At 70.4% G+C, this 53304-nt stretch carries 48 protein-coding genes (1 of these 48 running past the window's edge); 17 read left to right on the top strand and 31 right to left on the bottom strand.

What is annotated here, in order from left to right; translation table 11 throughout:
- The 18 genes from C4U03_RS23130 to C4U03_RS23055 form a co-directional block, all read right to left on the bottom strand.
- The coding region (locus tag C4U03_RS23130; RefSeq protein WP_103939983.1) for an aldehyde dehydrogenase family protein at positions 1 to 881 on the bottom strand (881 nt) is incomplete at its 3' end.
- A gap of 46 nt (positions 882 to 927) precedes the next feature.
- Positions 928 to 2367: an aldehyde dehydrogenase family protein gene (locus C4U03_RS23125; RefSeq protein WP_200827405.1), complete on the bottom strand. Its 1440-nt coding sequence runs from the start codon at positions 2365 to 2367 to the stop codon at positions 928 to 930.
- 103 nt (positions 2368 to 2470) lie between these two features.
- Entirely contained in the window at positions 2471 to 3406 is a 936-nt protein-coding gene (deoC, locus tag C4U03_RS23120; RefSeq protein ID WP_103939946.1) for a deoxyribose-phosphate aldolase, read from the bottom strand.
- Positions 3403 to 4398, bottom strand: coding sequence for an ABC transporter permease (locus C4U03_RS23115; RefSeq protein WP_103939945.1), 996 nt, complete (start codon positions 4396 to 4398; stop codon positions 3403 to 3405). Before C4U03_RS23115 ends, deoC begins: the two co-directional genes overlap by 4 nt.
- On the bottom strand, positions 4395 to 5882 hold the full coding sequence (locus C4U03_RS23110; RefSeq protein WP_103939944.1) for a sugar ABC transporter ATP-binding protein: 1488 nt from the start codon (positions 5880 to 5882) through the stop codon (positions 4395 to 4397). Before C4U03_RS23110 ends, C4U03_RS23115 begins: the two co-directional genes overlap by 4 nt.
- Positions 5879 to 6835, bottom strand: coding sequence for a sugar-binding transcriptional regulator (locus tag C4U03_RS23105; RefSeq protein ID WP_103939943.1), 957 nt, complete (start codon positions 6833 to 6835; stop codon positions 5879 to 5881). The genes C4U03_RS23110 and C4U03_RS23105 overlap by 4 nt, the downstream gene beginning before the upstream one ends.
- Positions 6825 to 8372, bottom strand: coding sequence for an FGGY-family carbohydrate kinase (locus tag C4U03_RS23100; protein ID WP_103939942.1), 1548 nt, complete (start codon positions 8370 to 8372; stop codon positions 6825 to 6827). Before C4U03_RS23100 ends, C4U03_RS23105 begins: the two co-directional genes overlap by 11 nt.
- A gap of 49 nt (positions 8373 to 8421) precedes the next feature.
- Positions 8422 to 9468 carry a galactitol-1-phosphate 5-dehydrogenase gene (locus C4U03_RS23095; RefSeq protein ID WP_200827404.1) on the bottom strand — a complete coding sequence of 349 codons (1047 nt, stop codon included), beginning with the start codon at positions 9466 to 9468 and terminating at the stop codon, positions 8422 to 8424.
- Positions 9469 to 9598: 130 nt separating this feature from the next.
- Positions 9599 to 10579, bottom strand: coding sequence for a substrate-binding domain-containing protein (locus tag C4U03_RS23090; RefSeq protein WP_103939940.1), 981 nt, complete (start codon positions 10577 to 10579; stop codon positions 9599 to 9601).
- A 633-nt stretch (positions 10580 to 11212) separates the two neighbouring features.
- Complete coding sequence (gene leuS / locus C4U03_RS23085; RefSeq protein ID WP_103939939.1) at positions 11213 to 13660, bottom strand: leucine--tRNA ligase; 2448 nt, start codon at positions 13658 to 13660, stop codon at positions 11213 to 11215.
- 308 nt (positions 13661 to 13968) lie between these two features.
- Positions 13969 to 14508 carry a hypothetical protein gene (locus C4U03_RS23080; RefSeq protein ID WP_146087481.1) on the bottom strand — a complete coding sequence of 180 codons (540 nt, stop codon included), beginning with the start codon at positions 14506 to 14508 and terminating at the stop codon, positions 13969 to 13971.
- A gap of 553 nt (positions 14509 to 15061) precedes the next feature.
- A complete protein-coding gene (locus C4U03_RS23075) occupies positions 15062 to 16807 on the bottom strand; it encodes an ABC transporter ATP-binding protein (protein ID WP_146087480.1) in 1746 nt (581 codons plus the stop codon).
- Positions 16804 to 17766: an ATP-grasp domain-containing protein gene (locus C4U03_RS40010; RefSeq protein WP_146087479.1), complete on the bottom strand. Its 963-nt coding sequence runs from the start codon at positions 17764 to 17766 to the stop codon at positions 16804 to 16806. Before C4U03_RS40010 ends, C4U03_RS23075 begins: the two co-directional genes overlap by 4 nt.
- Before the next feature lie 45 nt (positions 17767 to 17811).
- Complete coding sequence (locus C4U03_RS40005) at positions 17812 to 18021, bottom strand: hypothetical protein (RefSeq protein ID WP_146087478.1); 210 nt, start codon at positions 18019 to 18021, stop codon at positions 17812 to 17814.
- 462 nt (positions 18022 to 18483) lie between these two features.
- Entirely contained in the window at positions 18484 to 18861 is a 378-nt protein-coding gene (locus tag C4U03_RS23070; RefSeq protein WP_103939936.1) for a DUF1622 domain-containing protein, read from the bottom strand.
- 130 nt (positions 18862 to 18991) lie between these two features.
- The gene (locus C4U03_RS23065; RefSeq protein ID WP_103939935.1) at positions 18992 to 19831 is read right to left on the bottom strand and encodes a phosphatase PAP2 family protein; all 840 of its coding nucleotides are present in this window, start codon (positions 19829 to 19831) and stop codon (positions 18992 to 18994) included.
- A gap of 226 nt (positions 19832 to 20057) precedes the next feature.
- Positions 20058 to 22226 (bottom strand): MMPL family transporter, encoded by a 2169-nt coding sequence (locus tag C4U03_RS23060; RefSeq protein WP_103939934.1) that lies wholly within the window; start codon positions 22224 to 22226, stop codon positions 20058 to 20060.
- Between the two features lie 100 nt (positions 22227 to 22326).
- Positions 22327 to 22878 carry a TetR/AcrR family transcriptional regulator gene (locus tag C4U03_RS23055; protein WP_103939933.1) on the bottom strand — a complete coding sequence of 184 codons (552 nt, stop codon included), beginning with the start codon at positions 22876 to 22878 and terminating at the stop codon, positions 22327 to 22329.
- Positions 22879 to 22995: 117 nt separating this feature from the next.
- Between C4U03_RS23055 and C4U03_RS23050 the strand changes: the two genes are divergently transcribed.
- The gene (locus tag C4U03_RS23050) at positions 22996 to 23991 is read left to right on the top strand and encodes a poly(ethylene terephthalate) hydrolase family protein (RefSeq protein WP_103939932.1); all 996 of its coding nucleotides are present in this window, start codon (positions 22996 to 22998) and stop codon (positions 23989 to 23991) included.
- 130 nt (positions 23992 to 24121) lie between these two features.
- Here C4U03_RS23050 and C4U03_RS23045 read toward each other — a convergent pair whose 3' ends face one another.
- Positions 24122 to 25153: a LacI family DNA-binding transcriptional regulator gene (locus tag C4U03_RS23045; RefSeq protein ID WP_235018058.1), complete on the bottom strand. Its 1032-nt coding sequence runs from the start codon at positions 25151 to 25153 to the stop codon at positions 24122 to 24124.
- 193 nt (positions 25154 to 25346) lie between these two features.
- On the opposite strand from C4U03_RS23045, the gene C4U03_RS23040 reads away from it, so the two are divergent.
- The 5 genes from C4U03_RS23040 to C4U03_RS23025 are packed head-to-tail and all read left to right on the top strand — an operon-like array spanning position 25347 to position 29893.
- Complete coding sequence (locus tag C4U03_RS23040) at positions 25347 to 26645, top strand: extracellular solute-binding protein (RefSeq protein WP_235018057.1); 1299 nt, start codon at positions 25347 to 25349, stop codon at positions 26643 to 26645.
- Positions 26642 to 26923 (top strand): hypothetical protein, encoded by a 282-nt coding sequence (locus C4U03_RS42865; protein WP_327373431.1) that lies wholly within the window; start codon positions 26642 to 26644, stop codon positions 26921 to 26923. Before C4U03_RS23040 ends, C4U03_RS42865 begins: the two co-directional genes overlap by 4 nt.
- Positions 26917 to 27504 carry a carbohydrate ABC transporter permease gene (locus C4U03_RS23035; RefSeq protein ID WP_327373429.1) on the top strand — a complete coding sequence of 196 codons (588 nt, stop codon included), beginning with the start codon at positions 26917 to 26919 and terminating at the stop codon, positions 27502 to 27504. The genes C4U03_RS42865 and C4U03_RS23035 overlap by 7 nt, the downstream gene beginning before the upstream one ends.
- Complete coding sequence (locus C4U03_RS23030) at positions 27501 to 28415, top strand: carbohydrate ABC transporter permease (RefSeq protein WP_235018056.1); 915 nt, start codon at positions 27501 to 27503, stop codon at positions 28413 to 28415. Before C4U03_RS23035 ends, C4U03_RS23030 begins: the two co-directional genes overlap by 4 nt.
- Positions 28416 to 28462: 47 nt before the next feature.
- The gene (locus C4U03_RS23025; RefSeq protein ID WP_103939930.1) at positions 28463 to 29893 is read left to right on the top strand and encodes a glycoside hydrolase family 5 protein; all 1431 of its coding nucleotides are present in this window, start codon (positions 28463 to 28465) and stop codon (positions 29891 to 29893) included.
- A gap of 165 nt (positions 29894 to 30058) precedes the next feature.
- On the opposite strand, the gene C4U03_RS23020 is transcribed toward C4U03_RS23025, so the two are convergent.
- On the bottom strand, positions 30059 to 32632 hold the full coding sequence (locus C4U03_RS23020) for a S8 family serine peptidase (RefSeq protein ID WP_146087477.1): 2574 nt from the start codon (positions 32630 to 32632) through the stop codon (positions 30059 to 30061).
- Between the two features lie 197 nt (positions 32633 to 32829).
- Between C4U03_RS23020 and C4U03_RS23015 the strand changes: the two genes are divergently transcribed.
- Both C4U03_RS23015 and C4U03_RS23010 read left to right on the top strand, forming a co-directional pair.
- Entirely contained in the window at positions 32830 to 33948 is a 1119-nt protein-coding gene (locus C4U03_RS23015) for an AbrB family transcriptional regulator (protein WP_103939928.1), read from the top strand.
- A gap of 292 nt (positions 33949 to 34240) precedes the next feature.
- Entirely contained in the window at positions 34241 to 35038 is a 798-nt protein-coding gene (locus tag C4U03_RS23010; protein ID WP_103939927.1) for an SDR family oxidoreductase, read from the top strand.
- 81 nt (positions 35039 to 35119) lie between these two features.
- Here C4U03_RS23010 and C4U03_RS23005 read toward each other — a convergent pair whose 3' ends face one another.
- The 6 genes from C4U03_RS23005 to C4U03_RS22980 all read right to left on the bottom strand — a co-directional run bounded on the left by C4U03_RS23005 (position 35120) and on the right by C4U03_RS22980 (position 38707).
- The gene (locus C4U03_RS23005; protein ID WP_103939926.1) at positions 35120 to 35737 is read right to left on the bottom strand and encodes a DUF1707 SHOCT-like domain-containing protein; all 618 of its coding nucleotides are present in this window, start codon (positions 35735 to 35737) and stop codon (positions 35120 to 35122) included.
- Positions 35738 to 36019: 282 nt separating this feature from the next.
- Positions 36020 to 36814 carry a phosphotransferase gene (locus C4U03_RS23000; RefSeq protein ID WP_103939925.1) on the bottom strand — a complete coding sequence of 265 codons (795 nt, stop codon included), beginning with the start codon at positions 36812 to 36814 and terminating at the stop codon, positions 36020 to 36022.
- Complete coding sequence (locus C4U03_RS22995; protein WP_103939924.1) at positions 36795 to 37220, bottom strand: glycine-rich domain-containing protein; 426 nt, start codon at positions 37218 to 37220, stop codon at positions 36795 to 36797. Before C4U03_RS22995 ends, C4U03_RS23000 begins: the two co-directional genes overlap by 20 nt.
- Positions 37221 to 37401: 181 nt before the next feature.
- Positions 37402 to 37593 (bottom strand): DUF397 domain-containing protein, encoded by a 192-nt coding sequence (locus C4U03_RS22990; RefSeq protein WP_103939923.1) that lies wholly within the window; start codon positions 37591 to 37593, stop codon positions 37402 to 37404.
- Positions 37594 to 37703: 110 nt separating this feature from the next.
- A complete protein-coding gene (locus tag C4U03_RS22985) occupies positions 37704 to 37895 on the bottom strand; it encodes a DUF397 domain-containing protein (protein ID WP_103939922.1) in 192 nt (63 codons plus the stop codon).
- Positions 37892 to 38707 carry a helix-turn-helix domain-containing protein gene (locus tag C4U03_RS22980; protein ID WP_103939921.1) on the bottom strand — a complete coding sequence of 272 codons (816 nt, stop codon included), beginning with the start codon at positions 38705 to 38707 and terminating at the stop codon, positions 37892 to 37894. Before C4U03_RS22980 ends, C4U03_RS22985 begins: the two co-directional genes overlap by 4 nt.
- A gap of 102 nt (positions 38708 to 38809) precedes the next feature.
- On the opposite strand from C4U03_RS22980, the gene C4U03_RS22975 reads away from it, so the two are divergent.
- Together C4U03_RS22975 and C4U03_RS22970 are read left to right on the top strand one after the other, a co-directional pair.
- The gene (locus tag C4U03_RS22975) at positions 38810 to 39235 is read left to right on the top strand and encodes an ATP-binding protein (RefSeq protein ID WP_103939920.1); all 426 of its coding nucleotides are present in this window, start codon (positions 38810 to 38812) and stop codon (positions 39233 to 39235) included.
- A gap of 203 nt (positions 39236 to 39438) precedes the next feature.
- Positions 39439 to 40221, top strand: coding sequence for a hypothetical protein (locus C4U03_RS22970; protein WP_146087476.1), 783 nt, complete (start codon positions 39439 to 39441; stop codon positions 40219 to 40221).
- A 77-nt stretch (positions 40222 to 40298) separates the two neighbouring features.
- Here the strand turns inward: C4U03_RS22970 and C4U03_RS22965 are convergent, their stop codons facing one another.
- Complete coding sequence (locus C4U03_RS22965; protein WP_103939918.1) at positions 40299 to 40781, bottom strand: DUF1579 family protein; 483 nt, start codon at positions 40779 to 40781, stop codon at positions 40299 to 40301.
- A 76-nt stretch (positions 40782 to 40857) separates the two neighbouring features.
- Between C4U03_RS22965 and C4U03_RS22960 the strand changes: the two genes are divergently transcribed.
- The 7 genes from C4U03_RS22960 (at position 40858) to C4U03_RS22930 (ending at position 47938) form a co-directional block, all read left to right on the top strand.
- A complete protein-coding gene (locus tag C4U03_RS22960; RefSeq protein WP_103939917.1) occupies positions 40858 to 41190 on the top strand; it encodes an ArsR/SmtB family transcription factor in 333 nt (110 codons plus the stop codon).
- Between the two features lie 2 nt (positions 41191 to 41192).
- Positions 41193 to 41630: an SRPBCC family protein gene (locus C4U03_RS22955; RefSeq protein ID WP_103939916.1), complete on the top strand. Its 438-nt coding sequence runs from the start codon at positions 41193 to 41195 to the stop codon at positions 41628 to 41630.
- 111 nt (positions 41631 to 41741) lie between these two features.
- Entirely contained in the window at positions 41742 to 42791 is a 1050-nt protein-coding gene (locus C4U03_RS22950; protein ID WP_103939915.1) for a LacI family DNA-binding transcriptional regulator, read from the top strand.
- Positions 42792 to 42996: 205 nt separating this feature from the next.
- On the top strand, positions 42997 to 44385 hold the full coding sequence (locus C4U03_RS22945) for an ABC transporter substrate-binding protein (protein WP_103939914.1): 1389 nt from the start codon (positions 42997 to 42999) through the stop codon (positions 44383 to 44385).
- A 63-nt stretch (positions 44386 to 44448) separates the two neighbouring features.
- Positions 44449 to 45366 (top strand): carbohydrate ABC transporter permease, encoded by a 918-nt coding sequence (locus C4U03_RS22940; RefSeq protein WP_103939913.1) that lies wholly within the window; start codon positions 44449 to 44451, stop codon positions 45364 to 45366.
- 12 nt (positions 45367 to 45378) lie between these two features.
- Complete coding sequence (locus C4U03_RS22935; protein ID WP_103939912.1) at positions 45379 to 46347, top strand: carbohydrate ABC transporter permease; 969 nt, start codon at positions 45379 to 45381, stop codon at positions 46345 to 46347.
- 43 nt (positions 46348 to 46390) lie between these two features.
- Positions 46391 to 47938: a glycoside hydrolase family 13 protein gene (locus C4U03_RS22930; RefSeq protein WP_103939911.1), complete on the top strand. Its 1548-nt coding sequence runs from the start codon at positions 46391 to 46393 to the stop codon at positions 47936 to 47938.
- Between the two features lie 146 nt (positions 47939 to 48084).
- On the opposite strand, the gene C4U03_RS22925 is transcribed toward C4U03_RS22930, so the two are convergent.
- From C4U03_RS22925 to C4U03_RS22910, 4 genes are all read right to left on the bottom strand, one after another.
- Positions 48085 to 49077, bottom strand: a complete 993-nt coding sequence (locus C4U03_RS22925; protein WP_103939910.1) for a hypothetical protein — start codon at positions 49075 to 49077, stop codon at positions 48085 to 48087.
- A 6-nt stretch (positions 49078 to 49083) separates the two neighbouring features.
- Complete coding sequence (locus tag C4U03_RS22920; RefSeq protein ID WP_103939909.1) at positions 49084 to 50166, bottom strand: transporter substrate-binding domain-containing protein; 1083 nt, start codon at positions 50164 to 50166, stop codon at positions 49084 to 49086.
- A 222-nt stretch (positions 50167 to 50388) separates the two neighbouring features.
- Positions 50389 to 52050, bottom strand: coding sequence for a B12-binding domain-containing radical SAM protein (locus C4U03_RS22915; protein ID WP_103939908.1), 1662 nt, complete (start codon positions 52048 to 52050; stop codon positions 50389 to 50391).
- Positions 52051 to 52276: 226 nt separating this feature from the next.
- Positions 52277 to 53304, bottom strand: partial view of a phospholipase D-like domain-containing protein gene (locus C4U03_RS22910; RefSeq protein ID WP_103939907.1) — the 3' portion only. The gene runs 247 nt beyond the window's last position; 1028 of the gene's 1275 nt are visible here — the last part of the coding sequence; its start codon lies off the right edge, out of view; the stop codon is at positions 52277 to 52279.

Here is a 53304-nt window from a genome sequence, read left to right as displayed (position 1 = left end):
CCGATGGGGTGCCAGACGGTTTTGGTTTCTAGGAAGGCGGTCATCCGGGTGGTTGCGGGGTCGGTGGTCCACTCGTCGCCGGTGGGGGGCAGCACCCGTTTGAGGTTGCCGGCGGCGGCCTCTTGTAGGGGGCCGGCCTGGTCGGTGGGGGTGCCGGCCAGGTCGAGGGCGTTGACGTCCATGTGGCTGGCCAGGATGGGGGCCAACTCCTCGCGGTGGCCGGTGAGGATGTTGACCACCCCGCCCGGGAGGTCGGAGGTGGCCAGCACCTCGGCCAGGGTGATCGCCGGTAGCGGCGCCGGCTCGGAGGCGATGACCACACAGGTGTTACCGGTCACGATGACGGGGGCGAGGACCGAGACCAGGCCGAGCAGGGGGGAGTCGGGGGCGATGACGGCGACGACACCGGTGGGTTCGGGGGTGGAGACGTTGAAGAACGGCCCGGAGATCGGGTTGGCCGACCCGGCGACGGTGGTGAGTTTGTCGGCCCAGCCAGCGTACCACACCCACCGGTCGATGGCCGCCTCCACCTCACCGGCCGCGGCGGTCTTGGCCAATCCTGCGGCGCGGAGTTCGTCGATGAACTGGGCGCGGCGGCCCTCCAGCATCTCGGCGATGCGGTACAGGATCTGCCCCCGGTTGTAGGCGGCACGCCCCGCCCAGCCGGCGAACGCCTTACGCGCCGCCGTGACGGCGTCGCGGGCGTCTTTGCGGGAGGCGTGGGCGGCATAGGCCAGGAAGGCGCCCTTGGCGTCGTTGACCACGTACGACCTGCCGGACTCCGAGCGGGGGAAGGCCCCGGCGATGAACAACTTGTAGGTCTTACGCACGGCCAAGCGCGGCGCACCAGACCTGGGACCAGACCTCGGCGAAGCAGGCATCGGCGAACCGGACGGCGAATCGGGCACCGGCGTGTTGGGGGTTGGGTTAGACATTGAGGTAGGCCTCCAGTCCGTGGCGTCCGCCCTCGCGGCCGAAACCGGATTCCTTGTAGCCGCCGAACGGGGAGGCGGGGTCGAACTTGTTGAAGGTGTTGGCCCACACCACCCCGGCGCGCAGCCGCTGCGCCATCCACAACATCCGTGACCCCTTGTCGGTCCACACCCCCGCCGACAGCCCGTAGGGGGTGTTGTTGGCCTTCTCCACCGCCTCGGCCGGAGTGCGGAAGGTCAACACCGACAACACCGGCCCGAAGATCTCCTCCCGCGCGATCCGATGCGATTGCGCCACCCCGGTGAACACCGTCGGCGCAAACCAAAACCCCCGCTGCGGCAACACACACGCCGGCGACCAACGCGCCGCGCCCTCATCCTCACCGGCCTGCGCCAACTCCCGGATCTTGGCGAGTTGGGCGGCGGAGTTGATCGCCCCCACATCGGTGTTCTTATCCAACGGGTCCCCCACCCGCAGCGTCGCCATCCGCGCCTTGAGGCGCTCCAGCAACTCCTCGGCGATCGATTCCTGCACCAGCAGCCGCGAGCCGGCGCAGCACACCTGCCCCTGGTTGAAGAAGATCCCGTTGACCACCCCCTCCACCGCCTGATCCAACGGGGCATCCTCGAACACGATGTTGGCGGCCTTACCACCCAACTCCAGCGTCAGCCGCTTGCGGCTGCCGGCCACCGCGCGGGCGATCTGCTTACCCACCTCCGTCGAGCCGGTGAACGCCACCTTGTCCACCCCCGGGTGAGCGGCCAACACCCGGCCGGTCTCCCCCGCCCCGGTGACGATGTTGACCACCCCCGCCGGCAGGTCGGCCTGCCGACAGATGTCAGCGAACACCAACGCCGTCAACGGCGTCGTCTCGGCCGGCTTGAGCACCACGGTGTTCCCACACGCCAACGCGGGGGCGATCTTCCACGCCAGCATGAGCAGCGGGAAGTTCCACGGGATGATCTGCCCGGCCACCCCCACCGGCCCAGGATCGGCCCCGAACCCGGCATGCTCCAGCTTGTCCGCCCACCCCGCGTAGTAGAAGAAATACGCCGCCACCAACGGCACATCCACATCCCGCGACTCCCGGATCGGCTTACCGTTATCGACCGACTCCAGCACCGCTAGTTCCCGGGCACGCTCCTGAATGATCCGAGCGATCCGGAACAAATACTTCGCCCGCTCCCGACCCGGCATCGGCCCCCACACCCGCTCAAACGCAGCCCGCGCAGCAACCACCGCACGATCCACATCGGCGGAGTCCGCGCAGGCGATCTCGGCCAACGTGTCCTCGGTGGCAGGGTCGATGGTCTTGAACGGCTCCCCATGCCCCTCGGTGAACGCGCCGTCGATGAACAGCCCGTAGGAGGGCCGGATGTCGACGACGCTCCGGGACTCCGGCGCCGGCGCGTACTCGAAGATGCTCTCGCTCATGCGTGTTTCCCACTCACCTGCGGACCGCTTTGAGGCACGGCCCTTCGTCGTCGCGTGCTCACTCGTTCCTCGCTCCGCGCGTTCCTCCGACTCACTCATACGTTCAGTCCACAGTGAAGTAGTCGGGACCGGAGTACACACCCGTGGCCAGCTTGCGGCGCTGCATCAACAAATCATTGAGCAGACTAGAGGCCCCCAACCGGAACCAACGCGGCGACAACCAATCCGGCCCCACCGTCTCATTCACCAACACCAAATACCTGAGCGCATCCTTCGTCGTCCGGATCCCCCCAGCAGGCTTGACCCCCACCTGCCGCCCCGTCACAGCACGGAAGTCCCGCACCGCCTCCAACATCACCAACGTCACCGGCAACGTCGCCGCCACCGACACCTTCCCCGTCGAGGTCTTGATGAAGTCCGCCCCCGCCCGCATCGCCAACCACGACGCCCGACGCACATTGTCATAGGTGACCAACTCACCGGTCTCCAAGATCACCTTCAGGTGCGCGCCCCCGCACGCCTCCCTCACCGCCACGATCTCCTCAAACACCTTCAGATAGTCACCGGCCAGAAACGCACCCCGATCGATCACCATGTCGATCTCCCCCGCCCCGGCCGCCACCGCCGCCCGCGTATCGACCAGCCTGGCCTCCAACGGCGCCCGCCCCGACGGAAACGCCGTCGCCACCGAAGCCACCCCCACCCCCGACCCCGCCAAAGCGCGCACCGCCACCTCCACCAGATCCGGATACACGCACACCGCCGCCACCCTCGGCACCGACGAGTCGTCCGGATCCGGACGCACCGCCTTGGCACACAACGCCCGCACCTTCCCCGCCGTGTCCGCCCCCTCCAACGTGGTCAAATCCACCATGGAGATCGCCAGATCAATCGCCTCCGCCTTCGCCGAGGCCTTGATCGAACGAGTCCCCAGCCGAGCCGCCCGCTCCTCAGCCCCCACCTGATCCACACCCGGCAGGCCCTGCAGGAACGCGCGCAGTTCGGCCCCGGAGAGCGCGTCGTCTCGCATCACGGTCATCGGTCGCCCCTGTTCTCGAGGACACGGTTGAGGATCAGTGCCGCTACCAGGATCAGCCCTGTCACGACCATCTGGAAGAACGAACTCAGTCCGACCAGGTTGAACAGGTTCTTCAGCACCGACAGCAGCAGCACCGCCACGAAGGTGCCGAAGACCTTGCCCCGGCCGCCGAACAGGTTCGTTCCGCCGAGCACCACCGCGGCGATGGCGTCCAGTTCCAGCCCGCTGAACGCGGTGGGCTGGCCGATGGTCAGGCGCGAGGTGAGCAGGACGCCCGCCAGCGCGGCGAGCAGGCCGGAGATGGCGAACACGGCCGTGGTGACGGCGCGTACGGGCAGGCCGGACAGCCGGGCCGCCTCGCGGTTGCTGCCGACCGCGTAGACGTACTCGCCGAAGGTGGTGCCGCGCAGCACCAGGGCGGCGATCACCGTCACGCCGATGAAGATCAGGCCCACGATCGGGACGTGCCCGATGAAGCCCCCGCCCAGCAGTTGGAAGCCCTCGGGCAGGTCGCCGCCGGCCGGTGTGCCGTCGGTGAGCAGGTAGGTCAGGCCCCGGATGCTGGTGAGGCCGGCGAGGGTGGTCATGAAGGCCGGCAGTGCCAGGTAGGCCGACAGGCCGCCCATCACCGCCCCGGCGGCGGCGCCGGCGGCCAGCGACGCCACGATCGCCAGGATCGGATGGACGCCGTCGGAGATGAGCACCGCCACCAGCATGCCGGCGAAGGCCGCGGTGCTGCCCACCGACAGGTCGATGCCCGCCGTCAGGATGACCAGCGTCATCCCGATGGCCACGATGCCGGTGAGGCTGGACTGCTGGAGCAGGTTGGCGATGTTGCGGGTGGTGAGGAACTCCGGCGCGAGCAGGGCCGCCACCACGCACAGCAGCAGGAAGACCACCAGCAGGTTGCCATTGCGGAGCAGGTCGAGGCTGCGTTGCCGGGACAGGACGCCGGCCCCCGGGAGCCGGGTCCGGGACGCGGTCTGGGTCATGGCTTGGCTCCAGTGATGACGGTGTGGGCGATGTCGGCCTCAGGGGTGGTCCGGGGGTCGAACCGCGCGACGTTGCGGCCCTCGTGGAGCACCCAGACGGTGTCGGCGTGCGCGGTCAGCTCGGCGAGCTCGCTGCTGGCCAGCAGCACCGCGACACCGTCGTCGGCGAGCCGGCGCACCTGGCGGTACAGGTCGGCCTTGGCGCCGATGTCCAGCCCGCGGGTGGGCTCGTCCAGCAGCAGCACCCGCATGCCACGGGTGATCCACTTGGCCAGTACGACCTTCTGCTGGTTGCCGCCGGACAGCTGGCCGACCGGCTGCTCGGGCGAGGCGTGCTTGACGCCCAGCCCGGTGAGGACGGGGGCGGTCTTCTTCCGGCCGCGCGTACGGGGCGCCACCAGCCCATGCGCGGCGATGGCCGCGTTGCGGGCGACGCCGAGCCCGAGGAAGAGGCCCTGTTCCTTACGGCTCTCGGGGACGAGCGCCAGCCCGTTGCGGACGGCGGTGCGCGGTCCGGCGACCGGGAGCGGCCTGCCGTCCAGCCGGGCCCTGACCTCGCCGCGCACCGCGCCGAACAGGGCGGCCAGCAGCGTGGTGCGCCCGGCCCCGGCCAGGCCCGCCAGGCCGACGATCTCGCCGGGCCGGACGTCGATGCCGGAGACGTCCAGGATGTCGCCGACCGTGACGTGCTCGATCGACAGCCGCGGCGCGCCGGTGGGCTCGGGCCGGTCCGCCCGGCGGACCAGTTCGCGGGCCTGGCCGATCATCGCGCCGACCAGTTCGTCGTGGCTGGTCGTGGCCAGGTCGAACACCCCGACGTCGCGCCCGTCGCGCAGCACGGTGGCCCGGTCGCCGATGTGCGACACCTCGTCCAGCCGGTGCGAGATGTAGATGATCGCGCGTCCCTCCGCCGCCAGGTCCCGGATGACCGAGAACACCACCTCCAGATCGCGTTCGCCCAGCGTGGCGGAGGGCTCGTCCATGACGATGACCCTGGCGTCCATGGTCAGCGCCTTGGCGATGGCGGTGAGCTGCTGGGCGGCGATGGGCAGGTCGCGCACCCGGTCCTCGGGGGAGAACGTGCCGCCGACCCGGCGGATGGCCTCGGCCGCCGCCGCCGAGCGGGCCCGCCGGCGGACGAACGGGCCGCGCGCCGGCGCCCGCCCGAGGAAGAGGTTCTGCGCGACGGTCAGGTCGGGGGCCAGGTCCAGTTCCTGGTAGATGACGCTGATGCCGGCGGCGAGGCCGTCCTGCGGGCTGGTGCAGCGCAGCGGCCGGCCGGCCAGCGTGATCTCGCCCTCGTCGGGCCGGTACGACCCGGCGAGGATCTTCATCAGGGTGCTCTTGCCCGCGCCGTTCTCGCCGAGCAGGCAGTGCACCTCCCCCGCGCGGACTGACAGGCTCGCGCCGTCGCAGGCGAGGGTGCCCGGGAAGCGCTTGACGATCCCCCGCATCTCCAGCAGCGGGGTCTGCGGCTCGCTCATGAGGCCTCCAGCAGGTGGGCGGCGGTGTGCTGGTCGGTGATCAGGACGTTGCAGATCCGGCTGGCCACCACCGCCCGGGACACGCGGTGCTTGGCCGCTCCGGCGACCACCGCGATGGACCAGTTGCCGTTGCGCAGGTCGTCCAGGGTGACGCCGAGGGTGCGGCGGTCCAGTTCGTCCCAGACGATGTGGCCCTCGGCGTCGATGAACCGGCCGACCACGTCGCCCACGCCTTGCGCGTCGGCGAGGGTGGTGACGTCCTTGGCGGTCAGGTAGCCGGACTCCACCAGGACCGAGTCGCGCGACAGCGCGCCGGGGCTGAACAGGTAGGCGCCGCAGTGCCGGGCCAGGTCCAGCACGCCCGCCACCGACCGGTCGTTCTCTAGGACCCGGCGGGTGGCGTCCTGCTCCACGATCGCCGGGACGGACAGCAGGGTCACCGTGCCGCCGCCGTGGTGGGCCAGGCGGCTGGCCATGTCGGACGCCGAGGTGGGCCGCCGGGATCGGCTGAGGCCGCCGTTCACCTGGACGACGTGCACGCCCCGGGCCCAGCCGGGCTGGATGTGCGCGGCGACCGCGTCCAGGGTGCGGCCCCAGGAGACGCCGAGGGTGCGCGGCGCCGGGCTGAGGTCGGCCAGGTAGTGCGCCGCCGCACCCGCCACCCGGTCGCGCAGTTCGAGGTCGTCGGCCGCCCCGTCGGCGGGCACCACGACGGCGTCGCGGAGCCCGTAGCGTTCGGTCAGCGCCTTCTCCTGCGTGTGCAGGCGGTGGCGCGGGTGGACGATCTCGATCCGGACGATGCCGACGGCGCGGGCCTCCGACAGCAGCCGCCCGACCTTCCAGCGGGTCAGGTGCAGCTTCCGGCCGATCTGCTCCTGGGTCTGGTCGCCCTCGTAGTACATCTCGGCGACCCGCAGCAGCAGGGCCTCGTACTCGGGGTCGTCAGCCGTCATCGCGCTCTCCCCAGGGGCGGCCGAGCCGGTGGGACACCTCGCGGGTGTCCTGGGTGGCCTGCCGGTACAGGGCGTAGCCCTCGTCGTAGGCCGCCGTGTGCCCGGCCTGCGCCGACGGCTCGACCAAGGTGGTGACCGGGGTGAAGGCCGCGGCGGCGGTGGCCAGGTCGGGCTGGGCGCCGACGGCGGTCGCGGCGATCACCGCGCAGGCCCGCAGCGTGAGGTTGTCGCCCGCGCCGCCGGCCCCGTCCGGCCGGCCCACCAGCCGCAGCGGACGCCCCAGCACGTCGGCGGTGGTCTGCAGCCACAGCGGGTTGTGCCGGATGCCGCCGGAGACGTAGATCTCCTCCACCGGGACTCCGGCGTCCAGGAACGACTCCAGCACCTGGCGGGTGCCGTACGCGACGCCCTCCACGGCGGCCCGGTAGAGCTGGGCCGGGGTGGTGCCGAGGGTGAGGCCGAGCACCGCGCCGCGCAGCCCGGGGTCGCGCAGCGGCGTCCGGTTGCCCATGAAGTAGTCCAGGACGGTCAGCCCGTGCTCGCCGGGGCCGACCCGCCCGGCCTCCTCGCACAGCTCGGGCAGCCGCTCGCGGGTGTAGCCGAGCAGGTCCTCGCTCATCCAGCGCAGCACCGAGCCCGCCGAGACCTGGCCTCCCTCCACCAGCCAGTACCCGGTGCGCAGGGCGTCGGGGTACGGGCCCCAGATGGCGGGGGTGAACACCGGCTCGTCGATCTCGGCGACGAAGGCGTTGGACGTGCCGCACACCACCGACAGGCGGCCGGGCGCCAGGCCCCCGGTGGCCAGCAGCGACAGGTGGGCGTCGATGCCGCCGACCGCGACCGCCGGACGGCCCCGCAGGCCCAGTTCGGCGCGGGCGGCGTCGGTCGCCTCGCCGGCCACCGCACCGACCGGCAGCACCGTGGGCGGCAGCTTCTTGACCAGGTCGGGGACGCCGAGCAGGGCGTACAGCTCGGCGGGATAGCCCGTGCCGCGCGGATCGTGGTTGGACTTGCACACGGCGTTCATCCGGGTGGCCGTCCACGTGCCGGTGAGCCGCCAGGTCAGGTAGTCGACGGCCTCGACGATGCGCGCCGCCCGCTCGTAGGTCCGCCTCTCGTGGCGGGCCAGCCACATCGCCTTGGGCACCAGCCACTCGACGGCGTCCGAGCCTCCGGAGTACCGCAGCACCTCGTGACCGGTCCGCCCGGTCAGCTCGGACTCGGCGCCGGCCCGCCCGTCCATCCACAGGATGGCCGGGCGGAGCGGGCGGCCGGCGTCGTCGCAGGCGACGACCGTCGACGCGGTGGTGGCCACCGCGACTCCGGCCACCTCGGGGTCGCCCGCCTCGGTGAGCGCCGCCCGGGTGGCCCGTACGACGGCGCGCCACCAGTCCTCGGGGTCCTGCTCGGCCCAGCCGGGCCGGGGGTAGCGGGTGGGGTACCCGTGCCGGCCGGTGCCGAGTACGGTGCCGTCGCCGGTGAAGACGGCGACCCGCGCCCCCTCGGTGCCCAGGTCGATCCCCAGCAGCGCGCTCACGTTTCCTCCCGTCCGGCCGCCTGGCCCGGCACTGCGATGAACGGCCCGGTCACACCCTGTCTCCTGGCCGGAACAGCACCTTGGAGCTGAAGATGGAACGGTCCCCCAGCCGCCGCATGGTCTCCGGCAGCGCGTCCAGGCCCAGCCGGTGGGTGATCATGAACTCCCAGCGCAGCGCGCCGGAGGCCATCGCGTCGGCGACCGCCCGCCACTCCCGGCCGGGGAACGGGGCCGAGAAGGAGTTCCAGGCGCCGTGCAGGGTGATCTCCCGGCGCAGGAAGGCGTTGAAGGTCTCCTTGGCGAACTCGATCGGGGCGTGCGGGATGCCGATGAACACCGCTTCCCCGTGCCGCGCGCACAGCGACGCCGCCAGGTCGACGGTCGCCGGGCTGCCGGCGGACTCGACCACGACGTCGTAGCCGTCCCCGGCCAGTTCCCGCGCGTCCTCGGCCCGGGTGGCGGTCTGGGTGGCGCCGGCCTCGGCGGCCATCGCGAGCTTCTGGTCGTTCAGGTCGATCGCCAGCACCTCGGACGCGCCGGCCAGGCGGGCCCACTGGATGGCGAACAGGCCGATGGGGCCGGCGCCGATGACCGCCACCCGGTGCCCGATGCCCAGCCTGGTGCGCCAGATGGCGTGCAGCGCGATCGCCGCCGGGTCCATCATGGCGGCGGCCTCGGGCGTCACCTTCTCGGGGACCTTGAACAGGTTGCCGGACGGGACGGTGACGTACTCGGCATAAGCGCCGTCACGGCGGCTGCCGAAGTAGTCGTAGTCGAGGCACAGGCTGAACCGGCCGCGCTGGCACTCGGCGCACTTGCGGCACGGGATCAGCGGCGGCACGGACACCAGGTCGCCCTCGGCCGCCCCGGTCACGTCGGACCCGGCCGCCACCACGCGGCCGGAGAACTCGTGGCCGCAGATCACCGGCATCTGGTGCGCCCCCGCGCTCAGCATGCGGGCGATGTCGGACCCGCAGACCCCGCACGCCTCGACCCGCACGAGCGCCTCGCCCGGACCGGGCTCGGGCCTGGACACCTCCTCGACGCGGATGTCGCCGGGGGTGTGCAGGACCGCCGCGAGCATTTTCTCAGGCACGATCTTCCTTTCTGCTGCGCTTGGAGAGTGAGCCGGTCCCCCGGCGGCTCGCCCATCCGGTGCCGGGGCGCCGCAGTGGCATGCGGCGCGGTACCCGCCCGGCCGCGGGAGCCGCCGGAGGTGGCCGGGGTCAGGAGGACGACTGGGCGAACACGGTGTCGCCGACGTACTTGGTGGCGTCGGCCGGGCCGACTAGGGCCGTTCCGGCGTCGATGGAGGCCTGCACCTGCTCGCCGCGCGCCGCCTTGATCGCGGTCTGTGCGGCCAGTTCGCCCTCGCCGATGGGGTCGTTGAGCGCGGTGGCGACGTACTGGCCGTCCGGCATCGCCTTCACCGCCTCCATGAGGCCGTCGACCCCGGCGACCTTGACGTCGGTGCGGCGGTTCTCGCGGAGCACCTGGAGCGCCCCCATGGCCATGTCGTCGTTGTGCGCGTACACGGCCTTGACGTCGGGGTTGGCCTGCAGCAGGTCCTGCATGGCGGTGACGGCCTTGGCCCGCAGGTAGTCGCAGTAGGGGCCCTGCACGATCTTGATCTTGGAGTTGCCGGCCACGCCCTGGTGAAAGCCCTTGGAACGGTCCCGTGCGACCGCGCCGCCGGCGTCGCCCTGGATCTCGATGACCTTCCCGCCGGCGTCGCCCAGGGCCTGCGCGACCCGCTCGCCGACCAGTTCGCCCATCTTCACGTTGTCGCGCCCGACATGCGACGCCGCGCCCGAGGGCACCGGCCGGTCGACCGTGATGACCGGGATGTCCGCCGCCTTGGCCGCCGCGATCCCGGCGGCCACGCCCTTCGGGTCGACCGGGTTGATCAGCAGGACGTCCACACCGCGGGTGATGAGGTCCTGGATGTCGTTGTTCTGCTTGGTGACGTCGCCGTTGGCGTCCGCGAAGAGCAGCTTCGCCCCCGCCTTGTCGGCCGCCTGCTGCGCCCCGTTCTTCAGCTGGACGTAGAACGGCGACTGCTGGGTGACCTGGCTGAAGCCGATCACGACCTGGTCGCCGGCGGGCTTGTCGGCGGACGACGATCCGGCCGGTCCGGTGGACACCGAACACGCCGATACGACCGTGACGGCCACCGCCGTCACCCCGATAAGGAACGTCCTGAGCATCTGCCCTCCCCGGGTTGTGTTGCCGGTCACAAGGTAAGAAGGCAGTTCATGGCCTTGCAACATATGCGTAACCGTTTGCTCATATGAGCAACGCCCCAGGCCTCAGACGCCCCATCACCGCACCGCAGGCCAGTAGATAGCCCTCTGACCTGCGGGTATACCCCAAGCAGCACGATGCCCCGGCCACGCCCGGACACTGCCCAGGGGGAGTCTCCGAATCACTTGCACCCCAGCACCTCAGACAAGCGAATCGGCATCCAGAGCCGGGGGGCATCCGCCCGCGCCCGGCCCGGCGGTCACGCCCACGCAGGCACAGCGGTCACGCCCACGCAGGCACAGCGGTCACGCCCACGCAGGCACGGCGGGCGCTCCGGCTGGGCGACAGAACGGGCATAGCGCAGGCGGCCGGCCTCCTCCAGCAGGCCAACGGCCTACCGGACAAGATCACCGGGGTCGCCGAGGCGGCGCCGCCGGCGGCAGATCGCCGGCTCCGAGCCTGGAGAACGCCGACCTCGACCGCCGGAACCATCCCCGCGCCCGGTCCCGGACGGCGGGCTCGTGCACAGCAGGGAGATTCACACCGCCGGTGCCTGCGGCACCGGCGCGTCTCCTGCCGTCCTCACCGGCCTCTCGTCACACCACCAGGTTGACGATCTTCCTGGGGATGTAGACCACCCGCCGGGGCGTCGCCCCGCCGAGCGCGTCGACAACAGAGTTGACCTTGAGCGCCGCCGCCACCACGTCGTCCTGGGCGGAGTCGGCGGGCACCACCACGGTTCCGCGGGCCTTCCCGTTGATCTGGATCGGCAACTCGACCTCGTCCTCGACGAGCGCCCGGGGATCGTAGGCGGGCCAGCGCTGCTGATGGACCGAGTAGTCGCCGCCCAGGTACTCCCACAGTTCCTCGGCGAGGAACGGCTCGAAGGGAGCGATCAGCAGCACGAGCGTACGGCGCGCCTGGTCCCACTGATCGGCGGTCATCCGCTTGCGCTCGTCGCGCAGCCAGTTGGTCAGCGACATGATCTCGGCGATCGCCGTGTTGAACTTGAGCCGCTCGATGTCCTTGCCGACCTTGTACACGGCACGGTCGATCCGGCGCATGTCGGCTCCGGGACCGCCGCTGGTGGCGGTGCGTACCAGAGCGCCGAGCCGGCCGTTGAACCGGACGATCCCGTGCAGACCGCGGTCGGTGAAGTCACCGCCCTCCTCCCACGGACCGCAGAACAGCAGGTACGTGCGGAGGCTGTCGGCGCCCACCCGGTCGATGTACTCGTCCGGGTTGACGACGTTGCCGCGGCTCTTGCTCATCTTGGCCCCGTCCTTGATGAGCAGTCCGTGCAGCCGAAGCCGCTTGAAGGGCTCGGGGAAGGGCACCAGCCCCAGGTCGTACAGGGCGCGCGTGACGAAACGCGCGTACAGGTGGTGCCGGGTGGTGTGCTCGCGTCCGCCCGCGTAGATGTCGACGGGCAGCATCCGCGCGGTCACCTCCGGATCCCACGGGCCCTCGGTGTGGTCCCGGGACGGATACCGCAGGAAGTACCAGGACGACTCGACGAACGTGTCGAACACGTCCGTCTCCCTGGTGGCCTCGCCACCGCACGAGGGGCACTCGGTGTTGACGAACTCCGGCACGGCGGCCAGCGGGGAGAGCCCGGTCCCCGTCGGCCGGACCTCGGCCACCTCCGGCAGTTCGACCGGCAGGTCGGACTCGGGCACCGGTACGGTGCCGCAGCGGTCGCAGTAGATGATCGGGATCGGGGAGCCCCAGTAACGCTGCCGGGAGACCAGCCAGTCCTGGAGCCGGTACCGGGTCACCGCACCGCCGAGTTTCCTGGCCTGCAACTCCGCGGCGATGGCGGTACGGGCCTCGGCGGAGCCCATCCCGGTGAACTCCTCGGAGGCGACGAGCGCGCCCTCGCCCGGGTAGGCGCCGTCGGTGACGCCCTCGCCTTCGGGGGCGGCGACCACGGTGACGATGGGCAGGCCCAGCGTCTCGGCGAACCTGTGGTCCCGTTCGTCGTGCGCCGGCACGCCCATCACCACGCCGGTGCCGTAGCCCGCCAGCACGTAGTCGGCGACGACGATGGGCACCTGCCGGCCGGTGAGCGGGTGGACGGCCATGACGTCGGTGACGATGCCCGGCCGCCCCGAACCGCCGATGTTGGTGTACCGGTCGGCTCCGACGCGCTGCGCGACCTCGGCGACGTACTCGGCCACCTCGACGCCGTTGGCCGCCCGCTCGATCAGCGTCTTGACGTAGTCGTGCTCGGGCGCCACCGCCACGAAGGTGACACCGAACAGGGTGTCGACCCGGGTCGTGAACGCCGTCAGCCGGACCTCGGGGTCGCCCTGCACCTCGAAGACCACGTCCGCGCCGGTCGAGCGGCCCATCCATTCGCGCTGCAGGCGCTTGGACAGCTCGGGCCAGTCCAGGTCGTCCAGCGTGTCCAGCAGCTTGTCGGCGTACGCGGTGATCCGCAGAAACCACTGCTTCATCACCTTGGTGGTGACCTCGGTGCCGCACCGCTCACACCGGTTGCCGTCCACCTGCTCGAACGCCAGCACCGTCAGGCAGGAGGGGCACCAGATCACCGGCGCCTCCCGCTTCTCGGCGAGCCCGGCCTCGTAGAGCTTGAGGAAGATCCACTGCGTCCAGCGGTAGTAGGCGGGGTCGTCCGTGCGCAGTTCCACGTCCCAGGCCCAGTTGGCGCCCACCCGGCCCAGCTGCCGGCGGTAGTTCGCCGTGGCGCGGTCGGTCACCGACTTGGGGTGCTCACCGATCTTCAACGCGTAGTTCTCGGTGTGAATACCGAACGAGTCGAAGCCCATCGGCTGGAAAACATGCCGGCCGTTCATCGACAGGTAACGGCCGAGCGCATCGGCGCCGCAGTAGGTGTAAACGTGGCCTACGTGAAGGCCCTCTGCCGAGGGATAGGGGAACTCCACCAGGTTGTAGACCTTGGTGACAGGATCCGCTCGGGAGATATCGAAGCGGACGGGCGGACGCTCGGACCACACACGAAGCCATTTGGTCTCGTACTCGTGGGAAGCGTGCTCAGCCGACTCGTCCGTCGATGCCATGAAAGCTCTCCTGATCCGGTGGCAGAACCGGCCATGGTGGCAGCTCTGATCGGCCCGTTCCGCTGACCGGCGTACACCCGCGCCGATCCCCGGCAGTGTAGTCCAACCGCGCTTCCCTACAAGCCCGGTTCGGACCGGCACGGTCCACGATCCCGAATGGCCACCGGGCTCGCCCTGGAACCACCATGACCAGCCCCCGGTCACCACCGGTTCAAGCCGAGTGACCGGTGACGGGGCGTACTAAGCGCACGGCGCTTTACCGGCCGCCTCCGGAACGGTCACCAGTGAGGCCACGACGAGGACGCACATCATGAACAGGACTCTTCATGGCCGCGAAGCCTGCTGATACGCCACCGGCCATCACCTCCCTGCCGCATCCACACCTTGTATCCGGCACGGACCGGCCCCCTTCTGGGCAGTTGCTCACCTGTACGGGTGTCCTTGAATCCGTAGGAGCCGAGGTCCAGGCAGTCATAGACGATCGCCTCCGTACCGCGCAGCTCCACCTTTCCGACATGGGGAACGAGCCTTCCGGTCGGCGCGCGGTGCTCTTCCTGGGTCTTGATGACGTCCCGGACCAACTGGTCCAGCTCCTCGCCGGTATGGGACTCCCGGAGAACGACGCGTACCTGGTCGGCCGGGCCCAAAAGTGCCCGCTTGCCGTTCTCCAGGGCCGCCGCATAGGCGTGCTTCACGGCCTCTTCCTGGGACACCGGTGTGGGGGTCGGTGTCCGCGTGGCGGTGACGACGGTTTCACCGTCACCGCAACCGACCAGAACCGAAAGGGCCGCAATCATCACCCCTGCGAGCAGGAGCGGGCGTTCAGGCGAAGAGAGGTCACGCGCCACCGGCCATCACCTCCCTGCCGCATCTCCGCGGTATCCACCGAGCCGGCCCGGCGGGCACTCCGCCCGCACCGGCCCCGATGTCGCACCGGTCTTGCCGCTCTGCCTCTCACGCGCCGCCCCGCTCATCCCGTCGAACATCGAAATCCGCTGCCCGTCGGGTCGGCAGCACCCCCTTAGAAGATCAACGGGACCTCTACCGTGACACCTCTGTTTCTCGTCGCACAACGACCGGTGCCCCCATGGCCGACATAGGCCATGACCCGGCCGGATAACAGCGAATCGGTAGAGCCAGGAGGTTCGCGCCACTTCGGGGCCAGATCCTCACCGGAGATGTCATCGGCCGGGAACCGCCCTGTCAGGTCCATCCCCGTGCACGCCACCATCGGCGACCATGCCGACCACAGCGGCGGCCAGGGGCGGGGAACAGAGCCGATCAGCCCGTCCGAGAAGAATCACGGTTCTTCGAACGATCCACATTCCGGGGAAGTCCGGCGGTGACCGCCCACCGACCTCCGAACAGCAGCTGATCCTTGGGGCACATTACGGCCATCCACTATGGCGTTGGAGAGGAGAGCGTCCCCGTGGACCAGAGGTGGTGGAGCTCCGCGTAGCGTCCGGCCGAATGGATCAGCTCGTCGTGGCTGCCCTGCTCGACCAGGCGTCCCTCGTGCAGGACGAAGATGACGTCCGCCGCGCGGATCATGTCGAGCCGGTGGGTGACGGCGATCGTCGTACGGCCGGCCAGCAGCGGGAGCAGCGCCTGCTGAACCTGCCGCTCGCTCTCGGCGTCCAGGGCGGAGGTCGCCTCGTCCAGGATGAGGACGCGCGGGTCGTTCAGAATCGCGCGGGCGATGGCCAGCCGCTGTTTCTCGCCGCCCGACAGCCGGGAGCCGCGCTCGCCCACCACCGAGTCGTAGCCGTCCGGCAGCCGCATGATGCGGTCGTGGATGCGCGCGGCCCGGCAGGCGGCCTCCAGTTCGGCCGGCGTGGCGGACGGCTTGGCGTAGCGGAGGTTGTCGGCGATGGTCGCGTGCAGCAGCACCGGTTCCTGGGTCACCACGCCGAACAGCGCGGCCAGCGAGTCGCGCGTCAGGTGGCGCAGGTCGGTGCCGTCGAGGGTGATCCGGCCGTGGTCCGGGTCGTGCAGCCGCATGACCAGGTGCGTCAGGGTGGTCTTGCCCGACCCGCTCGCGCCGACGACCGCGGCGAACTGGCCGGGCCGGATGGTCAGCGTCACGTCCTGAAGGGCGGCCTGCCCGTCGTGCCGGAAGGTCACCCGGTCCAGCCGGATCTCGCCGCGGGTCTCCTCCCGGCGAACGGCGCGCGCGCCCGGCCCGTCCACGACGCCCGCCGGCAGGTCGAAGTACTCGAAGATGCGCTCGAACACCGCGGTGGCGGCGCGGAACTGGACGGTGACCTGCATGAGCTGGCCCGCGGGCAGGAAGAGCCGGGCCTGCAGCGAGGTGAAGGCCAGCAGGGTCCCCGGCGTGGTCGTCCCGGCGAACCCGGCGGCGACGTAGACCACGGCGGGCATGATCAGAAAGAGCGCCTGCAGCGCCGCGTTCAGCGCCTGTGCCGACACCGCCGCCCGCAGTTGCAGCCGGGACAGGCGGCGGCTCTCGTGCTGGAACCGCTGCACGCCGTGGTCGGTACGGCCGAAGACCCGGGCGAGCAGGATGCCGGAGACCGACAGCGTCTCCTCGGCGATGACGTTCATCTCGGCCCGCGACCGCTGTACGGCGGCGATGACGCGGCGCTGGTGCACGGCCACCTTCGCGGTGAGCCAGGCGGCGATCGGCAGCAGGGCGACCGTGACCAGCGTGAGCCGCCACGACAGGGCGACCATGGCCGTCAAGGTGGCCGCGCAGGTCAGCACGTTGGCCAGCATCGTGGGTACGGTCGTGCTGACCGTGGTCTGGACCTCGGCCACGTCACCGATCACCCGGGACTGGATCTCCCCGGTCCGGGTGCGGGTGAAGAAGGTCAGCGGCAGCCGCTGCAGGTGCGCGTACAAGCCGCCGCGCAGCCCCTCCATCACGTCCTGGCCCATCCGGCCGGCCCAATAGGACTGCAGCACGCCGAGCCCGCCGGCCAGCGCGGTGAGCGCGACCATCACCGCCAGCAGGCCGCACAGCAGGCCGATCCGCGGCCCGCCGGGCGCGAACAGGCCCTCGTCGACCAACTCCCTGGTCAGGAACGGCAGCACCGCGCCGAGCCCGGCCGAGACCAGGATCACAAGGGTGATCAGGAGGATCTGTCGCCGGTACGGCCGGAACAGCGACAGCACCCGCCGGTTCACCGGGTGGCCCGCTCGTACAGGAAGTCGGTGAACGTCCTGATCAGCGGCAGCCCGGTCATGCCCTCCACGAACAGCCACTGGCCCTGCGGGTTGACCTCCAGCCAGACGTACTCGTCGTCGTCGGTGAGCTTGAGGTCGAAGATGCCCATGGTCAGGTCCAGGCGCCGCAGCACGGCGCGCAGGGCGTCCTCCAGGTCCGCGGGCAGCCGGTGCTCGGCTGCGGGGATGTCGAGGTTGGGCCGCCAGTCCAGGTCGTCGGACTCCAGCAGGGCGGCCAGCACCCGCTCCCCGAAGACCTGCACGCGCACATGTCGCCGTCCCGGGACCATCTCCTGGTAGATGGCCGGGCACACGCGCAGCGACGACTCGCTGGCCAGCAGTTCCTCGCTGACCGTCGTGGTGGCGGCCGGGGCCTGCATCACCCCGCGCACGGCCTTGACGATCGCCTTCGGGTGGACGCCGCAGAACTTGCGGATCTGCTCGGGCGACTGGCTGATCAGCGTCTCCGGGATCCGCAGGCCGACCTCATGGGCCGCCCGCAGCTGGACGACCTTGTTCTGCGCCGCCCAGAACGCCGTCGGGTGGTCGATCCACCGGCCGTGGAACTCGGTCGTCAGCATGCCGAGCGCGGCGGCGCGGGTGTCGGCGTCGATCAGCTCGCGGTCGACGGGATCGGTCACCTCGGGATTGGCCGACGTACGGGCGTTGCCCAGCCGCCGGAACCAGATCGCGTCGATCTCCCGCAGATCCACTGCCGTCCCGTCGCCGGCCGGGAACACCGGCTCGGTGAATCCCTGCGGGGACCAGCTGAGGCCGGGCGCCCGGCTGAAATGGTCGCTTTCCAGGATGTGCACGGTCGCCGGGTGGCGCCGTTCCATGTCCGCCTTCACGGCGTGGGCGTGCAGGTCGCGCTCATGCGTGACGACGGCGATCCGCGCGGGCTTTTCGTGGCTACGCATGAGCGCGACCCTTTCTACTCGGTGATTGGTGTGGTGCGACGCCTGTTACGGCATGTAGTCGCAGTCGTCCCAGCCGTCACCGGAACCGCTGATGGTCTCGTCCGGGTGCATCGACTCGATCTTGTGCAGGTCCCACTCCAGCTCGAGCCGCTCGATCAGGTCGCGCTCCCACTGGGCCAGCTTGGGGGCCGGCGCGATCGCCATTCGCTCCTGGCCCACGTAAATCGCGGGTCGGACCTGCGTGTCCACCGTCATGGTGTCTCCCTTCGACTGGGCGGGACGTGGGTTCGTCCGCCGATCTGAAGCTTGCGCTGCGCCCCGACCGGCGTGGAAGGGACACCAGTCCCGGCCCGGAACGGGAACGGCTCGCGATCCGGCGCCGACCGGATCAGGCCATGTGCCCCTGCCGGCCGAACCGATTTCCCGTCGTCCGCGTCTAATGCCCATCCCGCCGCACGGCGCGGAAAAGCCGCCTGACGTGCGGAATTCTCGCCGGGCTCTGGCCTTTGTCCCCTCCCGGTCAGGGACTGTGTCCCGGTCCGGGACGGGACCGGCTCATGGGACGGCTATGGTCGGACCGGGCCACGTACCCTTCCGGCCGAACCCATTTCCTGTCGTTCGCGTCTAATGCCCGTCCCGCCGCACGGGGCGTGGAAACCGCTCGACGCGCGAATTCCGGGTCGCGTTCTCACCGCCGTCCCGTACCCGGAAGGGCGATCACCGGTCCGTCGCCTGCCGCCGTTCAGCGGGCTCGCGCCGCTGCCACGGCCACCGGTTCTCCAGTTCGACCTCCAGGGAGAAGCTGAGGAAGGTCCGCACCACGACGATCGCGGCCAGGACTCCGACGCTGGCGAAGGTCGGGGAGACGGCGACGGTGCGGATGATGTCGCCGGCGACCAGGAACTCCAGCCCGAGCAGGATGGCCCGGCCCAGGCTCTGCCGGTAGCGGCGGTAGACGTCCGGGAAGTCGTCGTGCCGGCGCAGCACCCGGTGCGCGAAGACACCGGAGGCGATCAACGCGCCGAAGACGATGACGGCCACCCCGACGAGATCGACCGCCTTGCCGGCGGTCTCGACCACGCTCTCGAACTCCACGCGTCCACCCTCCGCACCGGATCACCCACTACCCGTAAGGGGAGCAGGCCAACCGGCGGGCGAGGCGTCCCCGACGGCCACTCGCCGGCAGGCCGTGCAGCGCACCGCCAGGGCCGGGGCGGCTGGGTGGTTACGCCGGTTCGGCCGGGTCCTTGGGTCGGAGCGTGGGCAGCAGCAGGTCCTCGGGCGCCTTCTCGTTCGGGGTGGGCGAGTGTTCGGAGGCGTCGTCGGGGTGGCCCGCCGCCGAGGGCTGCGCGGGTGAGGGTGATGCGGTCCTGGCCGGGGGGCGGATGAGGAGCAGGGTGAGGCCCAGCAGGGCGGCGGCGATGAGGGCGTCGAGCCAGTAGTGGTTGGCGGTGGATACCACGACGAACAGGGTGAGGGCGGGGTGGACGAGCCAGAGCCAGCGCCATCGGGTGCGGGCGACGGTGATGAGGCCGATCGCGACGACCATGGCCCAGCCGACGTGCAGGGACGGCATGGCGGCGAACTGGTTGGCCAGGCCGTCGGTGTCGATCTCGTCGTAGGGCGAGGGGCCGACCGTACGGCCGGTGTCCACGAGGCCGAAGGCCGAGATCATGCGCGGGGGCGCGAGCGGGAAGGTCAGGTGCAGGATCAGGGCGGCGCCGGTGAGCAGGGTGAGGGTGCGCCGCATCCAGACGTAGTGGGCGGGGTGGCGGTAGAACATCCACAGCAGGAACGCGAGCGTCGCCGGGAAGTGCACGCTGGTGTAGAAGACGTTGGCGGCCCGCTGCAGGGTCTCGCTGTGCAGAATCAACGCCTGGACGGAGGCCTCGTCGGGCAGGCGTGCGGTGCGTTCCCAGTCCCAGACCATGGCGGCGTTGTCGAAGGCCTCGTCGAGATTGCCGTTGGCCAGCAGCCGCCCCAGCCGATACAGGCCGTACAGGACGGTGACGAGGACGAGCTCGGGGATGACCTTCGGGCGGGATGACGAGGATGCCGGATTCATGGCCCGGTCCTTTCTGGCACTTGCCCGTCCGCTGTCGGGACGGCACTCAAGGGGTGGGACCTCGGGGGGAGGGACCTGAGCGGGCGCGGAGCCTGACGGCACCTGATCACGGGGACCGCGGGCGGCGCCCGTGGGGTGCCGTGAGCCGGGCCGGGGCCGCCGCTGGTCGCGGCGGCCCCGGCGACCGGATCCGGCCTCCCCGGCCGGGCCTGGTCCGGACGCGGCGCTATCGGCCGGCGCCGGCGTACTCGACCTGCCGTGGCTCGGGCTCCTCCAGGTCGCGGCGGAGCTTCTCGCCCTCGATGTCGAGGTTGGGCAGCGCCTTGTCGAGGGGGCGGGGCAGCCACCAGGCGGCGCGGCCCAGCAGCGACATCACGGCCGGAACGAGGGTCATCCGGACCACGAAGGCGTCGATGAACACCCCGACGGCCAGGGCGAACCCGATGGACTTGATGATCGGATCGGGAGTGATCACGAACCCGGCGAAGACCGCGATCATGATGAGGGCGGCGGCGGTGACCACGCGGGCGTTGTGCCCCAGGCCGTTGACGGTGGCCTGGCGGGGCGGGTCGCCGTGCACGAAGTCCTCCCGCATCCGCGAGACCAGGAAGACCTCGTAGTCCATGGCCAGGCCGAACAGGATCCCGATCAGGATGATCGGCAGGAAGCTGATCAGCGGGCCGGGGGTGTCGATGCCGACCAGGTCGGCCAGGTGGCCCTGCTGGAAGACGGCGGTGGTGATGCCGAAGGTGGCGCCGACGGTCAGCAGGAACCCGGCCGCGGCCTTGACCGGGACGAGCACCGAACGGAAGACCAGCATCAGCAGCAGGATCGACAGGCCGACCACCAGCAGCAGGTAGACCGGCAGGGCGTCGGCGAGCTTCTCGGAGATGTCGATGCCGACCGCGGTGACGCCGGTCAGCGCGACGTCGGCGCCCTGGACGTCGGCGACCTTGTCGCGGATGGCGTGGACGGCGTCCTCGGTGGCGGCGTCGGTGGGTCCGGCCTTGGGGATGATGGCCACCAGGGCGGTGGTGCCGGACTGGTTGAACTGCGCGGGCACGACGGCCTGCACGCCCTCGACGCCCTGGATCAGCCCGGCGGTCTGCTGGGCGGCGGCCTGGGTGGCCTGCGCGTCGTCACCGGACACCACGGCGATGAGCCGTCCGTTGAAGCCGGGGCCGAAGCCCTCGCTGATCAGGTCGTAGGCCTGGCGTTCGGCCGAGTCCTCGGCGGCGGTGCCGGCGTCGGGCAGGGCCAAGCGCATGTCGGTGACGGGCAGGGCCAGCGCGCCCAGCGCCAGCACCCCGGCCAGCAGGATCGGCAGGCGCAGCCGGGTGACGACGCGGCCCCACCGGTAGCCGAAGACTTCCTTGGCCGCCGAGTGCTTGGCGACGCCGTTGCGCTGCGTACGGGGCAGGACCCGGTTCCCGGCGAAGGCCAGCACCGCCGGCAGCAGGGTCAGGGCGACCAGCACGGCCACCGCGACGGTGGCGGCCGCGGCCAGGCCCATGGCGGTCAGGAACGGGATGCCGACCACCGACAGGCCGGCCAGCGCGATGACCACGGTGGCCCCGGCGAACACCACCGCCGACCCGGCGGTGCCGATCGCCCGTCCGGCCGCCTCCCGCGCGTCCAGCCCCTCCAGGAGGAACTGGCGGTAGCGGGAGGTGATGAACAGCGAGTAGTCGATGCCGACGGCCAGCCCCAGCATCAGCGCCAGCACCGGGCTGGCGTCGTTGAGCTCCACCACGCCGGTCAGCGCGTACAGCCCGGCCATCCCGACACCGACCCCGACCAGGGCGTTGAGCAGGGTCATCCCGGCGGCCACCAGCGACCCGAAGGTGACGAGCAGGACGACGGCGGCGACCGCCACTCCGACCGCCTCGGTGGCTCCTCCGTGGGAGAACTTCTGGGCGACCTCGCCACCGACCTCCACCCGCAGCCCCTGGGTGTCCCGGGCGATGTCGGTGTAGGCGGTGCGCTGGGCGTCGGTGATGTCGGCGACCTCGTCGGCGAACTGCACCTGCACCAGCGCGTACCGGCCGTCGGGCGACACCGACCCGGCCTGGAACGGGTCGACGGCCGCGAGCACGCCGGGGATCGCCGCCGCCTGCCGCACGATGGGGCCGACCTTGGACTTGGTCAGCTTCTTCCCCTCGGGGGCGGCGATGACGATCGTGCCAGTGGCGCCGGTGGCCTGGGGGAACTGCTTTTGCAGGGCGTTCATCGCCTGCTGGGACTCGGTGCCGGGCATGCGGAACTCGCTGCTGGTCGCGCCGCTGAACGCGGCGGCCGCCCCGCCCAGCAGCCCCAGCAACAGCAGCCAGATCGCCACGACCAGACCGCGGCGCGTGAAGCACCCGCGGCCCAGCCGGTACAGCAAGGTCGCCATCAGAGCACAAGCCTTTCCATGGGAGATCGATCCGGAAGCGGCGCGGATCGGCCGGGGGTGGCGACGATCAGCCGGAACCGCAGGTGGTGGGGTGGATCGGTCACGGGGCGCGACCCAGTGTCCGCAGCGCGCCGGCGACCATCGCCTCGCGCAGGGTCTCCTCGTCGAACGGCAGGTCGGCGGCACCGGTCACGAACATGCCGGACACGGCCATCAGCCCGGCCACCCGGTCCCGTGGCTCGGTCGAGCGGCCCGCCACCGCGTCGATCAGCCGGTCCCCGATGCCCTCGACGCCTTCGAGGCCCATCTCGGACAGCGAGGTGGCGTCGGTCAGGTTGTCGAACAGCAGCTTGATCTCGCGACGGAACCGCAGGGTGATGTCGACGAACCCGGTCACCGCCGTCACGGCGGCCTCCGCACCGTCCAGCCCGGCCAGCCGGGCGTCCAGCGCGGCCGCCTCCCTGCCGACCGGCAGCAGCAGCTCGGCCAGGATCGCCTCCTTGTTGCTGAAGTGGTACAGCAGCGACGCCTTGGAGCAGCCGACGTCGGAGGCGATGTCCGCCAGCGACGTGCCACGGAACCCGTGCTGGATGAACAGCCGCAGCGCGGAGGCCAGGAGACGGTCGCGCAGACCGGTGGAGGAGCGGGCCATGGGGACCACGGTAACTGTCCGATCGGTCAGCTCTGACCGATCGGACAGGAAAGAGGACGTGGCATTCATCACCGTTCCCCCAGTTGAACGGCACCCCACCTGGAAAGAACGTTCCCCATGAACGCTTTTCGTCCCACCCGCCCCACCCGGCGCCTGCGCACCCGCCTGATCACGATCACCGTCGCCTTAGCGATCACGACCGGCCTGACGAACACGACCGGCTCAGCGACCACAACCGGCTTAGCGGGTACGAACGTCCTGACGGTCACGACCGGCTCGACGGGCGCGAACGACCCGACGGGCGCGAACGTCGAGGCGGCCGGTGCCGCCCCGGCGCTGCCCGTTCAGGACCGGTTCCAGGCCCTCGGTCCCGCCCCGGTGACCACGGGCCGGGCCACCGACGCGGCGGGCCGGACCTACACGCTCCACCATCCGTCGAACCTGACCGACGACGGCTTCGCCAACCCGATCGTCACCTGGGGCAACGGGTCGAACGCCGGCTGCGCCGACTACGCGGCCACCCTCGCCCACCTGGCCTCCTGGGGCTTCGTGGTGATCTGCGCCGACAGCGGCGCGACCGGATGGGGCACCCGGATCTGGGCCGCCGTCCAGCACCTGATCGCCGAGAACGCCCGGGACGGCAGCGTCTTCCACGACCGGCTCGACACCACCCGGATCGGCGCCGCCGGTCACTCCCAGGGCGCCACCGGCGCCCTGAACGCCAACGTCCTGTCCAACGGCGCCATCACGAGCACCGTGCCCCTGGCCTTCGTGGACCCGTGGTGGCACGTCCCCGCCCGGCAGCGCCCGGACCTGCCCAAGGTGAAGAACCCGGTCTTCCTGGTCAGCGGAGCCACCGACTTCCTGACGTTCCAGTCCCGGCAGCAGACCTACTTCGACCGGCTGACCGCACCGGCGGCCAAGGCCGCCGTGGTCGGCAAGGGCCACAACGGCATGGTCCGGGCCGCCACCGCCTACACCACCGCCTGGTTCCTGTACACCCTGCGCGACGACGCCTTCGCCCGCGGCGCCTTCGCCGCCACCGACCAGACCACGCCCGAAATCCGCCGCAATCCGGCCTGGACCGGCTGGGCCGCCAAGGACCTGCCCTGACCTCGTCCAGCGCACCGCACCGTCCTCGGCCCGGCGGAACGCGACACCACCGGACGGCACTGGACGCAGAGCAGCGCGGGCGGATCCTGGCCATCGGTCCTGAGCGTGGCCTTCCGGACCGTGGCGCCGGTCATGGGCGGGCGGGGGCGGGCGGGGGTGCGGTGCTTTCGCGGATGACCAGTTCGGTGGCGAGTTCGACGTGGTGGGTTTCCAGGGTTTCGCCGCGGGAGAGGCGGAACAGCAGGCGAGTGGCCAGGGAGCCCATCTCGGCCAGGGGCTGGCGGACGGTGGTGAGGGGCGGGGAGAACCAGCGCGCGACCGGCAGGTCGTCGAAGCCGACGATGCTCAGGTCCTGGGGGATGCGCAGGCCGCGCTCGCGGGCCGCCTCACAGGCGCCGAACGCCTGCTGGTCGGAGCCGGCGAAGATGGCGGTGGGCGGGTCGGGGAGCTCCAGCAGCCGGGCGGCCTGCAGGTAGCCGCTCTCGTGGTGGAAGTCGCCGTGCCGGACCAGGGCCGGGTCGGCGGGCAGCCCGGCGCCCTCCAGCGCGCCCCGGTAGCCGTCCAGCCGGGCGCGGCTGCACAGCATGCCGGCCGGGCCGCTGATGATGGCGATGCGGCGGTGGCCCAGCTCGATCAGGTGGCGGGTGGCGGCCTGTCCGCCGGCCCAGTTGGCGGCGCCGATGGAGGGGACCTGGGGGTCGGGCTCGCCGCGCGGGTCGATGACGATGCAGGGCACGTCCAGGGCCTGCAATCGGGCGCGCTGGGCGGCGGTCAGCTCGTCCACCACCAGGACGACGCCCTCCGAGCGACGCCGTTCGAGGTTGTCCAGCCACTGGCGGGCGGGCTCGGAGCGGGCGTGGATGGCCGACACGACGGTGCCGGTCCCGGCGGCGTGCGCGACCTCCTCGGCGCCGCGGATGATCTCCACCGCCCACGGGCTGTCGAGTTCGTCGAAGACGATGTCGATCAGCCCGGCCGGGTCGGAGCCGCGTCGCCGGGCCCGCGGGTAGGCGTGCTTGGCGAGCAGCTCCTCCACCCGTGAGCGGGTGCCCTCGGCCACGTCGGCCCGGCCGTTGAGCACCTTGGAGACCGTCGAGACCGACACGCCCGCCTCGCGGGCGATCGCGGTGATCGTGACGTGCCGTCCGGTCTGATTCGTCAACGCTGACCTCACCTCCGCTGTCACCGGCATCCTACTCCGAAACTTTTCGCGGCACCCACCACCTCCGCAGAGCCTTATCCACAGGCGAAAGTCGGGTATTGACAGCCCTTCTAAGGTCCCCTAGCTTCCGAAACATATCGGCAATGTTTCGATACGCGGCGGTCCGGGGGCGTCGCCTTGGGAGGTGCGAAAGGTGCTCAAGGTTCGTCGTGGAGCCAGGTACCTGGCCCTGGTCGCCGCATCCGTGCTGGCGGTGAGCGCGTGCGGGAGCTCCGGCCCGGCCGGGGGCGGCGGCTCCGGCGAGGTGCGGGTGTGGTCGCTGCAGGACGGCGTCAACGCCGCCGAACGCCAGGCGGTGGCCGCCTACAACAAGGCCGGCGACGGCAAGGTCCGGATGGAGACCTTCCTCAACGACCCGTACAAGCAGAAGCTGCAGGTCGCCATGGGCTCGCCGAACGCGCCCGACGTGTTCATGAACTGGGGCGGCGGCAACCTGAAGCAGTACGTCGACGCCAAGCAGGTCCACGACCTGACGCCGGAGTTCAACGCCGACCCGGCCTGGCGGGACAGGTTCCTGCCCGTCGTCCTCAAGACCGCCCAGATCGGCGGCCGCTACTACGGTGTGCCCGAGCGCGGCATGCAGCCCATCGTGCTGTTCTACAACAAGGACGTCTTCACCACCGCCGGGCAGCAGCCGCCGAAGACCTGGGACGACCTGCTGCGGCTGGTCGACACCTTCAAGGGCCGCCGCATCACCCCGTTCGCGCTGGCCGGCTCGCAGGCCTGGACCGAGCTGATGTGGCTGGAGTACCTGCTGGACCGCATCGGCGGCCCGGCGCCGTTCCAGGCGATCGCCGAGCGCCGGCCCGGCGCCTGGCGCGACCCGGCCGTGCTGCGCGCCCTGACGATGATCCGCGAGCTGGTGGACCGGGGGGCGTTCGGCACCAACTACGCCTCCGTCGACTACGACGTGGGCGGCGCCTCCACGATCTTCGCCCAGGGCAAGGCCGCCATGCACCTGATGGGCTCCTGGGAGTACGCCACCCAGCTCCAGCAGAACCCCGACTTCGTCAAGAAGAACCGGATGGGCTGGGCCGCGTTCCCGTCCGTGCCGGACGGCCGGGGCGACCCGAAGAACGTCGTCGGCAACCCCTCCAACTTCATGTCCGTCAGCGCCGCCTCCCCCAGGAAGCAGGACGCGGTCCGCTTCCTGAAGGAGACGCTGACCTCCGACACCTACATCCGGGGGATGGTCGGCGTCGGTGAGGTGCCGCCCGTCAAGGGCGTGGAGCCCCAGCTTCGCGGCGGACCCGCCCCCGACTACACCACCTTCATCTACGGGCTGGTGTCCCAGGCGCCCGAGTTCACCCAGTCCTGGGACCAGGCGCTGCCCCCGAACGTCGCCGAGGCGATGCTGACCAACCTGTCCAAGCTGTTCCTCAAGGAGCAGAGCCCCCAGCAGTTCGCCGACGCGATGGACAAGGTTCGGTGAAGACCCAGCGCCCCGGCGCGGTCTGGGCCGTCCCCGCGTTCGCCTACTTCCTGGTGTTCGCGGTGGTGCCCCTGGTCCTGGTCGTCGGGCTCAGCTTCACCCACTGGAACGGGCTCGGCCTGCCCCGGTGGGCCGGCACCGCCAACTGGTCCCGGCTCGCCGAGGACGGCATGTTGGGCGCCTCGGTGCGGCTGTCGCTGACCCTGACCGTGGCCGCCTGGCTGTTCCAGACCCCGATCAGCCTGCTGCTCGGGGTCTGGGCGGCCGGGCGGTGCTGAGCGCGGTGTTCTTCGTGCCGCTGCTGATGTCCAACGCCGCGGTGGCGCTGCTGTGGCAGTCGCTGCTGGATCCCAACTTCGGGCTGGCCGGGCTGATCGGCCCGCTGCTGGGCGCCTCGGACGGCAACGTCCTGGGCGACCCGGGCCGGGCCCTGGCCGCGATGGTGCTGGTGGTGTCCTGGCAGTTCATCCCGTTCCACATGCTGCTGTACCAGGCGGCGACCCGACAGATCCCGCGGTCGCTGTACGAGGCGGCGGCCATCGACGGCGCGGGCCGGGTCCGCCAGTTCTGGTCGATCACACTGCCGCAGTTGCGGCACACGATCGTGTCGTCCAGCGTGCTGATCCTGGTCGGCTCGCTGGCCTACTTCGAGACCATCCTGCTGATCACCGGGGGCGGGCCGGGCACCGCGACCCGGGTGCTGCCGCTGCACATGTACCTGACCGGTTTCTCCGCCTTCGAGATGGGCTACGCCAGCGCGTGGGCGGTGCTGCTGGTGGCGGCGGGCACCGCGCTGTCGATCGGCATCGTCCGGCTGACCGGCTACTCCCGGATGGACAGCCGTCGGGAGGGGCTGTGACGACCCGTCAGGAGGTCCACCAGGTCGCCGCCGCCGCGCCCGCCCCGGCGGCTGGGCCGGACCCGCGCCGGGGCCGCCCGCGGCGGCCGCCGCTCCCCCGGCCGGCCAACCCGCTGGCCGCCCTGGGCGCCCTGGCGTGGCTCGTCGTCGTCGGCCTGCCCGTCTACTACCTGGTCACGGTCAGCCTGCGGACCCGCGCCGAGTATCTGACGGCCGGTCCGCTGGCCCCGCCGACGTCGCCGACGCTGGACAACTACCGGCTGGTGCTGACCGGGGAGTTCGGCCGGTACTTCCTCAACACCGCCGTCATCACCGTGGTGTCGATCGTGCTGGTGCTGGCCCTGGCGCTGCCCGCGGCGTACGCCGTCGTGCGCGGCCGGCACCCGCTGCTGCGGACGGGCTTCTCGATGCTGCTGCTCGGGCTGGCCATCCCGTCCCAGGCGGTGATCGTTCCGATCTACCTGCTCATCACCCGGCTGCACCTGTACGACTCGCTGACCGGGATCATCGTGCCCACCGTCGCGTTCGGCCTGCCGGTGGCGGTGCTGGTGCTGACCAGCACGCTGCGGGACGTTCCCGAGGAGTTGTACGAGGCACTGGCGCTGGACGGCGGCGGCCCGGTGCAGGCGCTGCGCACGCTGGCGATCCCGCTGAGCCGGCCGGGCCTGGTGACCGTCGCCGTCTACGTGGCGGTCAACGCCTGGAACGGCTTCCTGTTCCCGCTGGTGCTCACCCAGTCGCAGGACCAGCGGGTGCTGACGATGGGCCTGTGGAGCCTGCAGGGCCAGTACACCTCCAACGTCCCGGCGCTGATGGCGGCGATGACGCTGTCGGTACTGCCCGTGCTGCTGTTCTACGCGTTCGGCCGCCGTCGTCTGGTGGGCGGGCTGACCGCCGGGTTCGGCAGATGACGCCCTCGCCCGGCCCGCGGGCGGGGTCTGAGCTCAAGGGAGATCTGATGACCGATGACCAGCGTTTCCTCCGGGTGTCCGGCGACCGGCTCGTGGACGGCTCCGGGGCCGTGGTGCGCCTGCGCGGCGTCGGGGTCGGCGGCTGGCTCAACATGGAGAACTTCATCACCGGCTACCCGGCCACCGAGACGCTGATGCGCCGGGCGGTGCGCGATGTCCTCGGCGACGAACGCTACCGGCGCTTCTTCGACCGGCTGCTGACGGCGTTCTTCGACGAGCGGGACGCGGCGTTCCTGGCCTCGCTGGGGCTGAACTGCGTGCGGCTGCCGTTCAACTACCGTCACTTCGAGGACGACCTCGCCCCGTTCACGATCCTGGAGGAGGGGTTCGCCCACCTGGACCGGGTCATCGACGCCTGCGCCCGGCACGGCGTCTACAGCGTCCTGGACCTGCACGCGGCGCCGGGGGCGCAGAACCACCACTGGCACAGCGACAACGCCACCCATCTGCCGGCGTTCTGGGAGCACGTGCACTTCCAGGACCGCCTGGTGCACCTGTGGCAGGTCATCGCCGACCGGTACGCCGACAACCCCTGGGTGGCGGGCTACAACCTGCTGAACGAGCCGGCCGACCCGACCGGTGAGATCATCGGCCCGTTCTACGCCCGGCTGGTGAAGGCCGTCCGCGAGGTCGACCCCCGGCACACGCTCTTCCTGGACGGCAACACCTACTCCACCCGGTTCGACATGTTCGGCGACCCGTGGGAGAACACCGTCTACACCTGCCACGACTACGCGCTGGCGGGCTTTGTGTACGGCGGCGACTATCCCGGCTACACCGAGGGCGAGTGGGTCGACCGCGACCAGTTGGCGGCGAAGTTCCTCGAACGGAGCGAGTACCAGCGTCGTACTGGCACCCCGATCTGGGTCGGCGAGTTCGGCCCGGTCTACACCGGCGACCCGGCGCGGGACGCGCAGCGCTACCAGATCCTGCGCGACCAGCTCGACCTCTACGACGCCCACGGGGCCGGCTGGTCGCTGTGGACGTACAAGGACGTCGGCCTCCAAGGGCTGGTCCACCTCGACCCGCAGAGCCCGTACGCCCGGCGCTTCGGCGACTTCCAGGCCAAGAAGGCCCGGCTCGGCGCCGACCACTGGGGCTCCACGGACGAGGGCATACGGCAGCTGACCGAGCCCATCCACGCGTTCATGGACGAGGAGTTCCCCGGCTTCGACCCCTATCCGTTCGGCCGCCGCAAGTACACCGAGGACCTGGTGCGCCACATCCTGTTCGCCCAGCCCCTGACCGTCGAGTACGCCGACCTCTTCCGCGGCCTCGACGACACCGAGCTGGACGCCCTGGCCGACTCCTTCGCCCTACCCGCCTGCATCCGCCGCGACCAGCTCACCGCCATCCTCACCGACCACTGCAAGCACTCCGGCTCCGAGGACACCCCGGCCCGCGCGGAGACGATGTGACGTCCGGCCCCATGCGGGCTCCGGGCCGGTGAAGAGCGGACGGGCTCGCGGCAGGCCCGTCCGTTCCCGTTTCAGGCCGCGCTCTGTTCCTGTTCGACGTTCCTGTTCGACGCCGAAGGGCCCGGCGGTGGGTCGAACAGGAAACGCCGGGCCCTTCGGGGCGGTTCAGGAGGCGGGGAGGTTCCAGGTCAGGTTGTAGGTCTTGCCCGCTTCCAGTTTGAGTCCCCGCTTTTCGCCGCGGACCGGGTCACCGACTCCCGGCTCGTACACCCGAACGCTCATGTCCCAGGTGAAGCCGCCGGTGACGTACATCGTCAGCGTGGACGGGAAGTCGACGCCGACCCCCATGCCCGACCAGTGGACGCCCGGCGGAATCGCGGTGGTCGCCTCGAAGCCGCCGCGCGTGGCCGCGCTCTGGTTGGCGAGGGTGTTGACGACCTTCGCCATCTGGCCGAGCGTCTGGGTCGTGGTCGGGTCCACCGGGATGCCGTTCCGGCTGATGTGGGCCACCTCGAACGCCAGGCGCCGGGGGTCCCGTACTGACAGCAGCCTCGACTCCAGGCCGAAGGACAGGGCGCTGTGCTGGAACGGGATGGCGTAGACGGGATAGTCGTCACCGCCCCAAGCCGACACCGAGACCGTCTCCCCGTTGGCGGTCGTCCAGGCGGCGGTCGTGGTGGCCCAGTCGGTGGTGGCCTGGTCCTGGACCCTGCCGGTGACGCGCTTGGCGGTGGTGCCGTTGAAGGTGATCGTCCGGTCGGAGCCGCCGAGGTTGACGATCTGCGCCCCGATCATCCAGTTGGAGCCCCCGTTGGTGTGGGCGTAGGCCGCCGTCACCATGTAGTCACCGTTCGGGAGGGTCACCGCGCCCGTTCCGTCGCGGACGTCGACGTAGGTCTCCGCTCCGGACTTGAGATTCACCGCACGGATCTGCTGCTGGTCCACCGGCGCACCGGCCGCGTCGAGCAGTCTGACGGTGAGCTTGCGCGAGGTCGGCTGGACCCAGGCCGCGAACATGGCCCGCACCTTCGCCGGACCGCCGCGGACGGTCAGCGCCGCGACGTAGTCGCCCGCCTTCGCCTTGGCCGGGTCGATCCGCACCGTGACCGGGGCGCTCTTGCCGGGCTTGATGACGAGGCTCTTGGTCTTGGTGGTGAACATCCCCGCCGGGGGCCTGGTCGGCAGGTTCGGGTCGGCCGCGAGCGAGACGGTGAATGTCCGCGTCGCCTTGCCGGTGTTGGTGATGGTGATGCTGCGGCTGACGGCCTTCCTGTTCGTCCAGGGGAAGGACACGCTATGCGTGCCCGGCGTGGACAGCACGATCTGGCGGATCGCCCGGTCCGCGTCCACGGTGCCCGCGCCCTGCGCGAAGGGGGAGGCGTCGCGGGTCGGCGCGGCCGTGCTGATCAGCGTCGCCTTGAGCCGGTCGGCCTTCCAGGCCGGCCTGCGCTGGGCCAGGAGCGCCGCCGCCGCGCCGACCCGGGCGGCGGAGATGTCGGTGCTCCACCAGCCGGTGTAAGGGCCGGTCCCGGGGCGCGGGTTGGTCAGCGTCGAGCTGCGCGCCACGGAGGCCTTGGTGCCGGCCGAGATCTCGGGCTTGAACAGGTGGCCGCCCTTGCTCGGCCCGGCGCCGGCCCACTGGTCGTTGTAGCCGGCGTCGGTGCCTCCGGCGGTCAGCGCGGCCGCGGAGGTGCCGGGGCTGCACAGCGTCTGCTCCCGCCCCCAGAAGCCGAAGTCCGCGGCCGGAACGACGAACAGGGTGCCGGTCCTGCGGGTCAGGTCGGCGATGGCCTTCTCGATCAGGTCGTCGCCGGGCGTGTCGAAACGGCAGATCCGGGCCAGGCCCAGCACCGCGACCCTGGCCTTCTGGGTGGTGGCGGCCCATTCCATCCCGGCCAGCAGGCTGGAGTCCTCGGAGTTGCCGCCGTTGAAGACCTTGGCGTTGACGATCCGGGCGTCCGGCGCCAGGCCCTTGCGCTTGCCGCCGGAGGCCGCACCCGACCCGGCGATCAGCGAGGCGATGGCGGTGCCGTCCCCGTCGATGTCGCCGTCGCCGAAGTTGAAGTTGCGGGACGCGACGACCCTGCCCTTCAGGTCGGGGTGGGCGACGTCGACGCCGCCGGAGATGACCGCGACCCGTACGCCCTTGCCGGTCATCCCCTGGGGCGCGGCGGTCGCGGCGACGTCGGCGGAGGTAGCGGCGGGGGCCGTGGCCTGGCGGGGCTTGCCGGCCATGAGCTTGCGGTCGAGCCACAGGTGGTCGATCTCGCCGGAGACCAGGGACTTCCACAGTTGCGGGCCCGAGTCGCGCGGCACCTTCAGGCCGGTCAGCCGGGGAGTGATCGCGGAGGCCCGCACGCCGCGGGTCCGCACCGTGTTCCCGGCCCGGTACTCGGCGATGACCGGCAGTTCGGGCCGGTGCGCGTCGTCATAGCCCTGGGCGATGAGCTGGGTGACGTTGAACAGGCCCGGATCGGCCTTTCCGGACGCCAGCATCCGGCCCGCGCTGAACGGGATCACCGAGGTACCCGATGGCCCCTGCCGGATCTCGGCGTTGACGCGCCTGCCGTTCCGGGTGATCGAGACCACGGCTCCCGCCGGGGAGACCGTGACCGTCTCCCCCGTCACGAGGGTGACCTTGACACCGGCCGCGGCCGGTTCCGCGGCGGACGCGGCCGGTGGCGCGACGACGCCGGCGCCGACCACCGCGACCAGCCCGACGAGGGCACGACGGATCATCTCACTCCTGAAGATCATCACAAATGATCCGCCATTATCGTTCTTGACCTCGGCCCTCGCGCGAGCTTTTACCGATTCGCCCGTTTCCCCGCCGAGCACACGAGGCTCCGGCACGGCCTCGGCGACCCCGTACTCGGCGGACGCTGTTACTGCACCGTTTACCCTCTACTGACCTCGCCGTTCCTACTGTCGGTGATATGAGGGTTCTGCCGCGTCCCGGTGGTCACCTCGGATGGCCGGTGTGGGTGGCGGTCCTGCCGGTCATGGCGGCGGCAGGTGAACTGGGCGAGCCGGTCGTGCCCTCGCCGCACATACTGGTGCCGCTGCTGCTCGGGCTGGTCGCGGCCGCCACCGGCCTGGTGCGCCATCGGCCGCCCGCCCCGTTCAACCGTGGTGCGCAGGCGCTGCTCGGTGTGCTGATGGGGACCTACCTGAATCCGGCGGCGCTGGGCGGTGTGGCCGGCTCGGCCGTTCCCCTGGTCGCGGTGACCCTGGCGACGCTGTTCATCTGCCAGGCGGCGGCCTGGGTCATGGTCCGCTTCAGCGGCGTGGACCGGGCCACGGCCACCCTCGGCATGATCGCCGGGGGCTCGGCCGCCGCGGTGGCCTCGGCCGACGATCTCGGCGCCGACGGCCGTCTGGTGGCGTTCCTGCAGTACCTGCGGGTGGCCATGATCGTGATGAGCACACCCCTGCTGCTGAGCTGGATCCTTCCCGGGGCGCGGCAGGGGAGTGCCGGTGCGCCCGACGCCGACGACGTCGCTCCCTGGCATCTGGTCGGCGGCCACGACCAGATGTGGGGTCTGCTCGTGCTGGCGGCCGTCGTGCTGCTCGGCGTGTCGCTGGGGCGGCACCTGCGGCTGCCCAGCCCGGCCATGATCGGCCCCCTGCTGGTGTCCGCGGTGCTCACCGTGACCGGCGTCGCGCACGGGTTCGCCCCCGGCGGGGTCCTGCAGACCCTGCTGTTCACCATGATCGGCCTGGACGTCGGCCTGCGGTTCTCCCGCCGGACCGTGTGGCGGCTGCGCCGGATCCTGCCCGCCGCGCTGGCCTGCACCGTGGCCGTCAGCGCGGTCTGCGGGGCCCTGGCCTGGACGATCTCCGCCCTCACCCACATCCCCTTCGGGGACACCTACCTGGCCACCACGCCCGGCGGGATCAACGCGGTGCTGGCGACGGCGTCCTCCGCACACGCGAACCTGCCCCTGATCTCCAGCGTGCAGAGCCTCCGCCTGTTCGAGATGACGTTCCTGGCCCCGCTGCTGATCCGGCTGGCCCTCCACCACGGTCCCCGCGACCGGCCGCGCACGAGATGACCACGGCCGCGGCGGCCACCGGTCACAATCTCCCCCGCGTGCCTCGCCGCGCACCGCCCCTGCCGAGGTGGTACGGGCGGGTGCCGGATGTCCTCAAGACGTCGCCGTCCTCACCGCGGACAATCGGTCTGTTCGGAGGGGGAGGACACGGCGTAAGATCGGCGCCGACGCCGGGTGTCCGCTCCCTCCCCAGCCTCAGGCAGGCTGCTGCGGGCGGCCGCCCCGTGCGTGACCGCGACCGGTGCGGCGAGGAGATCCGTGCCTGTGGCCCGTCCTCTCTCCAGGAGCAGCCATGCGGAAGGCAGTCGTCACCGGCAGCACCAAGGGAATCGGCCTCGCGCTCGCCCGTGAGCTGCTGCGGCGCGGGCACGGCGTTGTCGTCTCGGGCCGTACGCAGACGGCGGTGGACGACGCCGTCGAACGGCTGCGCCCCGAGGCGGCCGGGAGTGCCACGGTCCACGGGCACATCGTGGACGTCAGCGATGCCGCGCAGGTCCAGGAGTTGTGGGACGCTGCGACGGATGCGCTGGGCGGGGTCGACCTGTGGGTCAACAACGCCGGCGTCGCCCACACCACCCGCCCCATCGTCGAGACCACGGCCGACGACGTCCGTGCGATGGTCACCACGAACATGCTCGGCACCGTGTACGGCGCCCAGGTCGCCGTCCGCGGCATGCTCGCCCACGGCGGCGGCCACGTCTTCAACGTCCTCGGCGGCGGCAGCGACGGCCGTGTCCGGGCGGGCATGGGCGTCTACTCGGCCACCAAGCGCGGCCTGGACTCCTTCACCCGGGCACTGGTCAAGGAGGTCGCCGGCACCGACGTGCGAGTCGGGCAGATCCGCCCCGGCGTGCTCATCACCGAGGGGTGGCTCCGGGAGGCCGCCGCCGCCCCGGAACTGGTGGACAAGCAGCGCAGGACCCTCAACATCCTGTGCGATCACGTCGACGACGTCGCGCCCTACCTGACCGACAGAATGCTGGCCAGCACCAAGAACGGCGACGCCATCGCATGGCTCACCAACGGCCGGATGATGCGGAAGTTCCTTGCACCGCGCAGGCGGGACGTGCTCGGCCGCTACGGACTGTAAGACTGGTTCACAGCAGCTCGCCTGGCCCGCGCCCGCCGTCCGAGGTCGTTTCAGGTCTTGATCAACGCCTCGGCACGCGTCCTAGCCCTGCGTCGGGTTGCTGTGCAGCTTGCGTCGTTCCCGGCGGTTGGGGTGGCGGATGACCACTCCCGCCATGCCGCCGGACCCGGTGAGCCGGATCAGCGGAGTTCCCGGGAGCCGGTCGGGAGTGGTCTTGTCCTTCAGGCCGCCGACGCCGGGATCCATGCCGCTGGTGTCTGCGGCCCAGCCGTCGGGGATGACGATCGTGACACCGGCCATCTCCCCGTACGCCTCCACCGCGACCTCCCGGAGGCGGCACGCGGCCCGGGTGAAGTCGATCTTCACACCCCCCACGCCTCCGTGAGCGATCACCTGCCCGGGAACCTCCCAGCGCCCGGGGCCCCGAGACGCGCCGTGCATACCGCCCTTGAGCACCAGGGGCGGCCGGCTCTCAACGGAACTCGGCCTCGGCAAGTCGGCGGTCAGGGCGGCCAACTCGGCGTGAGTCTTGGACTTCAGCGCCTGCTCCAGGCGCGAATCCAGCTCATCGAGGTCGATTCGCCCCTCGGCCGCCGCATCGCGCAGTTGCTCCACCACTGCTTCCCGGTCGGCGTGAGAGGCGCGAAGCTCTCCTGAGGGAGCAGGGCGCGGAAAGGGCTCTGGAGGCGGGGCGGTCATGACCCCAAGGATAAGCAGCCAGCGGACTGAGCAGACTGGGGCTGCACCTCTCGAACACTGCCTGGAGCCTCCCCCGGACGCGGCCGGTCGCCGCGCTCTGGAACCCCGGCCCACCCACGCGTCGTCAAGGTGGGCCAGGGAGCTTGAAACCTCCGGACGTACGGGACCGGCGCGCGGCAGGCCGCGAGGGGCTGCTCGCGGCCTGCCACGGACCGGCGAGCGCACCGCCCTGTCGTTCAGCGGCTTCCACGCCGTCTTGAAGTCTTTGTTCTTGGCGTTCGGCTACATGCGACCTGCCTCGGGGCGGTGGTAATCGGCCCACTGCCGGGCGAGGGCGGCGGCCCGGATCTTCCATTCCTGGGGGTCCTGTTGTGCGGCTCGCTCCCATACCCGGGCGTTGGCGGCCACGAACGCCGCCAGCGGTCGGCCGTCGGTCCAGGACGGGAAGGACCTGCCCCAGGCTTCGGCGGACTCGACGGTGTGACCGGCCGCCATGAGGCGGAAGGCCAGCATGGCCGGCTCTGCCCACGCAGCGCCCTTGCAGGCCCACGCCCAATCGACGATGTACGCACGTCGCGGGGTGATGAGCACATTCTCAGGGTGCAGGTCGGTGTGAAGAAGGTTGCCGCCGGTCAAGACGTCGAGGCCGCCATAGTGGCGTTCGGCTCCTCTGGTGACCACTTCAGGAACGGGGATGGTCTGAAGGTGGGACACCGCCGTGTGGAGCAGGCCGAGATCGGCAGAGCCGGGCGAGTAGTCCGCGTGGCGGCCCTCGATGTACTCGAAACCGAGAACCGTCCAGCCGTCCACCTCAAAACGCCACAGCAGACCCGGGGCGATACCCGCCACGTGCGGGGACACCCGGGCCTCGTTGTTCAGGGAACGGGCGAAGACACCCCCGTGAGCGCCCTTGATGAACACCGGCCCTGTTGCGGTGTCGAGGGTGGCGGTGATGTCGGATCGGTCGCCACCCGCCGGACGGCTGCCCGTGACCCGGCCCGTACGTTCCCGGACCTGGTCGCGCACGACTCTCGGCAGGTCGGCCCAGGTGATCCGGTCAGTCGTCGTCCGAGTCATGGCAGGGATGGTTGCACGTGTTCATGCACGTGGGGGCCTCCGGCCACAGTTCGCCGTCCACCGGGTACCCGGTCCGGTGCAGGGCCTCCACGGTCCGGGCCAGGGCGTTACCGGACCGGATGTCGTCGTTCATGATCGGCAGGTGGTGGATGAACCGGCCGGCCACTCGGTCGCAGAACTCCGCGTACGCCTTGGTGTGCAGGATGAAGGCATGCCACCCGGGGTCGGTGGCGTTGGACGGTGCCAGCTTCGCGCCGGGGTTCTGGGCGCAGGCCACCAGGAACACGAGCGTCTGAGTGACGACCCGCTCAGCCATGTCCCGGTCGTGGCCCTCGTCCTTCATGACCCGCTCGGTGAGCTTGTCGAACAGGTCCGGACTGATCAACTCTCGGGGATCTCGTGACATCGGCTCCTCCTAGAGCCTCCTGGGCGCGGCCGTTACCGCGCTCTGGAACCCCAGCCCGCCCGCGCGTCAACAAGGCGGGTCGGGGAGCTGCAAACCTCCGGACGTACGGGACCGGTGCGCGGCAGGTCGCGAGGGGCTGCTCGCGGCCTGCCACGGACCGGTGGGCGCCTCGATCGCCGGTCTAACGGTCGAGTGCGCCGTCCTGGATCAGTCTGATGAGTTCGGCGAAGGCGGTCCGTCGTACGGTCAGCCACTCGCCCTCGGGGTCCTTCGAGTCCCGGATCGCCACGCCTGCGGGCAGTTCGGCCAGCTCGACGCAGAACTCGTCGTTCGAGCTACCGCTGTGGGAGCTCTTGCGCCAGTGGATCGCCATGTACTCCTCCTGGGTCTGCCGGTCAGAGCGGGGTGACGGTGGCCTGTGGCGGTCGCCGGGGGTACGGCCCGGTGACCGCCGCAGGCCGGTAGGACGCCGTTCGTTACCGCTCAGCGGTCGAGCGCGCCCTCTCGGATGCGCCTGACCAGCTCTCCGAAGGCGGCCCGTCGTACGGTCAGCCGCCCGCCCTCCGGGTCCTTCGAGTCCCGGATCCCGACTCCGGCGGGCAGTCCGGCCAGCTCGACGCACGCCGAGTCGTTGGCACCGCCGCTGTGGGAGCTCTTCCGCCACTGCTCAGTCATGGGCACCTCTCCAACCACTGATCGATCAACTTGCGCGAGTCGTCCTCGGATGCCGCCTTCGCGCCGATGCGATCAAATGTAAAGCCGAACTCCCTGACTTCGCTTGGCTCCTCGACCAAACGCCCGCCATTCTGAGCACCCGCGTACGCGATGTCCCTGGTCTCCAGGCTGATGATCTGGAAGGGACCGTCCGCACCGAGATGCGCTCCTGCTGCGAACGGGATGACCCGAACGATGACGTGTGGCAGGTCGGCCACCTCACGCAGGTACCGAAGCTGCGCCCTCATAACCTCTGCGCCCCCGACCAAGCTGGCCAGCGCGCTTTCGTGAAGCATCGCCCAGATGAACGGAGAGTTCTTGCGGTCGAGGATGTTGCGCTTGCGCTGGAGCCGTGCGGCGTACTCGCCTTCCTGATCCTTGTGGTTGCTGGCTTGGACGTAGGCCCAGGTGTACTCGTCGGTCTGGAGCGGGAACGGGATCACGTCACCGTGGTACATCTTGAGCGCGTTCGCCTGTTCCTCGTACTGGGTGAACTGGCGGAACCAGTCCGGGTCGTGGGCCGCGCGGGCGAACCAGAGCAGCAGCTCGATCAGCCGCCCGGTCCCGAACTTCCTGTCGATGATCTTGGCATGGTCCTCCTGGAGCCGGTGCCGTCCTGCCTCGATGTTCGAAACAGTCGACTTGGCGGCCCCGATGATCCTCCCCCACTGGGTCAGCGAGAGCCCTTCCTTCTCCCGCATGAACCGTAGGTAGTACGAGAGGAAGTGCCACATCGAGATCTTGGGGTCGAGGGGGTCACGGACGATCGGCATTGGTCCTCCGCGGTTTTGTTTTCTGTTGGACACGGCCAACCTAACTACAGAAAAGCCCACTGTGAAGGGAGAAGCACAGAATCCCTCAGGAAGGCGCCGGCCATGTCAACCTCATCCGACTGCCTGTCCATGTCCATGCTGGCGTCCCCCGCCGCACCCGGCCTGGCCCGCACTCTTACCGAGGCCAGAATTCTCAAATGGGGCGACTCGCACATTCTGGACGACGCTTTCCTGATCGTCTCAGAATTGATCACCAACGCGATCACCGAGACCCCGGGAAAGCAGATCCACTTCCGCCTCACCCGAGACCGCATCTACCTCGTCGTGGCCGTCTGGGACTCCAGCCCCCGTACCCCCCACATCAAGCAACCCACCCCCACCACCCCCGACACCCTCGACCTCTCCCCCGCCCACTGGGACGACAACGGCGGCTGGGGCCTCCCCCTCGTCACCGCCCTCGCCATCGACTGCGGCTGCAAACAAGACCCCCGAGGCGGCAAATGGGTATGGGCCCGCCTCAAGCCCTGACCGCCCAAAGGACGGACCCGGCCGCCCGTGCCAGACCTGGGCCGACACGGACGGCGCGAGAGTCGTTCGCCCGCGGCGCTGCCCTCGGCCCTGGTTCACCCGACCCGGTTACGGTGATGAACGAGTCCACGGCAGGGGCTTCGGCTGCACCCCACCGCTGACCAGGCCCGCCCTGAGCCGCTCCGCCATGCGGCATGGGGAGCATGTCGCGTGACCGTCTTCGGCGAAAGGTCAATCTTGTGCAAGAAGTTGCCGCTCGGGAATGGCTTGACCGCTATGCGGCCGCCCGTGACGACATCGTTGGCCGTGTCATGACCGCCTCTGACGGCAGCCCGGGGGTCGTCGGCCTATGGCAGGTCGGGTCTCTCGCCCAGGGTGCAGGTGATGCCTGGAGTGATCTGGACCTCGTTGTCGTTCCCATCGATCAGATCTTGTCGGACGTGGTCACCGATCCCGTTCAGATCCTCGGTGCGGGTGAGCGTGTGCTGTTCGTCTTCCGCCGCCCTGTCAACGGCCCGGCCGGCGGAACCTATGCGGGGATCTGTTTCGAGGTGGAGCACCTGCCGTTGTGGGTGGACTGCTACGTGTGGCCGCTCCAGACCGCGCAGGTCCCCGGCGACGCCCGGGTACTGGTGGAGCGCCGGGACCATCCGATCCCACGGACGGCCGATGAATTCTCCGCGCTGGTGGACCGCCACCGCGCCCCGTCCGCCGGTGGCGGGGAATCAGACCAGGACCGGCAACGGTTCTGCTTGCTCGCCACGCTGGTGGCGAGCAAGAACCTGGCGCGTGGTGATCAGAGTGGGGCGGCGCGGATGCTGCGGTGGGTCGATGTCCCCGCCATCGACGTCACCCAGGTCACCTCAGTGATCGCCGGACTGCGGCACCTGCTCACCACCGTCACTGATCCCGACCTGGCCGATGCCGTCCAGGCGACCGCGAACTGGGTGGACATGGCCGAGGCTCTGGCCCCGTCGGCGCCATGACCGGCCCGCACGTTCGACCGGGCGCGGGCGATCGGCGAAGTCCGGGGACGCTGGGGGGCGTGCGGTCCGCGGCGAGGTCAGGACGGTGAGGCCGTGGTCTTCGTGAAGGTCATGTCCATCCAGTGGTGCCAGGTCGAGCCGTCGTCGGTGCGTTCCCACCGGGCCGCCATGGAGGCGCCGTCTTCGGCGATCACGAGGGTCGCCCGTTCCGTCTCGCCGGTGAACGTCCAGACGCCGTCGTCGCCGACCGTCGCCTGCATGGTGACGAAGGCGCCGTGGTTGTCGAAGGAGCGCATGGGGAAGGTCCCGCCGGCCGGGTCGTAGGGGCCGATCATCTCGATGACCTCGACCCTCTGGTCGTCCATGCGGACGTCCACGCGGTGGACGAGGAAGAACCCCCCGGCCATCCACTCGTAGTCGTCGAACCCCTCGATTCGGACCGCCGGTGTCGTCACCGTCCGCCCCTGTGAGCGCCAGCGGCCGACGAGCACGTCCAGGAGCCTGTTGCGGGGATGCGGGACCGGCGGGCGGTTCGCGGTCGCGGTGGTGTCGTTCGTCATGGCGGGCCTCCGGCTCCAAGCTGTGTAAGATGTTGCTTAAATACTTACACATGAGGAGACCGAGCGGAGGGCGAGGGTGGACGAGGCGTTGCGGGCGGTCGCGGACCCGACCCGCCGCGCGATCCTGATGCTGGTACGGGACGAGGAGGTGTCGGCGGGCGTCATCGCCGGACACTTCCCCGGCATCAGCCGGCCGGCGGTCTCCCAGCATCTGGGGATCCTGGTCGCGGCCGGTCTGGTGACGGTCCGCCGCGCCGGCAACCGCCGCTATTACCGGCTCCGTCGCGAGGGCCTGGCCGAGGCGGCGACGTTCATGGAGACGATGTGGTCGGCCCCGCTCGCCCGCCTGAAGGAGGCGGCCGAGCGGGAAGAGCGTGCGCGTACCGACGACGAGGAGGCGAGAGGGTGACGATGAGCGCCGTGGAGAGCCGGACGGTCGAGCAGACGATGCGGATCCAGGCACCGCCGGAGACGGTGTGGCGGTACTTCACCGATCCCGAGCGGCTCGCGCGATGGTGGGGAGAGGCCGAGGTGGACGCCCGCCCCGGCGGCATCCTGCGCGTGCTGATGCACGACGGCCCTCGCCCCGTGATGCGCGGACGGTTCACCGAGCTCGTCCCCCACGAGCGGATCGCCTTCACCTTCGGCTGGGAGCCCACCCCCGGAGCACCGGACATCCCGCCCGGCGCCTCCCGCGTCGAGATCACCCTCGCCGGCGACGGCGATGCCACCGTGCTCACCCTCCGGCACAGCGGTCTGCCGTTCCGCCTCCACGACGAGACCGACACCGGCTGGCGGCATCTACTCCACCGGCTGAGCACAACGGCAGCACACGATCACCACCCCTGACCAGGGAGGTTGCGCTGGTTGCGCAAGTAGGCGCGGCTGGTGGTCGGGTTCTTGAGTTACTTGATCTTGGGTTTGTCGGTCAGTTGCGCGATCGGGTCATATACTTGCGCAATGGGTCAGCCAGCAGGGGAGTCGGCGAAGACACGGCGGCTTGCCGAGGTCGCCAAGAAGGTCGGGGTCAGTGAGGCGACGGTCAGCCGGGTGCTGAACGGGCGGCCGGGGGTGTCGGACGCCACCCGGGCGGCGGTGCTCACGGCGCTGGACGTGCTGGGGTACGAGCGACCGACGCAACTTCGGGGGGAGCGGGCGCGGCTGGTGGGGCTGGTGCTGCCGGAACTGGGGAACCCGATCTTCCCGGCGCTCGCCGAGGTGATCGGCGGGGCGCTGGCGCAGCGCGGGTTCACACCGGTGCTGTGCACGCGGACGGCGGGCGGGCTGTCGGAGGCCGACTACGTGAACATGCTCGTCGACCAGCACGTGTCGGGGATGGTGTTCGCCGGGGGGCACTACGCCGAGATGGACTCCCCGCACGAGCACTACTTCCGGCTGATGGAGCTGGGGCTTCCGGTGGTGCTGGTGAACGCGGCCGTGCCCGAGTTGGCGTTCCCGAGGGTGTCCACCGATGACGCGGTCGCGGTCGAGCAGGCGTTCACCCATCTGGCGTCCCTTGGGCACGAGCGCATCGCCCTGATGCTGGGGCCCGAGGACCACATCCCCTCGCAGCGCAAGCTGGCCGCCTTCCGGGCGGTGGCGGCCGGGCGCGGGACGCCGGTCGCCGAGGACGCGGTGGTGCACGCCATGTTCTCGATCGAGGGCGGGCACAGCGCCGCCTCGCGGATCATCACGGCGGGCTTCACGGCGGTGATCTGCGCCAGTGACGTGCTGGCCCTGGGCGCGATCCGGGCGGTGCGGCGGGCCGGCCTGTCGGCCCCCGAAGACCTGTCGGTGGTCGGGTTCGACGACTCGGCGTTCATCAACTGCACGCATCCGCCGCTGACCACGATCCGCCAGCCGATCGAGGCGATGGGCCGGGCCGCGGTCACCATGCTGGTCAACCAGATGGAGCGCGGGTCGGTGCCCGCCGAGGAGCTGCTGTACGAGCCGGAGCTGGTGGTGCGCGGCTCCACCGCGCCCGCCCGTGTCGCCGTTACGGGATCGTGACGGCCACTTTCCGTCACTGAGTCTCGACCTTACGAAGCCGTCGCCCCGGTGCGGGGCGGCGGCTTCTGTCGTCTGGCTGCGACTTCAGCGCGTACGCAAGACTGTGCGGAGCTGTTGTCGCAAATTTGTGCTCTACTGCTCGACTATTGCAATGTGATGCTCGTCTCTGTATGTTCCTCGCAATCGCCCCGAGGAGGAACCTCTGATGAGACTCCGTCACACGGCGGTGCTGCTCGCCGCGGCGCTCGCCCTGTCCGGCACCGCCTGTGGTGCCAAGTCCAGCAAGAAGGACGACCTCGGGGCCGCCCCCGGGGCGACCGCGGGACCGCTGGACCCCAACACCAAGGTCTCCATCACGGTCGGCTGCCAGCCCCCCAAGACCGCCAAGGCCGAACGCGCCGCGTGGGACTCCGACGTCAAGGAGTTCCAGGCCAAGCACCCGAACATCACGATCGTCAGCAAGGACGCCTTCCCTTGCATCGTCCCGGAGACCTTCCAGGCCAAGCTGGCCGGCGGGCAGATGGAGGACGTCTTCTACGTCTATTACACCGACGCGCAGAACATCATCAGGAACAGGCAGGCCGCCGACATCACCCCGTACGTGAGCGGCCTGCAGAGCGTCAGGGACGTCAACCCGCAGTTCCTCCAGGCGCTCAAGGGCACCGACGGCCGGATCTACGGGCTGCCGCGCAAGGGTTACACCACCGGGCTGGTCTACAACCGCAAGCTGTTCACCCAGGCCGGTCTGGACCCGAACAACCCGCCCAAGACCTGGGCGGAGGTCCGCGAGGCCGCCAAGAAGATCACCGCGCTCGGCCCCGGCTACGTCGGCTACGGCGAGTACAGCGCGGGCAACACCGGCGGCTGGCACTTCACCTCGGAGATCTACGGCCGGGGCGGCGACGTCGTCACCCCCGACGGCACCAAGGCCGCCTTCAACAGCCCGGCCGGCCGCGCCGTGCTGCAGAACCTCAAGGACATGCGGTGGACCGACGACTCCATGGGGACCAAGCAGCTGCACCGCTGGGAGGACCTCATGCGGCTGATGGGCAGCGGCAAGCTCGGCATGATGGTCGGCGCGCCCGACGTGGCCGTCGAGGTCTTCCTCAACTTCGGCGCGAAGATCGAGGACATCGGCGCCACCACGCTGCCGGAGGCCAGGGCGTCCCTGCTCGGCGGTGACGCGTACATGATCAACCCGAAGGCGTCCCCCGACCAGATCAAGGCCGCGATCCTGTGGCTGGAGTTCCGCAACCTGACGCCGGGCCAGGGGCAGTTCGACTACGAGCAGTTCAAGTCCCTGGGCCGCCCGGTCGGCGTGCCGGAGAACCTGCTGTGGGGGACCAACGCCAGCGGTACCAAGGAGCGTGAGCTGCGCAGGCGGTTCGCGACCGTGCCGGTGGACAACTTCGCCCCCTACGAGAACGGCGCGCCCAGCGTCGCCCCGAAGGTGGAGCCGCCGAACGCGCAGGCCATCTACGCCATCCTCGACAGCGCCATGTCGGCCGTGCTGACCAGGAAGGACGCCGACATCGACCAGTTGCTCGGCGACGCGGAGAAGAAGGTCAACGCGCTCCTGGCCCGTACCAACTGACAAGCAGCCCGGGGGCGCCTTCGGACCGCGCGGGCGCCCCCGGGCCCACCGACAGGGGTGACGATGACCGTTCTGCAGAGCCGGCCCGGCGGGAGGCGGACCGGACGGAGGCGGCCGGGCCTGGCGGTACGGCGGAACCTGACCGCCTACGGATTCCTGAGCGGGGCGCTGATCTGCTTCGCGTTCTTCTCCTGGTATCCGATGGTCCGCGAGTTCATCCTCAGCTTCCAGAAGAACAACTTCGTGGACCCGCCGGTCTGGGTGGGGCTGGACAACTTCCGCACGGTGATCCAGGACCCGGCGTTCAAGAGCGCCTGGCTCAACACCGCGATGTTCACGCTGCTGGCCCTGGTGTGCGGGTACCTGGTGCCGTTCGTGATCGCGCTGGTGCTCAACGAGCTGCGGCACGCCCGCGGCTACCTCAGGTTCGTGGTGTACCTGCCGGTCATGCTGCCTCCGGCGGTGTCGGTGCTGCTGTTCAAGTGGTTCTACGACCCCGGGCCCGGCCTGTTCAACCAGATCCTGGGGCTGGCGCAGCTGCCGGCGCTGAGCTGGCTGGACTCCAAGGACACCGCGCTGATCTCACTGGTCATCGTCTCCACCTGGATGAACCTGGGCAGCGGCACGCTGATCTACCTGGCCGCGCTGCAGACCGTGCCCGGCGAGCTGTACGAGGCCGCCGAGCTGGACGGCGCGGGCGTACTCCGCCGGATCTGGCACGTCACCATCCCGCAGACCCGGCTGATCCTGCTGGTGATGCTGCTGTTGCAGGTCATCGCCACCATGCAAGTGTTCGTCGAGCCGTACCTGCTGACCGGAGGCGGCCCGGAGGACGCCACGATCAGCGTCGTCTACCTCATGTACCAGTACGCCTTCAACTACGGGAACTTCGGCGGAGGCAGCGCCCTCGGGCTGATGCTGATGCTGGTCCTCGTCGTGTTCTCCGCCGCTTACCTGCGCCTGTCGCGCGACAACACCTAAGGGCCGGTCACGATGACCAACCTCACCGCCACCCGTCCGCCCGCCACCCCCGTACCGGACAAGCGGAGGGCCGCGCCCAAACGGCGGCCGCGCACCCGGTTCACCTCCGAGCACCGGACGATCCTGTCGCCGCACCAGCTCAACTCGCGGTGGGGCCGCCGGATCTACTGGCTGGTCCTGGTCTCCACCGTGCTGGTGTTCACCGCGGTCTTCGTGTTCCCGCTGTACTGGATGGTCACCGGGGCGATGAAGACCGGCGAGGAGTTCGCCCGCATCCCGCCCACGTACGTGCCGTCGCGGTTCTCGCTCGACGGCTACCGGCAGGCGTGGGAGCTGATGAACCTGGACCGGTTCCTGCTCAACACGCTGCAGTACGCGTTCGGCGCGTGGGCGTTCGCGCTGGCCTTCGACGTCGGCGCGGCCTACGCGCTGTCCAAGCTGCGGCCGCTGTTCGGCAACGTGATCCTGCTGGCGATGCTGGCCACGCTGATGATCCCGCCGACGGTGATCCTGCTGCCGGCCTACCTGACCATCAAGGACGTGCCGATCGTCCGGCTGGACCTGCTCAACACGCCGTGGGCGATCTGGCTGCCGGCGGTGGCCAACGGGTTCAACATCTTCCTGCTCAAGCGCTTCTTCGACGCCATCCCCACCGAGCTGATCGAGGCCGCGCAGCTCGACGGGGCCTCTCCGCTGCGGATCCTGCGCTCGATCGTGCTGCCGGTGTCGCGGCCGATCCTCGGCGTGGTGTCCATCTTCACGGTGGTCAACGTGTGGCGCGACTTCGCCTGGCCGCTGCTGGTGTTGCAGGACCCGGAGAAGATGACGATCAGCGTCGGCATCGCGTCGCTGCGGGCCAACATGCCGCAGACCACGATGACCGCCGCCCTGGTGATCGCGAGCATCCCGACGATCGTGGTGTTCTTCCTGTTCCAGCGGCACATCATGGCCGGCCTGACCGCGGGCGGCCTCAAGGGCTGACCCGGTCCCGTTGTTTTCCTACAGCCCTAAGGAGTGCCGCAGCATGCCCGAAACATGGTGGCGGGGAGCCGTGATCTACCAGGTCTACCTGCGCAGCTTCGCCGACGGCAACGGCGACGGCGTGGGCGACCTGGCGGGGCTGCGCTCCCGCCTGCCCTACCTGGCCGAGCTGGGAGCCGACGCGATCTGGCTGAACCCGTGGTACCCGTCGCCCATGGCCGACGGCGGCTACGACGTGGCCGACTACCGCGACATCGAGCCCGCCTTCGGCACCCTGGCGGAGGCCGAGGCGTTCATCGGCGAGGCGCACGCGCTCGGCATCCGAGTCATCATCGACGTGGTGCCCAACCACTCCTCCGACCACAGCGAGTGGTTCCGGCAGGCGCTGGCCGCCGGGCCGGGCTCGCCGGAACGGGCCAGGTTCTGGTTCCGGCGCGGCGAGGGCGACGGCCCGCCGAACGACTGGCGGTCCATCTTCGGCGGACCGGCCTGGACGCAGGTGCCGGACGGGGAGTGGTACCTGCACCTGTTCGCGCCCGAGCAGCCCGACTTCAACTGGACCCATCCCGACGTGCACGCCGAGTTCCTGGACGTGCTGCGGTTCTGGTTCGAGCGGGGGGTGGACGGCTTCCGCATCGACTCGGCCGCCGTCCTGGTCAAGGACCCCGACGCCGCGCCCGACGGGCTCCACCCGTACACCGACCGGGACGGGGTCCACGACATCTACCGGGACTGGCGGCGGCTGGCCGACGCCTACCCGGGCCGGATGCTGGTCGGCGAGGTGTGGCTGCCCGACCAGGAGCGGCTGGCCCGCTACCTGCGGCCGGACGAGATGCACACGGTGTTCAACTTCCCGTTCCTGGGCGCCCCCTGGGACGCCGCCGCACTGCGGGCCGTCATCGACGACACCTTCGCCACGCTCGCGCCGGTCGGCGCCCCCGCCACGTGGGTGCTGTCGAACCACGACGTGATCCGTACGGTCACCCGCTACGGGCGTGCGGACACCTCGTTCGACCACGCCGACCGCAGGCTCGGCGCGCCCACCGACCCGGCGCTCGGGCTGCGCCGGGCGCGGGCCGCCGCGCTGCTGTCACTGGCGCTGCCCGGCAGCGTCTACATCTACCAGGGCGAGGAGCTGGGGCTGCCCGAGGTCGAGGACCTGCCGGACGAGGTGCGGCAGGACCCGATCTGGCGTCGTTCCGGCCACACCGACCGGGGGCGGGACGGCTGCCGGGTGCCGCTGCCATGGTCGGGCGTTGAGCCTCCGTTCGGGTTCGGCACCGGGGAGCCGTGGCTGCCACAGCCCGCCGGGTGGAAGGACCTGACGGTCGAGGCACAGCAGGCCGACCCGTCCTCGATGCTGGCCCTCTACCGCGCCGCCCTGCGGATCCGCGCGAACGAACTGGGCGACGGCACCATGCGCTGGCTGCCCATGGGTGACGACGTGCTCGCCTTCGTCCGCGACTCCGGCCTGACCTGCGTGGTGAACCTCGGCGCCGAGCCGGTGCCGGTCACCGGTGAGGTCCTGCTCGCCAGCGGACCGCTGCAAGGGGGCCTGCTACCCCCGAACACGGCGGTCTGGCTGCGCTGACCCTCTCCCCCGGACGCCCCTGGTCCTTCCGGGGGCGTCCCCGGCCCCCAAGCTTCTGCCGCTCCTCCCAGGCAGGTCCCCGCGTACCTGGCTCCAGGTGGTTCGCCTCGTCTCTGCGACGGCCGGCGTACGGTCGATGCAGGCTGTCAGTGCAGGGTTCTGCCCTGGCAGCGGGGATCGACCGGGACCAGCGGGTGGCGCGGGGCGCGCCAGCTGAGCATCGTCTGTTCCACGTGCCAGCCGTGGACCCGGATGTCGATGGCCGGGGGCTGGCCGGGCGGGCGGCACAGGGTCTTGGAGACGAGCCGGTCGTTCGGGATGAACCGCAGGACGCCACCGCCGTCGAGCACGGTGGTGGTGGTGTCGTCCACGGAGACCACCTCACCGATGACGATCCGCGACGGGCCGGGGTCCTCGGGGGTGTCGTCGACCTCCAGCGCGAGGGTGGGCAGCACCGGGGCGCGCAGGAAGATCACGCTCACCAGCGCCGCCGCGAGCACCGCCCCGCCCAGCGCGGTCCCGTGGGCCAGCGGCCGGGCGGCGCGCTCGGGGACCGGGCCGACGAGCAGCAGCGTGCAGACGGGAGGCAGCGCCAGCATGAGCACGAGCAGCACCTCGTCCTGCGTGAACGCGTCCCAGATCGCCGGCGCCAGCCACGCGTACACGGCGGCGGCGACCAGCAGCGGCAGCAGGACACAGGCGGCCCAGACGGCCCGGCCCGCGCCGCGCCGGGCCTTCACCTCCAGCCCGAAGACGACCAGCAGCAGCATCAGCAGGGCCGGCAGGAAGCGCAGTTGCCAGATCATGGCCGCCAGCAGCCCCAGCACGAGCACCACCCAGTCGGGGATGCGCCGGCTCGCCCGTACCAGCCAGGAGCCGCCGTCGCGGGGAGCGCTCACCCGCAGCAGCGCGCCGAGCGCCCGGCAGCCGAGGACGACCACCGGGACCGACCACATCAGGGTCACCAGCAGCGTGCTGACCAGCCCCAGCGGACTGACGTTCTGGACGAGCACGAGCATCGTCTGGGGGTCCTGCCCGCTGAGGTACCAGACCCGCATGATGAGCAGGAGCAGCGGGAACGCGGGCAGCAGGGTCAGCAGCCACTGCTGCCCGCCCTCGGCCTCGCCGTTGCCGGCCATGGGTCCTCACCGGCCGTCCGGGCCGCGCCGGGCACCGGCCGCCGTCACCGCCGCCGGTGGCACGGGCACCGCGGCGGGGGCGGCGAAGGTGCCCGCGCCGACGGTCCTGTCACGCTCCCACGGCCACTGGCGGATCTCGACCTTCTCCACCGGGGGCTGCTCGGAGATGGCGACCTGCTGGATGCCCGCGGCCTGCTGCTCGGCGGCCAGGTTGCGGTCGAAGGCGTCCTCCCAGCGCCGGTCCCGGGGGTCGTTGCGGGACTGGTAGAGCGACAGGTTCACCAGCTTGGTGAGGGCGTCGTTGCCCCCGGTGTTGACGCCGTAGCTCTCCAGGGTGTCGAGCCCGACGTCGTGCAGCCGCAGCCGGCCGGGGTACTGCTTGACGAACCCGGCCAGGATCGCGGCGTCGGAGGTCACCGCGTCGAACTCCCCGCTCAGCAGGCCGTCCGCGCACTTCTTCATGCTGTTGCGGCTGACCAGCCTGACCTTGGCCTCCGCCGCCGGGCCGGTGGAGGTGGACGTCGCCGTGGTACACATCCGCATCCCGCTGAAGTCCGACATCGACTCGGCCGGTTCGACGTCCTGGCGGGTCATGACGGTCTGCTCGGTGCGCAGGTAGGGCGCCGAGAAGCTCACCGTGGGCAGCCGCTCCCGCTCCTCGGTGATGCTGAACGTGGCCACCACCATGTCCACCGTGACGAACCGGCCGTCGGCGTCCCGGGCCTGCATACGCGCCCGGTCCTCGGTCTCGATGGGCAGGAAGCGCACCTGGCTGGGGCGGAACCCGAGGTCTCCGGCGATCATGTAGGCGATGTCGATGTCGAAGCCGGAGTAGGTCCTGGTCTTCGGGTCGTACAGCGCCATCCCCGGGTGGTCGTTCTTGACCCCGATGCGCAGGTCCTGCTTGCCGATGAGATGCGCCTGCTCCAGCAGGTCCTCGCGGGTGGGCGGGCCGCCGCGCTGGACGAGCACCACGATGGTCACCACGACGAGCATGAGCACCGCCAGGACGACGCCCAGCCGGAGGGTGCGGATCGTCCTGCCGCGCGGCCAGTTCCCGCCGAACCGGCCACCGTCCGATGCGATCATCGGAGATCACCGTCCCTTCCGGATCGAACGGCCGTGACGGCCGGGCGACGGAGCCCGTCCGGCGCGGCATCATATTCGGTGGCATTGTGAAGACGTCCGGGGGCTGTCCGGAGTTCGGTGGGAAAGTGCGCGCCCGGCAGGCGAGACGGAAATGTTACTGATCGGTTCGCGGAATCGCGCACCGGCCCGGACGGAATTCTCCGGGATGTCCGGGATCCGGTGTCACAGCCGGGAGCAAAGATCGTTCAGCAGGGCGTACTCGGCGGTCTCCTCGGTGTCGGTGCCGCCGAGCATGTAACCGCCGAATTTCATGCCGCCCCGCTCCCGGCCGATGGTGATCACGCCTCGGGCGATCTCGGCCATGGCGGCCGCCACATCGGCCGGTTCGACCTCGGTGTTGCGCCTGATGTACCGCTCGGTGAGCCGGGACGTGGAAATGATCTCCCCATGGCCGGCGCGGACCCGGGGATCGTCGTTGTACATCTCCCAGTACATTCGGGAGCCCGGAATGACCGCCGGTGGGGAGACCGAAACAGTGGTGATCTGGTCGCGGTACGTCTCGGCGAGGGACAGCCAGTCGTCGACCTCGGACTTCAGCAGTTCGAGCGTCGTTCCGGGCAGGCCGACAATGCCTGATATGTAGAGTTTGTAATCCAGTGCCCTGGCGAGTTCCAGCGCTTCGTGGATCCGGTCCTTCCCCTTGTTGATGCCCTTGGAGTCGCCCTTGAGCAGCCGGGGGTCGAACGCCTCCAGCCCCACGTTCCAGGTGCGCACGAAACCGCGGCACAGCTCGGCCGACCGCAGGAACTCGTACACCAGGCCGTAGGCCAGCATGAAGCGGTGCCGCCGCAGGACGGGCGAACGCGCGCACGCCTCGGCCAGCTCGTCCAGGTACGTGATGTCGCCGCCCCACTGGTCGGAGGAGAAGCCCAGCGTGGAGTCGCCCGCCGCGTAGACGTTGGCCCCCAGACCGCCCACCACGTCCTCCAGGACGGGCACGGCCGCCGCCACGTCCGTGGTCTTGGGCGTGAGCCCCTGGATCGAGCAGTGCTTGCACCGGCGCGTCGCCTTGTCGCCCCAGGTGCACCCGCCGTCGAGGGGCAGCGTGACCATGCGCTTGAGCTCGTAGTGGTGGGCGTACCAGACCGCGAACGCCTTGTCGTAGTGGCGTTCGAGCTGGTCTTCGAGCAGCCGGTAGTCGGGCAGGATCCGGCGGTTCAGCGGGAAGGTCGGCGCCGCCTGGTGGACGACGGCGCCGCCGCGCCGGTAGGCCAGCGAGGGCACCCGGCCGAGGTCCAGCCTGCCCTGCAGGGCGTACAGCAGCCCCAGCATGGTGAACGGGCCGTTGTTGCCGGTGCTGACGAAATCGACCAGCCGCCCGCCGTAGGTCCCGGTGAGTATCTCGCGGTAGAGGATTCCGGCGTGGTCGTTGCCGAAGATCACGACGGCATTGGGGTTCACCCGTTTGATCTCGGCCGCCACGATCAGCGCCCACGGCGCAGTCGCGGTGTAGACGCTGAGCGCGGCCACGTCGGGCGGATCCGCGGCGATCGCGGCGCGGATCCGGGGCCAGGGGACATGGCTCAGATCGTGGTAGGCCCAGGCGATCTCGGGCAGGTACGTCGCCTGATAGGTGATCATTTCCATCAGCCCGGCATGTGGATAGACCGTGCCCTCGTCGCGGTAGCGCTCCTGGCCGTCCACGCCCTCGATGAGGGCCCCGCCGCCGGAATGGCCGCCCCGATGCGCCGAGGTGAGCGGAAGCCCGAAATACCACACCGAACGGATTCGCCGCCGCGACTCCCCGCGCCCGGCCGGCGGGAATTCCCAGTGATACCGCGGGTCGACGCCGACGATCTCTTCGACCGGCCGCAGGCTCATCATCGCGGACCCCCTTCTTCCCGATTCCGGTCAGGCGGTATCCTCTTTTTGGAACACGCGATGCGGGCGGCGCCGGCGACGGATCACATCGAAGTCGTATTCTTCGTCGCGCGGGTGACGGCGTCAAGGCGGGAAGGCCCTTTCACGAAATCATCGTGCGCCGTCCCCGCCCTCACCGCACGAACCCGGCACGGGCCGATGCCACGGCCTCGGTGTTCCGGTGGGCGGGTCAGCTGTCCCGGAGGTCCTCGGGGTGGAGGGGGATCGTCGGAAGGTCGCCCTGGGCGCGCTTCCTGGCCGTCGTGGCCGGGAGGGCGGCGATCTGGTCGTTGAAGTTCTTCAGATAGGCGTCGTACACCGACGAGCCGAGGATTCTCATGTTCGACTCGTCGTTGTGGTAAACGCCGTTGACGGTGTAGTTCGCCGAGCCGGTCATGACGATCCTGCGGCCGTTCACCCCGTTGTAGCGGCCGTCGATCAGCAGGTACTTGTTGTGCGTGTAGTACCGGGCGTAGCCGTCGGCCCTGGTGCCGTGCGTGGTGTCGCGGACGTCGATCCTGGATTTGGCCAGGGTGGAGCGGATGGAGGAGTCGATGGAGTCCTTGGTGTAGATCACGGTCACCCGGCAGCCCCTGGCGGCCATGCTCGCCAGGTGCCGGGCGAGCGGGAGCCGACCGTCGGTCCACTGGAACATCGCGACGCGCACCCGGCTCGGGTGGGTCTTGGAGCAGGCCACGAGCTTGAGCATGCTCAGGATCGTGTCGCTGCCGCTGTTGGACTTCGGCCAGAAGTACGCCTTCGGATTGGTCCCGGACGTCCAGTAATAACCGTGGTCGTAAGAGCCCAGAGCGCCTCTGGACATGTCGTTGAAGTTCCTGACGTAGGCGTTGTAGAGGCTCTTGTTGCCGACCACCGTGTAGCTGTTGTTCCAGGCGGTCTCGGCCTGGCGGGTGGTGGGATTGGCGCTGGAGACGGTCACCACGCGCTTGCCGCCGCCGGAGAACAAGAAGATCTTCGAGTGCAGCGACCCGATGGCCTTGCCGTTCTTGTGGTAATGGTCCATGCAGCCGCCGGAGCACAGCGCCGCATAACTGCTCGCGCTGCTCTTCAGGTTCACCCTGGTGCCGAGCGCGGACTGTAGGCGCCGCCAGTCGCCGTTCACGGCGTGCCGGTCCATCAGCACCCGCACGTGCACCCCGCGCCGGTGCGCGGCGATGAGCTTGTTGACGAAACTGTCGAGCGTGATGCTGTAGACCG

The sequence above is a fragment of the Thermomonospora echinospora genome (assembly GCF_900108175.1).
GTDB lineage: Bacteria > Actinomycetota > Actinomycetes > Streptosporangiales > Streptosporangiaceae > Thermomonospora > Thermomonospora echinospora.
Note: the sequence above shows the minus strand (reverse complement) of the source record. Positions and strands in the feature narration are given on the sequence as shown.

Coding starts and splice junctions, on each gene's coding strand:
- C4U03_RS22920 (WP_103939909.1), bottom strand. CDS start 50,166: ATGATCGCATCGGACGGTGGCCGGTTCGGCGGGAACTGGCCGCGCGGC.
- C4U03_RS40010 (WP_146087479.1), bottom strand. CDS start 17,766: ATGCGTAGCCACGAAAAGCCCGCGCGGATCGCCGTCGTCACGCATGAG.
- C4U03_RS23105 (WP_103939943.1), bottom strand. CDS start 6,835: ATGACGGCTGACGACCCCGAGTACGAGGCCCTGCTGCTGCGGGTCGCC.
- C4U03_RS22985 (WP_103939922.1), bottom strand. CDS start 37,895: ATGACTGAGCAGTGGCGGAAGAGCTCCCACAGCGGCGGTGCCAACGAC.
- C4U03_RS22980 (WP_103939921.1), bottom strand. CDS start 38,707: ATGCCGATCGTCCGTGACCCCCTCGACCCCAAGATCTCGATGTGGCAC.
- leuS (WP_103939939.1), bottom strand. CDS start 13,660: ATGGCATCGACGGACGAGTCGGCTGAGCACGCTTCCCACGAGTACGAG.
- C4U03_RS22940 (WP_103939913.1), top strand. CDS start 44,449: ATGACCGTTCTGCAGAGCCGGCCCGGCGGGAGGCGGACCGGACGGAGG.
- C4U03_RS22975 (WP_103939920.1), top strand. CDS start 38,810: ATGTCAACCTCATCCGACTGCCTGTCCATGTCCATGCTGGCGTCCCCC.
- C4U03_RS23025 (WP_103939930.1), top strand. CDS start 28,463: ATGACCGATGACCAGCGTTTCCTCCGGGTGTCCGGCGACCGGCTCGTG.
- C4U03_RS22965 (WP_103939918.1), bottom strand. CDS start 40,781: ATGACGAACGACACCACCGCGACCGCGAACCGCCCGCCGGTCCCGCAT.
- C4U03_RS23015 (WP_103939928.1), top strand. CDS start 32,830: ATGAGGGTTCTGCCGCGTCCCGGTGGTCACCTCGGATGGCCGGTGTGG.
- C4U03_RS22925 (WP_103939910.1), bottom strand. CDS start 49,077: ATGGCCGGCAACGGCGAGGCCGAGGGCGGGCAGCAGTGGCTGCTGACC.
- C4U03_RS23125 (WP_200827405.1), bottom strand. CDS start 2,367: ATGAGCGAGAGCATCTTCGAGTACGCGCCGGCGCCGGAGTCCCGGAGC.
- C4U03_RS22950 (WP_103939915.1), top strand. CDS start 41,742: ATGGGTCAGCCAGCAGGGGAGTCGGCGAAGACACGGCGGCTTGCCGAG.
- C4U03_RS23115 (WP_103939945.1), bottom strand. CDS start 4,398: ATGACCCAGACCGCGTCCCGGACCCGGCTCCCGGGGGCCGGCGTCCTG.
- C4U03_RS22990 (WP_103939923.1), bottom strand. CDS start 37,593: ATGGCGATCCACTGGCGCAAGAGCTCCCACAGCGGTAGCTCGAACGAC.
- C4U03_RS22970 (WP_146087476.1), top strand. CDS start 39,439: ATGTCGCGTGACCGTCTTCGGCGAAAGGTCAATCTTGTGCAAGAAGTT.
- C4U03_RS23005 (WP_103939926.1), bottom strand. CDS start 35,737: ATGACCGCCCCGCCTCCAGAGCCCTTTCCGCGCCCTGCTCCCTCAGGA.
- C4U03_RS40005 (WP_146087478.1), bottom strand. CDS start 18,021: ATGACGGTGGACACGCAGGTCCGACCCGCGATTTACGTGGGCCAGGAG.
- C4U03_RS23110 (WP_103939944.1), bottom strand. CDS start 5,882: ATGAGCGAGCCGCAGACCCCGCTGCTGGAGATGCGGGGGATCGTCAAG.
- C4U03_RS23050 (WP_103939932.1), top strand. CDS start 22,996: ATGAACGCTTTTCGTCCCACCCGCCCCACCCGGCGCCTGCGCACCCGC.
- C4U03_RS23000 (WP_103939925.1), bottom strand. CDS start 36,814: ATGACTCGGACGACGACTGACCGGATCACCTGGGCCGACCTGCCGAGA.
- C4U03_RS22945 (WP_103939914.1), top strand. CDS start 42,997: ATGAGACTCCGTCACACGGCGGTGCTGCTCGCCGCGGCGCTCGCCCTG.
- C4U03_RS23010 (WP_103939927.1), top strand. CDS start 34,241: ATGCGGAAGGCAGTCGTCACCGGCAGCACCAAGGGAATCGGCCTCGCG.
- C4U03_RS22930 (WP_103939911.1), top strand. CDS start 46,391: ATGCCCGAAACATGGTGGCGGGGAGCCGTGATCTACCAGGTCTACCTG.
- C4U03_RS22995 (WP_103939924.1), bottom strand. CDS start 37,220: ATGTCACGAGATCCCCGAGAGTTGATCAGTCCGGACCTGTTCGACAAG.
- C4U03_RS22955 (WP_103939916.1), top strand. CDS start 41,193: ATGAGCGCCGTGGAGAGCCGGACGGTCGAGCAGACGATGCGGATCCAG.
- deoC (WP_103939946.1), bottom strand. CDS start 3,406: ATGACCGTGATGCGAGACGACGCGCTCTCCGGGGCCGAACTGCGCGCG.
- C4U03_RS23060 (WP_103939934.1), bottom strand. CDS start 22,226: ATGGCGACCTTGCTGTACCGGCTGGGCCGCGGGTGCTTCACGCGCCGC.
- C4U03_RS23055 (WP_103939933.1), bottom strand. CDS start 22,878: ATGGCCCGCTCCTCCACCGGTCTGCGCGACCGTCTCCTGGCCTCCGCG.
- C4U03_RS22935 (WP_103939912.1), top strand. CDS start 45,379: ATGACCAACCTCACCGCCACCCGTCCGCCCGCCACCCCCGTACCGGAC.
- C4U03_RS23090 (WP_103939940.1), bottom strand. CDS start 10,579: ATGCTCAGGACGTTCCTTATCGGGGTGACGGCGGTGGCCGTCACGGTC.
- C4U03_RS23065 (WP_103939935.1), bottom strand. CDS start 19,831: ATGAATCCGGCATCCTCGTCATCCCGCCCGAAGGTCATCCCCGAGCTC.
- C4U03_RS22915 (WP_103939908.1), bottom strand. CDS start 52,050: ATGATGAGCCTGCGGCCGGTCGAAGAGATCGTCGGCGTCGACCCGCGG.
- C4U03_RS23020 (WP_146087477.1), bottom strand. CDS start 32,632: ATGATCCGTCGTGCCCTCGTCGGGCTGGTCGCGGTGGTCGGCGCCGGC.